Raw genomic sequence first — 56976 nt, forward strand, 5'->3', positions numbered from 1 at the left:
CCGCGAGCGAGTTCTTCGAGCGCTACTACTACGCACACCGGCCCGTCATCCTCCAGGGGTTGATGAAGGACTGGCCCGCGATGGAGAGCTGGCGCCCGGAGCGCCTGGCCGAGCGTTTTGGGGATGTCCAGGTGGAGGTGATGGCCGGCCGGGAGAGTGACCCGGTCCATGACATCGCCCCCGAGCGCTTCCGCTCGGTGATGAGCCTGAGAGACTTCATCCAGCGGCTGCGGAGCGGCGGCCCCACCAACGACCTCTATCTCACCGCGCGCAACTTCGCCCTGGAGCGGCCGGAGCTGCGCGGCATGTTCGACGATCTCCGCCCGCTGGAAGGGTTCCTACGCCCGGTCCGCGACCGGACCGTGAAGCTTTGGGTGGGCCCCGCGGGGACCCTCACCTCGCTGCACCACGATCTGTCCAACATCCTCTTCGCGCAGGTTCACGGGCGGAAGCACTTCAAGCTCATCCCGTCCTTCGAACTCCACTGTCTCTACAATCACCACGGCGTCTGGAGCGAGGTGGACGCCACACGCCCGGACCTCGAGCGGTTCCCCGCGTACCGCGATGTGGATGTGGTGGAGGCCGTGCTCGAGCCGGGAGAGCTGCTCTTCATCCCGGTGGGCTGGTGGCACTGGGTCCACGCTCTCGATGTGAGCGTGTCGGTGTCGTTCCAGACGTTCGAGGTTCCAGGGGGCAACACGCCCTGGCGACTGCTGTGACTTCGCGACCCCTCAGCGCGCGAGCGGCGGCTTGGAGGGCGGAGCGGTCGGCTTGCGCCGGGTGCGCTCGAAGGTCTCTTCGCCGGGGTTCGGTGGAGGGTCCGGGACGATGAACGGATTCGGGACGATGGCCCAGCTGTTCCTGCCCTGCTTCGACGACGAATCACCGTTGCTCGACATGAAGTCCTCGCTTCGAGAGCCGCTCCTCCTCTTATCATACCCGCGCCATGACGGATGAGCGCCAGGCTTCTTCCGCGCCTCCGGTGCGAGAGTGGATCGCCGAGAACCTCGCCCAGGGCGTCTCCCAGGAGGCGCTGTTCTCCTCGCTGCTCCAGGTGGGCGTGGCGCCCGAGGTGGCGCGCGCGGAGCTGGAAGCCGCCGCGGCCCATCCCGCTGTGCGCAAGGTTTCGCGCCATCTCCCACACCGGGTGCGACTGAAGTCGCTCCTGGACACCTACAGCGCGCTATACCGGCAGTCTCCCGAGGCACAGGGAGTCGAGCGTCGGGCTCGGCTCGACCCCGTCGAGTTCTTCGAGCGCTACTACTTCCAGAATCGGCCTGTGGTGATCGAAGGACTGCTCGAGGACTGGCCGGCGCTGCGGCACTGGTCGCCCAGGTTCTTCGCGGACCGATACGGAGATGCTCAGGTCGAGGTGATGGCCGGGCGGGACGCAGAGGACCAGCCGGACCTCCACGTCTCTCGCCTGAGGACCTCACTGTCGATGCGCGAGTACGCCGCGCGGATCGAGGCTGCGCGGGAGACGAACGACATCTACATGGTTGCTCGGAACAGCCTGTTGAAGCGTGAGGCGTTCCAGCCCTTGTTGGAGGACATCCGCCCGCCGAAGGGCTTCATTCGTCCTGATGTTCACGTCCCCGACAGCGTCCACCTGTGGTTCGGTCCGGCGGGCACCTGGGCCGCCCTGCATCACGACCACCTGAACGTGCTCTTCTGCCAGGTGCTGGGGCGAAAGCGCTTCCGGCTCATCCCTTCGTTCGAATTGCCCCGCGCCTACAACCATCAGGGGCTGTACAGCGCGGTGGATCCTCGGACGCCAGATCCCGCGCGCTTCCCGGAGTTCCAGCGCGCCACGGTGCTGGACTTCGTAGTGGGGCCGGGAGATGCGCTGTTGATTCCCGTGGGGTGGTGGCATGCCGTGCAGGCCCTGGATGTGAGCATCTCCGTGACGTTCGTGAGCTTTGACCTCCCCGAGAGGAACACGTACTGGCGCAACTGCTGGATCGGCCCGGATCCGGACCGCGAGGGTGCAGCCATGAGAAAGGTGGAGACTCCATGACCCAGGACTCGGGCAAAAGCCCTTCCGCGCTCTCCGTCGAGTGGAGGGAGTGGCTCGTCGAGAACCTCCTGCTCGGAGTGGAGGCAGAGGACCTGCTGGAGGTGTTGGTGAAGGGTGGGGTGGACGCGGAGTTAGCGCGAGCGGCCCTGCTGGCCGAGACACAGGATCCCCATTTCCAGGGCGTCGTGCGGGTGGCACAGATGCAGCGGAAGATGGAGACGCTCCTGGACGTCTACGCGGAGTTCTTCCGGCAGTCCGGGGCGCACCAGCAGGTGGACCGGCACGCGGCGCTGTCCGCGGATGCCTTCTTCGAGCGCTACTACTTTCGCAACCGGCCGGTGGTGGTCCAGGGCGCGCTCACCGGCTGGGCGGCCCTCGGCGAGTGGACGTTGGCCCGGCTCACCGAGCGGCTCGGCTTGACCCAGGGGACGGTGTCCTTGCTGGAGCGCGAGGAGTGGAAGCCGCTGCTGGCCGAGTTCCATCCGCCTCGCGGCTACGCCGCCGAGGATCTTCAGGCCAGCGCGCCCCGGCTCAGCCTCGAGCCCGCCGGGTCGGAGCTCCCCCTGGGGCCGCTGCGGAAGAACCTGCTGCGCTGTCAGGTCTCGGGGCGGTGCGTTCTGCAACTCGTCCCCTCGTTTGAACTCCACCGCCTCACCCGAGAAGAGGAGGAAGCAGCACCGCCCGCGCTGCGCCTGAATGTGGAGCTGGCGGCCGGCGAGATGCTGTTGCTCCCCGTGGGGTGGTGGTACCGCCTCCAGGCGCCGGAAGACAGCCTCGCGGTGACCTTCGAGGGGTTCGCACTCCCCGAGCGGAACACTGCTTGGCTCCTGGATCACCGCGACACGGGCAGGTGATCGAAGTCCATGTTCGCCACGGGCCCGGCACTCTCGAACTTGTCCCCGCGCATGTCGTAGGACTGGGCCAGTTGGATGAGGTTGCGCAGCTCGGTCACCTCGTCCCGGGCACGGATGTTCTCCGGGAGCCGGTACCACAGGCGCAGCAGCTCCTGGTAGGACACGTTGCGCGCCCAGTAAGAGCCGCGCAGCTTCTCGGCGAACAGGCCCGCCACGAGCGAGAGCTGCACGGGGCCGGATGCCGCCTCCAGGCTCCGGCGGACCATGGCCGTCGGTAGCGCCTGGACCACCTCTTGGGACGTGCCTTCCTCCAGCCGGGTGGACGGATCCTTGTAGCGGATGCGCAGCGTGGCGAAGGAGGGCGCCTGGGAGTCGCGGAACTTCACCTCATAGAGCGCGGTCACGGTGTGCCCCGCGCCGATGTCACCCGCGTCCACCCGGTCGTTGGCGAACTCCTCCTTCTTCAGCAGGCGGTTCTCGAAGCCGATGAGCCGGTAGCGGGAGACCGCGGCCGTGTCGAACTCGACCTGCACCTTCACGTCCCGCGCGATGAGCTGGAGCGTGCCCGTGAACTGTTCGACGAAGAGCTTGCGCGCCTCGGCCATCTCATCCACGTACGCGTACTGGCCATCCCCCATCTGCGCCAGTCGCTCCATCAGCACGTCGTTGTAGTTGCCCATCCCAAAGCCCACGGTGGTGAGCCGCACGCCCTGCCGTGCGTGCTCCTTCACGGACTCGAAGATGGCGTCCGCGTTGGTGACGCCGTTGTTCGCCACTCCGTCCGAGCACAGGATGATGCGGCGGATGGCTCCCTCCCGCCCCTGGCGTGCCGCGATGGCGTAGGCCACCTGCAGCCCGGCCTGGACATTGGTGGAGCCCTCCGGCTTCAGGGAGTCGATGGCCGCCATGATGCGCGAGCGCTCCGTGGCGCGCGTGGGCTCAAGCACCGCGCGAGCGTCCGAGCCGTACACGACGATGGCGATCGTGTCGCGCTCATCGAGCTGCTTCACCAGCAGCGCCAGCGCGCGCTTCACCATCTCCAACCGGTTCTCCTGCTCCATGGAGCCCGACACGTCGATGGTGAAGACGAGGTCGGCGGGCTGGCGCTCGGCTGCGGTCACCGCTCGGCCCTGCAGTCCCACGTGCAGCACATGGTAGCCGCGGCGGTTGGGCGAGGGGAACGCCTCCACCTTCACCCCGAAGGCCGCGTCGCCCGGCTTCGTGTACTCATAGTTGAACGCGTTGATGAACTCCTCCACGCGGATGGCCTCCTCGGCGGGCAGGTGGCCGCGTGAGAGGTAGGCGCGGGCCAGCGAATAGGACGCGCTGTCCACGTCCACGGAGAACGTGGAGACGTTCTCCTCCTCCGTGTCGATGGTGGGATTCACCCCGTAGTGCTTGAAGTACATGTCCGCGTACGGCTTGCCGTTCACCACCGCCACGCGTGAGAATTCCGCGGATGTCTCCTTCTTGGGGGGCCGCTCCCTCCGTGGGGGAGAGTCATTCGTCGCCCTTCCCGTGACGATGACCTCTTCAAGGTACTCCCCCGTGTCGACTTCCTCGGAGGAACTCACGGGCGGAGGGCTGGAACTCTTGGCCGAAGGCCTGCTGGCGCAGCCAGCCCCGAAGACCAGCAGGAGCGCCACCGAGAGGGAGCCCCCCATGCGCTTCCATGAGGAGCGGGGAGGCCGAGGGTGAAGGGAAGTGTGCGACATGCATCCTCCGTGCTTCCGGTCAGCGCCAACCGGTACACGAAGAAGGTCGCACGGATCGCCGCTGGGAGCCTCCAGGCAGCCTCATCTCTTCTTCACGGTTTGCTCATGCGGGCCTGCTTGCTTCCCCGCGCGCGGCTCAGGACTCGAAGAAGTCCACCTCGCCGCTCTCCAGGCTGTACTCCGCTCCGACGACGCGCAGCCCGTCCTCCAGCACCAGCTTCTCGAGCATGCGCGAGCCGTGCCGCAGGTGGTTGACCGAGGCACGCACGTTGGCACGCACCGCCTCGCGAATGAGACGGGAGCGGTCCTTCGCCAGCTCGGTATGCACCAGGCTCTCGATGGAGGGCCGGACGCGGTCCACGATGGACAGCAGGTTGGGTGAGCGCGGAGCTTGGGGGTTCTCGATGACGTCGAGGGTGACGTCGATGGCGCCACAGGAGGTGTGACCCATCACCACCACGAGCCGGGTGCCGAAGGCCTCGGCGGCGAACTCGACGCTGCCCACCTGGGAGGGGGCCACGATGTTGCCCGCCACGCGGATGACGAAGAGGTCTCCCAACCCCTGGTCGAAGACGATCTCCGCGGGCACCCGCGAGTCCGAGCAGCCCAGGACGATGGCGAAGGGCTTCTGGCCCTTCACCAGCTCGCCCCGGCGCAGCTGGCTTAGCAACACCTCGGCGCTCCGCAGGTGATTGACGAACCGCCGGTTGCCTTCCTTGAGCCGCTCCAACGCCGCCTGCGCGTTATCCATGCGGCCCCTCTACCTTACGGGCCGCGCGCTCACCATGCTCTCCGTCAGGTTCGCGGAAATTCTCCGTCATGGGTGTTCAATCTACACTAACCCCCGGGAGCAAGCCCATGGCTGATGAGCAGCGCAGGTTCACCTTCTTCTGGCGCTCGGAGTCCCCCTTCTCTCAGTGGTACCCGTCGCGGTTCGTGGTGGAGGGCAAGCCGTTCATGTGCGCTGAGCAGTACATGATGCATGGCAAGGCGGTGTTGTTCGGAGACCTGGAGGTGGCCAGGCGCATCCTGGCCAGCGAGTCTCCTAAGACGCACAAGGCGCTGGGACGCAAGGTGCGAGGCTTCGATGACCAGGTGTGGAAGCGCGAGCGGGAGCGCATCGTCTATGAAGGCAACCACGCCAAGTTTACCCAGAGTGACGAGCTGCTGAAGGCGCTGCTGGCCACGGCGGGCACGGAGTTGGTGGAGGCCAGCCCCCTGGATCGCATCTGGGGTGTGGGGCTCTCGGCGGAGGATCCTCGCATTCAGGATCCCTCGCTTTGGCGGGGGCAGAACCTGCTGGGGAAGGTGCTCACGCGTCTGCGGGAGGACCTTCAGGGCAAAGCCTAGGGAGGGCAGCGCCCCTTCTGGGTCTTGGCCGAGGCGCCCGAGCTCCAGAAGTGCTCCATCGGCAGCGGCTTCGTGTCGATGACCCGCGATGAGTACCAGTAGTGGTTGCGGATGATCTGGGACACGTAGTCGCGCGTTTCCCGAACCGGCAGGGCTTCGATGAAGTCGATGAGCTCGTCTTGGACGAGGCCCTGCTTCCTCCAGTTGGCGACCTTCCTCATGCCGGCGTTGTAGCCCGCGAGCGCGAGGGCGCGGTTGCCGCAGAAATGGTTGAGCAGCTTGCGCAGGTACTTCGTCCCGACCCGGATATTGGGCTCCACCTGCGAGAGCTGCTTGCCGATTCCCTTCTCCATCTCCTCGGCGGTGCTCGGCAAGAGCTGCATCAGCCCGACGGCTCCTTGATCGGACACCGCCGTGGGCCTGAAGGAGGACTCCTGCTTCATCACGCTCAGCACGAGGGCGGGTTCCAGCTGGTGCTCGGTCGCGTACTTCTGGACCAGCTCCAGGTGCCTCGGCGGGAACAGCAGCCGAAGCGTGAAGGGCGTGAGCGCGCTGGGGTGCTTGCGTCGGAGCAACTCCGACACGGCCAGGAACGTCACCGGGTCATCGCCAGCCTCCGAGTGCAGCATCGCGAGATACAGCAGAAAGGAGGAGCCGAACCGTGCCACTTCGCGGGTCGCCAGCCCCTGGAGCTCCTCCGCGGCGGAGGTCCCCATTCCCTCGCTCAGGAAGTGCTCGGCTCGCTCCACGCGTGTGAACTCGCACTGCGTGAGGACGGGATCGCGCGTCGACGCCTTCGGAGTGAGAGAGGCAATCCTGGCTTGCAGGTCCTCACCCGAGGCCAGCGCCGCCAGCAGGCCGTAATAGGTGAGCGGCGCGTCCTCCACGAGCGCCTGGAAGACCTGCTTGGCCTCCTTGGGCTTCTTGCTTTGGGCGAGCGAGCGGCCTCGCCAGTAGCGGGAGCGAAGGACGTGAGGCGACGTGGGGTAGGTCTCCGGCAACGCCTGGAATGCGGAGGAGGCCTGCTCGAATTTCCGGGCGCGGTAGAGGTCCATCGCCTGCGCGAACGCCTGGGTGTCCAGGGCCGCGCTGGGGGCGGGTGTCCGCGCCGAGGCGGGCGGGCGGAGGTCTCCGAGTGCCTTGAGGGCGACGTGTTTCGCGATCGCCTGGGCCTTGGGCGAGCTCTGCCCCTCCAACTGGACGAACCGGCGCAGCCACTCCAGGCAGGACGGAGACAGCGCCACGCCCCGTGTCTTTGAGGGTGGCACCTGCCGGGCGCAGGCCTCCGCATAGCGACCGAGCGTCTCCGGGAGGAAGCTCTTCAGCAACCCGCTGGCTGCGAAGTGGGCGAACGCGCTCTCGTAAGTCCGCTGCGCTTCGGCCCATTGCTGCTGCCCGTGGTAGGCCTCTCCGGCCACGGACTGGGTGCGTCCGAGTTCCTCGGGCAGCTTTCTCACCGCGAGTGGGGACGGACAGTTATCGGAGGCCCGCTGGAAGAGCGTGAGCGCCTTCTGCGCGGCCTCCAGCGCCTCTGCGTGTTTGCCCAGGAGGATGAATTCCCTCGCCGAGGTGCGCGAGTTCGCGGCCTCCAGTTGCAAGCCATAAGGGGCGAAGAGCGGGTCTTGCTGAAGGAGTACCGCCAACCGCAGCGTCTCCGCGGGCTGGCGGGGTGTGGCCTCGATCGCCAGGCGAAGCTGCTGGGCGGCCGGAGAGCGACGTCCCTGCAGCGCGATTCGCAGGTCCTCGATGGAGCGCTCCTGGGTGTGTACGTCCACGCCCCCATCAGAGGGGGAGGGGGATTGCGCCCACGCGGAAGGTGGAGCGCCCCATGGGCCGAGCATCCCCAAGAGGAGGAGCCAGAGTATGTACCCCGCGAGCTTGACCCTGCGCCTGTTCCGCATCGCGGCCGAGCATAGCTCGCACCCGTCGCGGGCGGTCAGGGGGCGTGGCGCGCTCGCAGCAGCTTCGTGCGCGCGGTGCCGGCGCCGCCGGTGCTGAAGTCGATGAAGCCCCGAAGCTTGAGCAGCCACAGCGTTCCGTCCGGCAGGTAGTGCGAGGCGAGCGCCACCGTCGAGGGCCCGAGCGCGTAGTCGGGTGGGGAGTCCGTCATCCAGGGCGCCTGCTGGGTCTCGAGGATCGGGTGTGTGGCACCGGGGATCGGTCCCCAGTTCTGTCCGTCGTGCCGGTAGCCGCTCAGCGAGACGTAGATGTTGGGCGTATATCCACTATAGGGATCTCCCGGATCGTTGACCGTCGAGCCGTTCTGGTCGTAGCGCACGGTGAAGATGACGGGAGCGCCGCTCGGGTCGGTGGTCAAGGAGGTGATGCGCTCGTTGGCGCCGCCCAGCGCCTCCCAACTCGAAGCGCCACGGCGATACACCAGGGTAGGGATGGCGCTGCCGGGCAGCACACCCGTGACGAAGGCCTGACCGGCCGTGTTGTAGGTCAGCGTCTCGAGCTGCGGCACCGCCTGGCCGGGCGCGATGTCCAGTGGCGAGAGCGCGCCGCTCTCCTCCACGCGTCGCAGGAAGGTGCGCAGCTGGCCATTGACGGACTCCTGCCAGCCGACCACGACGTCCCCGGTCCGCCCGCCACCCAGGCCCAGGGTGTACTGCGCCGAGCCATCATTGAGCCTGTCGGACAGGCTGTCCCACTGCGTGCCGTTCCAGCGCAGCAGCTTGAGGGTGGTGGCGCTCGGCTCGCTGACCGTCACCAGGACCACCGGGCGGCCTTGGGGGTCGATCCGCAGCGAGGGGATGATGGGTTGGTTGATGGTGGTCGTGAGCACCCCGCCGAGGTCCGCCACTGCCCCGCCGTCCCAGCGTTGCACGCGCAGCTCGCGCACGATCCGCGTGGTGCCTGTCTCGGGGACGTAGACGTTGGTGATGGTGTTCTGCGCCACCACGGGAGCGCCTCCCAGCTCGAGGTCGTAGTCCTGTTCGTAGTCCGGGCTCCACGTCGCCACGGAGGTCCACTCGAGGCCGTCCAGCCTCCAGGCCGTGCCCTTGGCCAGGTGATAGAGCCTGCCCTGCGAGTCACGGCGGAGCCGGTCCTGAGAGCCCAGCGTCACGTAATCGCGCAGGTCAGGGCCGTTGCTGAAGAAGGACCGGCTGGCGGTGAGGGTCTTCACGCAGCGGTTGCCTGGCGCGTCGCGCACGCCGTCGATCTTCAAGGTGAGCAGGGCAGGGGCGCCAAAGTTTCCCGCGATGGTGAGGGTGCGGTCGTTCAGGGTCAGGGTGGTTTCCACGGGCTCGGTGCGCGTGTCGCTCCTGTTGGGGCCGGTCTGCACGGTCCGCGTCAGTTGCACGGTGCTTGCGTTGATGCTCGAGGCGAGCACCGGCTTGAGGAAGAGGACCTTGAGGGTGTTGCCCGAAGTGGGGATGAGGAGCGCCGTCAGCGGCTGTGCGTCGAGGGTGAACGACAGCCGCTCGCTGGTGAGCTCCTCCGCCGGCACGCCGTCGTCCTGCCTGGGGGTGAGGAAGCCCTGGACCTCGAAGGTGCCGGAGGGCAGATCATCAAAGGTCAACGTGCAGGTCTCACGGCACTGCCCGGTGCGCAGCGGCGTGCTCGGCATGCTGCGGGTGAAGACCCGGATGGAGGCGTCTTCGACTTCACCCGTCAGTTCGAGCTTCGCCGTCATCGACGCGCCCACCTCTCCCGCGGCCGGGTCGAGAACGGTGAGCCGCACCGAGGGGGCCTCTGGCTCACACGCAAATAGCGGCAGCAGCAACCCGAGCAGCAACGAACCGAGCGCGGACCGACCGTTCAAGAATGACCTCGCATTGCCAGTACGCGGAGGGAGCGGATCAGGCGTACGGAGAGTGGGGGTCATGGCAGCAAGCCGGAAATGTTGTCAACGGACGCTGCTCCGGTCCTCCGTGGCCTGGGTGGAGGGAGCGGCCGAGGGAGCCCCTGAAGGGCTGCGCGCGAACGTGGCAATGCCCCCTACCGCCCAGAGAGGGGGCGCCACCATCGTTTCCTCATGGCCACCGCACAAGGAGCCCGGCGGGTCTTCGTCGGGCTCATCCTCCTATCCATTGCTCTGGTATTGCTGGTCATCTCGCCCTTCTTCGAGGCCTTCTTCCTGGCCGCGGTGCTGGCCGGAGCCTTCCATGGCCTGCAGACGCGGCTGACACGGCGCTTGCGTGGGAGGGGAGGGGTGGCCGCCGGCCTCATCTGCCTCGGCATCGTCCTGGCGCTGCTGGTGCCGCTGGCGGCCCTCACCACCTTCATCGTGTCCCAGATCATCGAAGGGGTGAACTTCATCTCCACCACGGTGCAGCAACGAGGGCTGGAGGGACTGGTGACCTACGTCCCGGGCCCCTTGAAGGGCCATGCCTCCCGGATGCTGGAGAGCTTCCAGGCGGGGAGCGCCGGCATGTGGCAGACCGTGCAGGAGCAGTTGAGCTCCCGAGGTGCCACCGCCGCCCAGACGGTGGGCGGAGTGATGGCGGCCACTGGCTCGTTGATCTTCCAGACCGTGATGATGCTCATCGCGCTCTACTTCCTGCTGCTGGACGGACCGCGGCTCGTCAAGTGGCTGGAGAGCGTGTCTCCCCTCAAGCGGGGGCAGACGACGGAGTTGCTGCTCGAGTTCCGCAGCGTCACCCGGTCGGTGCTGGTGTCCAGCATCGCCACCGCGGGAGTGCAGGCTGTGGCCGCGCTGGCGGGCTATCTCATCGCCCGCGTGCCCGTACCCATCTTCTTCGCGGCCATCACCTTCGTCTTCGCGCTCATCCCCGCCGTGGGCGCCGCGGTGGTGTGCCTGGCCGCCTCCCTGTTGCTGCTCGCCACCGGCCACCCCGTGGCGGCCATCTTCCTGGCGGCCTGGGGCATCATCGTGGTGGGGCTCTCGGACAACGTGGTCAAGCCGCTGCTGGTCAAGCGTGGCATGCACATGCACGGGGTCATCATCTTCTTCGCCCTGCTGGGAGGCCTGGCCATCTTCGGTCCCATCGGACTGCTCCTAGGGCCGCTCAGCGTGGCCTTCTTCCTCGCCGTGCTGCGCATCTACGAGCGCGACTACGGCCGTTCCTCTCCCCGCCCAGGAGACCCTGCCACGCCGCCGCAGAACCAGCCCACCGTGGACAAGGGCGAGGGATGGGAGCCCTCTGGCATCATTCTGGATTCACGAGGTGAGGAGCGGCACTCCCATTAGCGTGGGAGGGGCGGTACCATGGGCAGGAGCCACGACGTGAGCCCATGGAGCAACCCCCCGTCACCAGCGCCTACCAAGGTTCACTGCGTCCGCCCGCAGGGGCCTGGTCGGACTCCGCGATGGACTATGGCGCCCGGCGCCGCTACCTGGCGGCGAACGCCCGCCGCGTGCCCGTGAAGCTCGAGTAGGCTCACGTCGTGGTACGGCCTCCCAGCATTCGGAGTGCCAGCTCGGCATGGAGGTCGGCGAGGGCGTTGATGTCGAGCGCGTCACTGGGCTCGAACCAGTACGGGATGCGCAGTCCCATCGCGGCGATCGCCACCGCGGTAACGACAGAGTGCGGCGGGGCAAACACACCCTGTTCTTCTCCTCGCGCGATGACCTCGAGCAGGAGCGCGGAGGACTGGTCCCGCAGTGCCAGCGCGGGTGCGGCGAGCTCGGGAGCCAGCGCGTAGAGCTCTTCGTTCACCACCACGGCCATCTGCGGATACGTCGCATGGAGATGGGTGTGAGCCCGAACGAGCGCTCGCACCTGATCGGCCGGATGGCTGCCCGCGCTCAACAGCGCCGTGCGCAGCGCGGCGTGCAGCGCCTCATGACCAATCCGAACGAGCTCCGCGAGGACATGGTCCTTGGACGGGAAGTGCGCGTAGAGCGCGCTCGGCTGTAGCTCCAGCTCCTTGGCGAGATCCCGAACCGACGTGTCGTGAAACCCCCGGCTGGCGAAGAGCTGCAACCCCACCTCCAGGATTCGTCGCCGGGTGCCCTCGGGCACCGTCGTGTGAGGAAAAGTCGCCTTCTGAAGGCGCAGCCGTAACCGGGGCGGGGTTTTCATGAGCGTTGTTGCTGAACGATCGTTCGTTCAGGTATTCTTCCTGGCATGTAGCGACCGCACTGTTCAAGCGATCAGGGGATGAGCGTTCGTTCAGGCGCCCACCCTATCCCGAGGCCTCGACCATGCCCACGCTCTCGCTGGATGGACTGTCCCTTCACTTCGAGGAGGCTGGCGAGGGAACTCCCGTGCTGCTCCTGCACGGACTCGGTTCCTCCGGGCGCGATTGGGAGTTCGTCGCGCCTCGGCTCGCCGCCCACCACCGTGTCATCGTTCCTGACACCCGAGGCCATGGGCGCAGCGACAAGCCAGCGGGGGCCTATGGCGTGCCGCTCTTTGCCCGGGACATCGCCGCGTTGTGTGACCGCCTGGGCCTCGCCCGTGTCCACGTCGTCGGCCTCTCGATGGGAGGGATGATCGGCTTTCAGCTCTCGGTGGATCGGCCGGAGCTCGTGCGCAGCCTGGTCATCGTCAACAGTGGGCCGGAGGTGGTCGCCCGGACGTTGCGCATGAAGCTCTCCTTCGCGACGCGGTTGGCGTTGCTGAAGCTCCTCGGGCCGAAGAGCCTGGCGAAGGTGCTCGCTCCGAAGCTCTTCCCCAAGCCCGAGCAGGAGGAGCTCCGGCGGAGGGTGGTGGAGGGCATCGGCGCCAACGACCCGGATGCCTATCTACGGGCGACGCGGGGACTCGTTGGCTGGAGCGTCCGGGAACGCTTGAAGGACGTCTCCTGTCCTGTCCTGGTGCTCTCCTCCGAGCGCGATTACACGCCGCTGGCCACGAAGAAGGCATACGTCGCTCTCATGAGGGACGCTCGCCTCCAGGAGCTGAAGGACTCTGGCCATGCCGCGCCGCTCGATCAGCCCGAGCAGGTCGCCGAGGCGGCGAAAGGCTTCCTTCGCGAGCTCGAAGCACAACGCCCGAACTGAGCTTCCCCCAAAGCAGAAGACAAGGAGATGTCCATGAAGCGGAATGCTGGCGCTTTCGCGCGTACCGGTGTGTTGCTGCTCGTGCTCTTCACACTCGTGGGAGGAGTCCCGGCCTACGCGGGCTCATGGGTCCACGGTACCTATACGAACATCTGGGGCACTCGCGGCTTCCAGCTCTGGGTACCGACCGGATATCAGCCGGGGCAGGCGCTCCCGCTCGTGGTGGGTCTGCACGGCTGTCTCCAGAATCCCGATCAGTTCGCCGGCCTCTCGCGACTGAATCAAAAAGCGGACGCCGAGAAGTTCCTGGTCCTCTATCCGAACCAGTCGACGCTGGCCAATGGCACGCAGTGTTGGAACTTCATGCTCTCCAGCAACCAGGAGCGTGGCATTGGTGAGCCCTCCATCATCGTGGGCATGGTGGGCTGGGTGAAGAGTCACTACTCGGTGGATTCGCGCCGTGTGTATGTCGGAGGGGTCTCCGCGGGCGCGGTCATGACCAGCATCCTGCTGGCCTGTCACTCGGATGTATTCGCCGCCGGCATGGTAGGGGCGGGGGCGATGTACAAGGCGGCCACCACCGCCTCCGGCAGTGTCTATGCGATGGCCTTCGGCAGCATCTACGACCCGGATGATCGCGGCTATGACGCCTGGTCGTGCTCGGGCCGGCAGCGCCGGCAGGTGCCCGTGCTCGTCATCCACGGCACCGAGGACAGCGTCGTCAACCCGATCAACGGTGAGCAGACGGTGCAGCAGTTCCTGCGGACCAATGACTACGGGGACGACGGCTCCGACAACGACAGCGTGCGCTACGCGGCGACCCGCGTCGGATATGGCAGCGTGCCGGGTGGTCGCAACTACATCGTCAAGGACTACGTCTATGGCGGGAAGTTGCTCGTCCAGCAGTACGAGATCCACGGGATGGATCACGCATGGCCCGGGGGCGATGCCGCCTACCCGTTCGCGGATCCCTCGGGTCCCGACGCCACGACGATCATGTGGGACTTCCTCAAGCAGCACTCGCGCTGAGGCCGGAGTGTCGGAGGGGCTCTGTCATGAAGCGTGCCGCCGGAGTGGTAGCGGATGCGCAGCCGCAGCCCCAGCGCGATCGATGGATCGAGCGTGACCTTGAGACAGGCGGCGTCGAACTTCGCGATGTCGGTGTTGATGAAGGAGAGGTGCTCGACCTTGCCCGCATACGCGCCGCTCGACGGGTCGAGGACGGCGTCCCCGGTTCGCTTCCAGTAGCCGCTCTGCGGGTCGTAGTACCAGAAGCGGGCGGCTGGGGAGCTCGGCGCGTGCTCCCTCATCGATGGGACGACTGGCAGCGAGAGCTGGCCGCTCTGGCCGGGACGCAGCTGGTACACGGTGGATCAGCGTCCAGCGACTGGCCGCGCTGGTCGACGACGCGGCCAGAGAACACCGCCTCCTGCGAGCCCGTCGTTTTTCCACGCGTGAACCAGCACCCGCCGATTGCGAAAAGACAGATTAGGTCCATCAAAACGAGAGCAAGGGTTCACCGTTGAGTCGGGCCAGGAGTGCAATCTGAGAGAGATTGAGCCGAGAGCATCCATCAAAAGTCAGAATTGGATCAATGTGCCGAAAGGGCTGGGTAATGGGCAGTTCCGCACGTCAGAGCGTGGGGTCGAGCTTCACGAGGAAGATGCCCCCTTCGACCGGCATGGGGCCCGTCTCGAAGTCCACGTTCCCGAAATACTCTCCCGTGAAGAGGACGTGCCCCTGTGGGTCGGTCGCCGCGGCCCTCCCCATGGCGACGGCGTACTGTCCGTTGTTGCTCCAGCCACCGAAGACCCGCTCCGTGCGCAGCTGGCCATCCGCGCCATACCAGGCCACGAAGGCACCGGGCAGCCCCTGAGGCATCGTCTCCCCCGCGATCAACGCGTTGCCCTGGGCATCGATGGTCAGGCTCAGGTGAGACATCAAGAAACCCTGCGTGTCCACGCGCTTGCTCCAGAGGGTTTCGCCATTCGGCTCGAGCTTCATCAGTTGGGAGACGCCCGTCTGGCTGCCCCACGTCAGGAACAGCACGTTGCCAGCGCCATCCGCCGCCACCTGCTTCCCATACTCGTACACGCCCGCGTTGAAGTCGTAGTTGCTGATCCTCCGGCTCCAGAGCCTGCCTCCGGTGCCGCCGTCGAGCTTCACGGCGAAGGCATCCCCATAGATGCCCTCGTTGCTGATCAGCGCTCCATCGATGTCGAGGGTTCCAGAGAAGGAGCCCGCAAGGAGCACGTTGCCCGAGGGATCCACGGCCACGGCCTCGCTCTGCCCTTGTCCCCCGTTCCCCGCGGCCTGGTAACGCTTGCTCCAGAGTGGCTGGCCCGTGCTCCCATCGAGCTTCATCACGTAGATGGCCTGGCCCGTGGCGGAGTGTTCCGTGGTGCCGATGCGGAAGTTGCCCCGGAACCTCCCCGTGACGAGCACGTGCCCCGCGCCGTCCGTGGCGATGCCCGCCGCCCAGGCCATGGCCGGAGCGTCCCCGCCAAAGCTCTGAACCCAGAGCAGGGCGCCATCCGGGGACAGCTTCGCCACGAAGATGCTGGAGTGGCCCGCGCTGGTGAGCGTCTGACCGCCCACCTGGAGCGAGCCCGTGAAGCTTCCGGCGAGCAACACGTGATCCTCGCCGTCCACGGCCAGGAAGTCCTGTTCCGTCTCCGCGGACTCGCGCTGGATGAGCTGGCTCCACACGTGCAGGCCGGTGGGGCTGAACTTCGCCACGAAGAAGTCGTTCGCGTCTCCCGTGAGCGAAGCGTCTCCCAGATGGAGGGTGCCCGCGAAGGAGCCCGTCATGAGCGCATTGCCCCAACGGTCCATGGCGAGGCGGCTCGCTTTCTGGCTCGGTGCGCTGGCGTCACTCAGGGTCCGAGCCCACTCGGGCAGCGGGACACATGTCGTCGAGCCATCGCAGTCGTCGTCTTCCGGTGTCGAGCACCGCTCCCGCACCGGCGCATGCTGCCCCTGGCAGACGACATTGCCGAACGCATCACAGCGGATGATGCCTTCATGGCAGAGGCCCACCCCCTGTGTACTGGGAGGACCCCCGTAGCAGGATTGGCCTTCGCTCGCGGAGCAGCTGCAGGTCTCGTTGATCACCCCGTCACAGTCCTCGTCGAAAGGAAGCTCGCAGGTCTCGTCCTGGGGCACCGTCTCCCCCTGGCAGGTGCTCCACTGGGTCCCGAGGGTGTTGCACCGCTTCCCGCCGACCCGACACAAGCCCTGGCCTCGTGTCCCCGCGGGTCCCGAGTAGGGGCAGGGAATGAAAGCGCCCGGGGTACAGATGCGCGGAGGCGGCGAGAGAAGGACGGTCGTATAGACACCCCCCACGCAGGAGGTGGCCTCGTCCGGCCCCGTGATGTACGCGATACCGGTGATGGGCGTGGTGCTGGAGCCGCCGAAGACCTTGGCGGTGCCTCCCCGCTTGATCTCGGTGAAGGCACTGCCATCGGGTCCTGTGTAGACGGTGTCGCTGATGCCCGCGTAGCTGATCCCCTGGGCATTCACCGGGACGTTGGCGACCGGTTGTCCGTCATTGTCCAGGACTTGGACCTTGACGCAGTTCTTCTCCCACCAGGGGTTGTCGCAGTTCCACCAGGTGAAGTGATGCACCTGGGTGACCCAGGACAGCTTGCCGGGATGGGAGGCAGAGGCCTGGAGCGTGCCCGCGCCCTCCTTGCGCCAGATGCCGGCATCCAGATCGAACCACCATGCGGGAATGGTCTCCCCCGCCTGGAAACGACTGGCCACGGCATCCGGGAGGATGAACTCCAGCGTGGCGGAGGCTTCCGGCGCGAGCTGGGCCGGGGCCCCGTCGTGCCACAGGCTCACCTCGGCCATGAAGAGGCTCTCGAGCTCCACGGGCTCACCGTGGGAGGACGCGCCCTTCAGCGGGCCAGGAGCGAGGGGAAGCTGGGTGGTGGGATCGATCGGGTTGAGGGTGACCTCGACGGTGCCGGAGACAGGTTGCCCCAGTGCATCCACGACGGCGCCCGGCGGGACGGTGACGCGGACGCTCTCCGTTTCGATGATGCCGCCCTGTTCGGCCTGGAAGGTGGCGGCGGAGGTCCGGGCGTGCAGCGTCACCTGGTAGCCGACCTTCGCGCCCTCTCGAAGTTGCAACACCGCCGAGGCAGAGGTGAAGCCGAGCGCATCCACGCGGGCGAGGAAGCGTCCCGCGGGCAGGTTCTCGAAGAGCAGGTGCCCAGAGCTGTCCGTGGGAAACAGCGCGCCCCCCGAGGAGACCGCGGCCGCTGGAATCGGAGCTCCAGAGGTGTCGATGACCTGCAGCAAGAGGCTGGTCCCCTGTGGCTCGGTGGGGACTTCCGGGGTGCTGGAAGCGGGGAGGTAGAGTTCGGAGGAGGCCTGATCCCCGGTGCTGAAGCCGCCCGCGACGAGGACTCGGTCATTCGTCAGCAGGGTTGCCGTGTGGAGGTAGCGGCGGTTCGTCATGGCTCCCGCGGGGCGCCATGAGGCGTTGGAGGCGTCATACACCTCGGCCTCGGCGAGGGTGCCGGTGTACTCGTGGAAGCCACCCGCGACGAGCACGAGTCCCGTGGGCAGGAGCGTCGCCGAGTGGTAGCGGCGAGGCTTCGTCATGCCGGCGCTGGCCGTCCAGGAGTCACTGCTGGGATCGAACACCTCCACGGAGGCACTGCTCTCCCAGTCGGAACCGCCACCGCCCGCGACGAGCACCTTGCCGTTCGGCAGCAGCGTGGCCGAGTGGTAGGCGCGGGCCATGGCCATGTTCGCCACCGGGCGCCAAGTTCCGTTGGCCGGATCGTACACCTCGGCGGAGCGCTGGAGCGTCCCTCCGCCATCGTTGCCGCCGATGACCAGGACCTTGCCGTCCGGCAGGCGGGTGGCGGTGTGGTTTCGGCGGGCCATCGTCATGGATCCGGCGGGGGTCCAGCCGCCGCGCGTCGGGTCATAGAGCTCGGCCGACGCCAGCACGCTGCCGCCGTACTCACCGTCTGCTCCGCCCACCACGAGCACCCGGCCGTCCAGCAGCAGGGTGGCGGTGTGGTGGAAGCGCGGGGTCGCCAGGCTTCCCGTCGCGGTCCAGGTGCTTGTCGCGGAGTCGTAGAGGGCCGCGGAGATACCGCTGTCCCATTCGGGGCCCCCCGCCCCCGCGACGAGCACCTGGCCGTTCTGAAGGAGCGTGGCCGTGGCCCTGCGGTGGGTGTTGAGGGTATCGGCCGTGCGGCTCCAGGCCCCGGTGGTCGGATCATAGAGTTCCGCCGAGCGGTTGTAGCCGCCCATGGCGAGGACCCGTCCATCCGGCAATCGGGTCGCCATGTGCAGCAATCGCCCCGCGCCCATGCGGCCCGTGGCGCTCCAGGTGCCCTCGTCGCCGGAGGAGACGGACCGCGGCAAGGCGCTGAGCGCCTCGGGCGCGCCAACGGGGGCGTTCGTGCATCCCGCCAGGATGGCCAGCAGGGTGGTGGCGATGCGCAGAGACCTCCCCGGTGAATCGTGGTGCATGGTTCCCCCTTCGCAGACACTCTCGAGCAGTGAGCGGGCAGCGTCGCCGTGGGGGGCATGCCTCGCCCGCGGCTTCGTCCCAGGCACAAGGACGCAGAGCGGCGAATTTCTTACCTGGAGTCGTAGGGCCCGACGTTCTGATCGCTTGAGGGCGCGCCCGCCCATCTGATTGGCTGTACGGTCAGCGCACGAGCCTGTGCGGCTTGTATCCGAGCCAACGCAGGAGGTAGGCTCGATCGAGTGTGACGTGAAGAATCGGGCGACGCTGCGTCGCTGGTGGGGGCTGAGCCATGGTGAAGAACAGGGATGACTTCAAGGATTACCAGGTACTCGGGGCGAACCTGCAGAACATCATGGGAGGGTTCGGCTCGTTCACGCTGATCGCCAGCAAGTTCCTCCTGGAGGAGGGCATTGGCACCGCGGACGAGATGATGATGGTGCAGTTCAAGCCGGACGGGTGGTACCCGTTGGATCGCTTCCTGCGCGTGTTCGACCGCATCCACGCGGAGTTCGGCAACTTCACCTTGCGTCAGGTGGGCGTCCACGTCCCGAAGAACGCGGTGTTTCCGCCGCAGGTCACCGACCTGCTCTCCGCCTTCAAGACCATGGACATGGGCTACTACATGAACCACGGCTACAAGGGGCAGCCCCTGTTCAACCCGGACACCGGGGAGATGAAGGAGGGCATCGGCCACTACAAGCCCACGGTCGGCGCAGTCGCCAACCGCATCACCGTGGAGTCCACCACGTCCTACCCGTGTCCGTTCGAAGAGGGCATGGTGACCGCGCTCGCGCAGCGCTTCAAACCCACGGCGATCGTCACCCACGACAAGTCCAACTGCCGCAGCCGCAATGGCTCGAGCTGCGTCTACAGCGTGAGCTGGAAGTAGGGGAGGGGTGCGTACATTGGCCTACCTCTATGCCTGAGTGGGCCGAATGGAAGTATCTGCACACAAAGTACGCAACAAAGTCCGCTCGTTTGAGAGAATACCTTTGTAGAGTGATTCCCGAGGAGCGGACCTGTGCCCCTTCACATTGCTCGAACCTTCTCTCCCTCGACCCGGACCGCCACCTCGGACAAGGGGGCAGTGAAGGGCCCTGATGGGAAGAACACCGAGCGAGGCCGTGGGTCCGTGGACCGGGAGCGGTCCGAATTCGGCATCGCCTTCCTCGCCCGCGAGGCGAACCGCAACGGCGCTACCCGGCCCGTGCTGCCGGACGGCCTGGCCATGCCGCGGTTCGAGGAGCGGCTGTTGCGGCTCACGCTGCAGGGTGAGCCCAGGGCCCTCGAGCTTCTCGAGCACCTCCAGGCCAGCCCCTTCCCTCGGGACCAGGGCGTCTTCGACCGCGTCAGGAAGGCCGAGAAGGAACGCTCCGGCATCATCAAGCGGCTGCTGGGTGATCCCTGCGTGAAGTAGCGTAGGGGCTTGTCTCGCGGAGGATGCCGGGCGCACGGCGTGTGCTAGCATCCGGCCGCTTGGCACCCGTGCCTCCAGAGGAAGATGAGGAGCTCGAGGCGGTTGACACCACTCCTCTGCAGCAGGTGCGCGTCCCCACGCGGGTCCGTCTGAAGCTCCTGGTGCTCTCCGGGCCGGATGTGGGCCGCAGTGTCCCGCTCGAACCGGGGGAGTACCGGATTGGCAGTGCCCCCTCCTGCGAGATCGTCTTGAGCGACAAGGCCGTCTCGCGCCAGCACCTGCGGCTCGAGGTGCGCGAGGACGGCGTGCGGGCCGTGGATGCGGGCTCGCGCAATGGCTCCTTCTGCGAGCAGATGCGCTTCTCCGAGCTGGAGGTCCGCGTGGGGGCGGTGCTCCAGGTGGGCACCACCGAGTTCAAGCTGGTGCCGGAGGAGTCCCGCGAGCGCATCGTTCCTCCGTCCTCGCGCGAGTCCTTTGGGGCGCTGGTGGGCAACAGCCGGCCCATGCGCGAGCTGTTCACCCTGCTGGAGCGACTGGCGGCGGGGGACTCGGATGTGCTGGTGCAGGGCGAGACGGGCACGGGCAAGGAGCTGTGCGCCGAGGCCATTCACCAGCAGAGCCGGCGCAGCCAGGGCCCGTTCGTCATTGTCGATCTGGCCGGCGTGGCGCCCTCTCTGATCGAGTCCGAGCTGTTCGGCCATGTGAAGGGGGCCTTCACCGGGGCGCACGGTGACAGGGCCGGGGCCTTCGAGCGTGCCAACGGGGGCACCGTCTTCCTGGATGAGGTGGGGGAGCTGCCGCTGGAGCTTCAGCCCCGGCTCCTGCGGGCGCTGGAGCGGCGCCAGGTGAAGCGGGTGGGCGCCAACGACTACCGCACCGTGGCCATGCGGGTGGTCGCGGCCACGCATGTGGACCTGGAGAGTGCGGTGAAGGCCGGCAAGTTCCGCCGGGACTTGTTCCACCGGCTGGCCGTGCTGCGCGTCACCCTGCCGCCTCTGCGTGAGCGGCCCGAGGACATCCCCCTACTGGTGGACACCGTGCTGCGGCGGATGGACAAGCAGCCGGGCGCGCTGTCGGAGCAGACGCGGGCGCTGCTGGCCCAGTACCCGTGGCCTGGCAACGTGCGCGAGCTGCGCAACGTGGTGGAGCAGGTGGTGAACCTGGGCGAGGAGTCGCTGCCCGAGATGACAGCGGACCCGCTGGCACCCGCTGTCGGCGCAAGCGCGGCCGATCTGGATCTGCCCTTCAAGGAGGCCAAGGAGCGGCTTCTGGAGGGCTTCGAGCGCGACTATCTCCGAAGCCTGATGGAGCGGTGCGAGGGCAACGTCTCTCGCGCCTCGCGCGAGGCGGGCATCGACCGGTTCTACCTGCGCAAGCTGCTGAAGAAGCACGAGCTGGACGGGCACTGAGCTGGGGGTGGCGACTCCTGTCGCCAGGTGGCGACGGGACTCGCCGGGGGCAGCACCTGCCTCCAGCGCCTGTGTGCGGTGCTCCCATTCGCTAAACCCCTGAAAAGACGAGACACACCTTGTGCCGCAAGTCGGTTGGGTGTGTGGCACGCCCCTAGCAGTAGGCAAGGTCACACAACAGCGCCCCTCCGGACGCTGCACCCACCCGCTGCTTCATAAGGAAGAAAACCATGCGCGCGATCGGCTCTGCCTCCTCCTCCCCGGCCTCCAACATCACCCGTCGCCTGAGCAACCAGGCCCAGCGGATCCAGCGGGGCATGGCGGACGGCACCCTCACCACCGAGGAGGCCAAGGGTCTGTCGGCGAAGCAGGCCCAGATCGGGGAGGCGGCGAGCCGCGCGCTGGCCGACGGCTCGATCGACAAGAAGGAGCGCAAGGAGCTGCGGCAGATGCAGCGGGGCGCCAGCCGCGACATCTTCGAGCAGCGGCACAATGCCTCCGAGAGCCCCGTGACGGCCGAGGAGCGGGCTCCCCGCATCGAGCATCACCAGAAGAACATGAGCAACCGGATCGAGAAGGGCATCAGCGATGGCTCCCTCACCTCCGAGGAGGCCAAGACCCTGAAGGACCAGCAGGCCCGCATCGAGGAGGCGAAGAGCAACGCCATGTCCGACGGCACGATGGACGAGACGGAGTACAACCAGCTGCGCGAGCTGCAGCGGGAGGCCAGCCGCGCCATCTTCAGCGCGCGGCACAACGGCGGCACCCGGGCCTAGCCGCTGTGTCGCGAGAGGTCCGGGCCTTCTTCAGGGGCCCCGGGCTCTTCCGCTTCGGAGTTCCAGCCAGGCGCTGATCTCCGCCACCTTCTTCTGCTGGTCCAGCGCCGTGTAGCGCTCCCGCGCGCGTCGTGCTTCTTCGCGGGCCTGCTCCGGCGCCTGGCCCCCGGCCCACAGCGCCTGGGCCAGGGTGAAGCCCGTCTGCGCCAGGAGCTCCGGGTCCGTGTTCTCGTAGGCGAGCGTCTGCCGGAGCGGCTCGAGGGCCTCGGCGGGGCGGCCCTGGGCCAGGAGCGTCCTGCCCACGCCGTCCAGGGAATGGGCGAGGTTCGGGTGGTCCGCTCCGAACACCCTGCGCTTGAGGGCCTCGGCGTCGCGGAAGGACTTCAGGGCCTCGTCATGGCGCTTCAGCAGCAGGAAGCACTCGCCCAGCTCATCCAGGTCGTCCGCCACGGACGGGTGCTCCGGCCCCAGCGCGGCCTGGCGTACCGCGAGCGCCTTCTGGGCGTGCTCGAGTGCTTGAGCGGGCGCATCGCTCTCCCGATAGGCCGTGGCCAGCATGCTCTGGCGGATGGCGACGTCGGGGTGCCGCGGCCCCTTCAATTCCTCCGTGCGCCGCAGCGACTCGCTGAGCAAGGCGATGGCCTTGGGAAGGTCTCCCAGGCGCAGCGCCGCCAGGCCCAGGGCGTGGCTCACCTTGGCCCGTCGAGAGTCCTCGGGGGAAAGTGCTCCCTCCAACGCGCGGGCCTTGGAGAAGGAGTCCCACGCCTCCTGGTAGCGCCCGGCGAAGAGGGCGGTGTAGCCGAGGTTGACGTTCAGATCGAAGGACACCAGCGGCTCGTTGCCGACCCGCTCGAGCACGCCCTGCGCCAGGTCCCCCCATCGGCGCGCCTCCTCGGGATGGCCGTTGTTGGCCAGCGCGTAGATGAAGCGGGTGAGCACCTCCAGACGCCGTCGGTCCGCGCGGCTCGCCTCGGCATCCTGAAGGGCCCGCTCGAACTGGCCTAGGCTCTGCTCCACCTCGCCTTGCTGGTGAAGGAGCCATGCGAGCAGGTAGCTCAGCTCGGCCTGGAGCGGCCGGTATGACGTGAGAGCCGCCTGGGGCTCCAGCTTTCGCGCCAGCTCCAGCCCCTGGGCGTAGCGGCCCGCATCGAGCAGCGCGCGGACCTGGGCGAGCTGCTCGCCGAGCTGCTCGACGGACGCGCGGCGCTCGGGGTCGTCGGGCAGCGCGGGTTGCTCGGCCAGGGACTCGATGTCGCGGCAGTCCGCGAGCCCGGGCAGCGCGGAGGCGGCATCCACGGAGCGCTCCACCACCTTGCCGTCCGCTCCGGTGAACAAGCCCACCAGCGCACCCAGGCTCTTGCGGCGACGCTCCAGGCACACCATCCGCAAGGACAGCAGCGCCTCCGTCTGCTCACCGCGCACGCGGGTGGCCTCGCAGGCCTCGGTGTGCTGGCGGGCCCACTGGCCGGCATAGGCATCCAGCAGCCGCGTCACCCGTTGGGCGCTCTCCTCGGCGAAGGACCTGCCCGTGGCGCTGAAGGCGGTCGCCAGCTTCTGGCGCTCGGTGGGGCCCCACACGGAGGCCACGAGGGAGTTCGCCCCCGCGCACACCTGATTCTGGTGGTGGACGAAGAGGCCGGTGCCGGCCGTGGCCGCCCCCATCAGGCCCAGGGCCGCGAGGACTCCGCGGCGGGTGCCCCGGCGCTGCTCCCACGAGAGCTCCTCCAGCAGCGCCTCCATGGAAGGGAAGCGATCCTCCGGGTGCAGGGACAGGCCTCGCATCACCGCGCGTCGCACGCGGGCGGGGACATGGACATCCGTGGGAGGTGCCTTCACGGTGCCGTGCGGCAGCAGCCGCCAGGTTTCCGTGCCAGGGGGCGCCTTGCCCTGGCGGTGCGCCGCCTCGGTGGCCGCCTCGACCATGAGGCGGGGCTCCACGGCGTGCTTGCGGTACAGCGCCCAGAACAATGAAGCGCAGAAGCTGAACTGGTCCGAGCGTGCGTCCGCGCCGCTGCCGCTGCCCAGGTACTGCTCGGGCGGCATGAACTTTGGTGTGCCCCGCACGAGCCCTGCCTGTGTCAGCGCCGTGGCGAGTTCGAGCGCGCTCGACCGACTCAGTGGCTCCTGCTCCTGAACCGGTGTCTCCGCCTCGTCGCTGGCCAGGGGAGTGAGCCGCGCCAGGCCGAAGTCCGTCACGCAGACGCGGCCGTTCTGGCCCAGGAGGACATTGGCGGGCTTGAAGTCCCGGTGTACCAGCCCTGCCTGGTGCGCCGCGCGTAGGCCTTGTCCCGCCTGGTGGAACAGGCGCAGCACTTCTTTCGGCGAGGGGGGAGGTTTCTGGCGGAGCCACTCATGGAGGTTCTGGCCTTGGATGAACTCCATGGCGATGAAGACCCGTTCGCCCACCGTCCCCACGTCATGCACGGTGATGACATTGGGGTGGGAGATACGGGCCATGGCCTGGGCCTCGCGCAACAGCCCGGCCGCTTCCTCCGAGCCGCCGGGGGCCGGGTCCTTGTCCGGGCGCAGCAGCTTGAGGGCCACCTTGCGATCCAGCTCCGGATCATAGGCGGCATAGACCACGCCCATGCCGCCCTGTCCCACGGGCTTGAGGATGACGTAGCGCTCGACGCGGGTGCCTCGCTCCATCGTGAGCCCGGCGTCCTTGGCGGGAGGAGACGAGGCCGGGGGGAGAGGTGTGCTGAGGGGTGGCTCCTGGCGTTTCTTCTCGGGCGGCGGGCTGGCCTCCGTTACTCCCTCCTCGCCAAGGCGGGCTTCGTCTTCAGCGGGAGGAGGGTTGCTCATGGCGCCAAAGTATAGACGTGCCCGAGCAGGCAGAGATGTTGGCGATCGCGATGCTCAGCGGCGTCGCGCGGTGATGACGACGGAGCCCATGCTGCGCGACGCGCTCGCCGAGGAAGAAGAAGGCCGTCCGCGCTCGCCGTTGAGGCAATTTTCCGAGGCGGAGCCCCCTGACCCTCAAGAATCTGAGGGGGCTGGCTTCCTGGCTCCCAGGAAATTGCGCGAAGTTCTCTCGGCGAACGGCCGGCCCGGGCTTTGCTCCCTGAGAGCGCACCCTGGGACGTACAGGAGAGAACGCATGCGACACCTGAAGCGATTCGGACTGGCACTGGCCTCCTGCCTGGTACTCACGGCTTGCGGAATGGGCATCACTTCATCACCCCAGGAGACGGATGCGCGGCTGGCCCTGTACGTCTCTCCCTGTGATTCCCCCGCGCCGCTCAAGCTCCATGCCGGCGAGAAGGTCCCGGACTCATACATCATCGTGTTCGATGAGGATCTGGATGACCCCTTCGCGCGGATAGAGCAGCTCGAGAGGAAGCACGGCTTCACCGCGAGCTCCCGCTGGGAGGCAGCCCTCAAGGGCTTCGCCGCCACGCTCAGCCCCGAGACCGTGGGCTCCCTCCGCTGCGAGGATGACGTGGACTACATCAACGAGAACGGTTACGTCCAGGTGGACTGAAGCTCACGGCCGTCCTGCTTTGGCACGAGGCTCCGCGCCCCGTGCCGAGGGGCTCCGCGTCAACGGGAGAGGCAGACCACCCGGGCGGGATAGGACTTGAGGATCGCGCACTCGCCCTGGCCGCACTCGAGCTGATTGCAGAGGTTCTGCTCGTTCACGCACAGCGCCTCCGCCTGCGCGCCTTCGAGCTCCACAACCACACAGGACAGCCCCGAGGCGCACTGCGCCATGTCGACGCCGCACCGCTGCGCCCCATCGAACGACTCTCCGGACTTCAGCCGGACCTTGGACTCCGTCAGGTCCTGATCGTCTCCGCTGTTGTCACAGCCCGCCATCACAGTTGCCGCGGCGAGCAGGACTGCCACAAGAACACGCTTCATGAGGTTGCTCCTCGATTGAGTGGGAAAGGCTCCGGTCAGCGTGGCCATGGCGCCTGCAAGCCACTGGCCACAATTTGCCTCCGCTGCAACCGGGGCCATCCGCTTCGGGTCGTAGTTGTCATGGCCCTCCCGAAGACGGTTCCCAGAGAATGCTCGACCGTTCACCGGCGGGAACGCGCCGCTCAGCCCTGTGGGCCCCGCGTCGAGGCTCCTCCCAGCACATCATCCGGAACTGGAGGATGCATGAACATCTTGGTGGGAGCAGGGAAGGGCGCGTCACTCGGGATTCTGTACGCAGTCGTCGCCACGCCGCCGTTCGCGCTGGTGTACTTCAAGGGGTGGATGTCCGAGCTGCTGCAGTTGGTCGCACTGTGCGCGGTGCCGGCGGGCGCGTTGGTGGGAATCTCGGTCATCGTCACTGGCGCGTACCAGCGGGGCGGGGCATGGCGGGCGCAGCTCGGAATGCTCGGTGTCTACGCGCTCACGGGCATCGTGTTCTTCCACGGCCTGCACGAAGGGTTGGGAGCAGCGGTGATGTTCGCACCGGTCTTCCTTCCATTGGCGATGCTGGCCACGTGGGTCGCTGTCCTGTGGATTCGCAAGAGCGGCCGGCTCTTGAAGTCCTGAGCGGTGGCACTTGGGGGAAGCCCTTCTCGGCCCCTCTGCTTCGTCCCCCTCAACAAGAGCTGCCATGCCTCCTATGCTCGATGTCGAGTCTCACAGTGGAGGAAGTGCTGCGATGGAAAAGCACGACATCAACGAGGCCGAGCCAGCGCTGCGCGCGAGGCTCGAGGGACTCGGGGCGAAGCACTGGACGGAGCTGGCTGGGGTGCGGCTGGCGTGGGTACGCAGCGGGGTGTGGTTGGCGCTCGGTGAGAGGTTCGTGCCAGCACCGCGATCCGTCGAGGAGCTGAGCGAGGCGCTGCGAGGATCGCAGGCGGAACTGGACTCGGAGACGAGCCTCGAGGAGGTGATGGAACTGGTGGAACTGACGACCGATGCGCGGGTGGTTCGCACGGAGGAGGACCTGAGCTACCTCACGTTGGACCAGCCAGGGCCAGAGGTGATCAGCAGCGGCACCATTGGGGAGCGCGGGCTGGCGCGCTGGGAGGCGCCGCACAGGGATCCGCAGGGGCTGGTGTTCTACGCCAACCTGCGGCGAGAAGGCGGCGCGGATTTCGTGCGCATGCAGGTGGATCGAGCCACACGATCGATCTCGGTCGAGGTGGTCGACGGCGGATGGTTCGAGATCGCGGCGATCCTGGGATGAAGCGCACTCAGATGGAAGCCGCAGATACCGTGCATATCTGTGGTCGCCAGAAGTGAATTGATTCACATCGTTCATGTGAATCGGCGCACATCGTTCGTGCATGGCAATGCGTAGTGTTCGTGAAGTCAGGGCTCATTGAAAGCCCTGATCAGAGACATGATCGCTGTTGTCATGTCCTGCTTCCAGAGAGGAGAGCGGACCATGCATGCATTGCTGAGTCGTATCTGGTGCGGTGGGCTGATGGTACTGGCGATGAGCACAGCCGGATGCACGGATGACGTCAACCTGACTTCGTCCGGTCCTACGCTGACAATTGATGAGGAGTTCACCCGAATCGCGCAGGAGGTGCCGGGCTTCGGCGGGTACTACTACGATGATTCGGGTGCCCTGAATGTGGTGCTGACGCAGCCCTCGCTCCAGCTCGACGCCGCCCGTGAGTTGCTCTCCGCACGCAGGGTCGAAGGCAGTGGATCGATGGTCGTACAGCAGGGGCAGTACGACTTCGTGGAACTGAGCCGGTGGCGTGACCGGTTGGATGCAGAGATGCTCTCCAGCCTGATCTTCACCGACGTGGACGAGGTGCGGAACCGGGTCGCGGTGGGAGTGTCACCCGCCGTCCGAGCGGAGTTGGAGGCAGCACTGGCCCGGCTCCTGATTCCGGCAGCGGCGGTGATCATCCAGGAGTCCGAGCCGGTCCAGGAGCACCAGACGGCCTACACCTATCTGCATTATCGCAACCGACCCCTCGCGGGCGGTCTCCAGATCAAACGCTACTCCGGGGGCTATTGCACCCTTGGTTTCAACGTGCGGAGGAATGGCAAGCTCGGTTTCTTCACCAACACACACTGCACCAACCTCAATACCGTACTCTATCAGGGACCCTGGGTGAGTGACCGACTCGGTGCGACCACGGAGGATCCTGCCTTCTGGACGGGGGGCAGCGTCGTCTACAACGGTTCGACCTATACCTGCCCGCAGGGCAACTATTGCCGCTTCAGTGATGCGGCGTACACGGACTATGACGACGCCGTGCAGTCCGAGGCCCATCTCGGCTACATCTTCCGGACCGAACAGGAGAACGCTTACACGGGCGGCGATCCCGTGGGCGTTGCACACCTTCAGATCGACAATGACAAGCCGTTCTTCCGGATCGTGGGCAAGGCGTACCACGTAGCGGTCGGAGAGCGGGTCCACAAGGTGGGCCAGAGGACCGGGTGGACGTCTGGGAAGGTCACGGCGACTTGTGCCAATTCCCAGAATGGCAATACCCGGCTCTTCTGCCAGATGTGGGGAGGTGGGGCAGGGTACAGCGGGGACAGTGGCTCGCCGGTTTTTCGCCGGGTGCCGGGGTCCGACTCGGACGTGGAACTGGTCGGGATCTATTGGGGATCGGCGATGAGCCCGATCGGCAGCATTGAACAGGATTTCGGGACGCTGGACGTCGCGGCGGAGTCGGCCAGCAGCGGCCCTTGAGCCAGTGTCTGGCTGGAGGGGTGTTGAGCGCCCAACGACAGAGGTCCCCAGCAAGAGGGCGGATGCTCCGAATCCGCCCTCTGTCTGCTCATTCACTCTCCCGGCACTCTCCGGATGGGCCTGTTCCCAGGGAGTGACAGCATACCCCCGGGGCTTGGTGCCCATGGGGGGAGAAACATGAGAAAGCTGCTGGCTGTCGGTGTGCTCGTCTTCGCAACTCTGGGTTGGCCGCGCTGGAGTAGCTCCCAGCGCGCGGCGCGCTCATCCTAGCCCTACCCATGAAGATTCGAGGTGGCTCGGGCGGGCCCTTGCGGATCGTCGCGGTGCTACCACCCGCCTCGACTCGGTGAGGTGGCTTCCGTGGAGTGTTAAGGTGCCGGCTCTCATTCTGCGCGAGGTGTACACATGAAGTGCCAGCCACCAAGGTGGTGTGGAGGTCTTCTCCTGGGAGTGCTGCTGGCGCTGGCGTCGGCCTGCTCGAATCCGGAGCAGCCCCCTGCAGGCGCGGACGCGGGGATGGACGCAGGACTCCCGGACACGGACGCGGGGATGGACGCGGGACTCCCGGACGCGGACGCGGGGATGGATGCAGGACTGCCGGGCGCGGACGGAGGCATCCCCGAGCCGGATGGAGGCACCGCCTCGCGCAAGCCCTATGTGGTGTTCGTGGTAGATCGCTCCGCTACCCTGATTTTCCCTGTCGACGCGAACGACCCGGATTGCCAGATGGCCGATAACAGCTTGTGCGGCACGCAGGGACAGGACAACTGCAATCCCGCGCTGTGTCCCACGCGCCTGGGCACCCTGAAGGCCGAACTGGAGCAATTCCTGTCCAGCCATGCGACCCAGGCTCGTTACGGCCTGGCGTTCTTCCCCGCCACCACGACCGGCAGCTCGACACTCGAGGAGGCTTGCAGCTCTTCCTCTCAGATGAAGGTCTCTCCGCCCACGGGAGATGAGCCCGAGGACCTTCAGCTCTCGGCGGACGCGGTGCTGCAGGCGATCCAGAACCTCCCCGCTCCCGCGGGCAGCAGCCCCCTGGGCGACACGCTGGAGATGGTGGCGCGAGAGACACCCCTCGGCTCCGCCGCCGCCATGGCCGGGGACCTGGTGGTGATCGTCACGGATGGTCCTCCCAACTGCAACGCCGACAACGTCAACGATAGCTCCAACCCCGCCCTGTGCCGCTGCACCGCGTTTTCATGCATGGGGCAGTTGACGCGCCTCGGCTGCCTGGACCTGGACGTCCCGGTGTCCCTGCTGAACGGCCTGCGCTCTCGGGGCGTGCGTACGTACGTCCTGGCGGTGGGGGATGATACTTGGATGGGTCAGCTTCCCGAGGTCTTCAATTCGCTGGCCACGGCCGGCGATACCGCTCGCGCCTGTCCTCAGGGCACGAGCGCGGAGTGTGGTGACTCCGACTTCTGCAATCCCTCCACGCTCCTGTGTGGCAGAAGATTCCTGAGGTCCGGTGAGCTCAACCGCATCCTCGCTCCTTGAGCCCTCGCTCCCGCCTCCCCTCACCGCGCTAGCTCAAGGAATCGTTGTTCCGTCGAAACGTTGGAGCGTAGAGCGTACCTTGGGGTGGGAGGGGCATGGCGGTGCCGGGAACATCAGTCGTGATGGATCGGGGCGTTCTGGTAGGCGTTGACGTTAGCCCTGGCGCAGGCCACGGAGAACCGATGTGTCCCCATCGGCAAAACCCCTGTCACCGGTTGCAGGGACTGAGCAGCCGTGACGGAGAGGACGATGTGGCCCTCTTCCACCCCGGCCCCTGCGTCGTACAGCCCTCCCCAGCAGCCCGCCACGACTGCCTTGGCGGTATAGGCCGCCGCCATATTGGGCGCGACCGCGGGTAGGGTGTTCCGGCCTACCCGTGTGCGGAACTTCTGATCGTTGCGATCGGCGGTCAGGTAGTAGTTCTGGAGCTGACCGCAGTTCTGCAGGTTCTGGAGCACCGCTGGGCGCGGATGGTGGTGGGTATTGTTGTAGCCGCACGAGATGAATGCAGCGCTCGGGCGCAGGCGATTGACGAAGGTCCCCAGGGTTGAACGATCGCTGCCGTGGTGACTGACCTTCATGGCCAGCACACGCCCATTGGCGTTGTTGGCGGGGTTCAGCTGCTGGGCGATTTGGGTCTCTTGGGTGGATTCGATATCGCCGCCCATGTAGTAGCGGAAGTTGTTGAAGCGCACGAGCAGGGCAATGCTCTTCTCATTCTTGGGGTCGACGGCCATGCCCGACTGGAATGGCCCCCCAGCGCCGTGGACATATTGATTGACGGCGATGCAGGTGATCGTTGGCGCACCCACCGGTGGCGCGGCACCATGCCAGAGGAGTTCCTGACCCAGGAGCCAGTCCGGATCCTCCCACCCCGCCCCCTGCATGAGAAGGTTCGTGGTGGAGACGCTCACGTTGGCTGTGACCCGAGTGCGCGCACCGCGGCTGGCAATGGCGGTCAGGTAGTCGTTGTAGTCCCGTTCCCGCCCAATGATGTTCTGGACGTAGCCTCCTGGACCTCGACTCCTCTTCACGCTGAGCTGCCCAGGCTCTCCTTGATCGAAGATGAGCGCATTGTCGTACTCAGGAGTGGCGAGAGAGAGAATGCGGCGCAGCCCGCCGAAGTGGTCCGCATCGTAGTGAGTGGCCACGATGACATCGACCTGATTGAGGTTGGCGTCGTTGGTGATGTAGTCGTGGACATCATCGCCCTTGCCGAGAGTCCCTCCATCCACCAAGGCGGCTCGCACTTGCGCGACGGCGCCCACTCCGACGCCATCGTCTTCCGCGATGATCAGCGTGGAGTCGCCCTGCCCGATGTCGAGGTGATGGATCTCCAGACTCCAGGCCACGGGTTTCCCTCCACCAGGTGCCTCGACCATCTCACCGCCCGTGGGAAGGGGCCAGAAATCTCAAGCCGGACCGCCCGTGTGCGGAGGTGAACCCTCTGGAGGGGAAGGCTCCAGAGTCTCAGTGACAAGCAGCACTGGGGCTCTACCCTGCGCGAGCACCCGAGGGGCGGGCTCACCGCTCCATCTCTTCATGGGAGACGCAAGACATGGGAATCAGCAAGGGCAGCGCGCAGTGGAACGGCGGCCTCAAGGACGGCAAGGGCGTGATGAAGCCCGCCCACGCTCCCGAGGCGCCTTTTTCTCTCGGCACCCGTTTCGAGGGACAGCAGGGGAGCAACCCCGAGGAGCTCATCGGCGCGGCGCTCTCCGGGTGCTTCTCCATGGCCCTGTCCCTCGGGCTCGAGACGGCGGGCCACAAGCCCACGAGCATCAAGACTTCCGCGGACGTGAACCTCGAGAAGCAGGGCGCTGGCTTCGCCATCACCACCATCACGCTCACCTGTGAAGCGAGCGTCCCCGGTATCAGCGACGATCAGTTCCAGAAGATCGCCGAGGAGACGAAGAAGGGCTGCCCCGTGTCCAAGGCGCTCGCGGGCGTCAACATCACCCTCAAGGCGTCGCTCGCACGCTGAGCCTCTGAAGGGCTGAGACCCGGCGCCGCGTCCTCGACGGGATTCAAACCCGTGGGGGAGGGGTGCCGGGGAGGGATGCATCACCCACCGCATGGCCAGTCCACCCGGTGGGGCTCGGGCCTGATATGCTGGGGCGAGTTCTCTGCCACCGCCATGACCGATCCCGTGCCCCACCGCTGGCTGGAGCCAGACGAGTCCCCTTCCTTCAGCGCGCACAACCTCGACGGCGCATCCCCCTGCGTGCTGCTGTGTGATCATGCGAGCAACCGCGTCCCTCGGCGTCTGGCCGAGCTGGGGTTGCCTGCCTCGGAGCTCGGGCGCCACATCGCCTGGGATCTCGGCGCGAAAGGCGTGGCGCTCGAGCTGTCCCGGTTGCTCGATGCGCCGCTGCTCATGAGCGGCTACTCCCGGCTGGTCATCGACTGCAACCGCCCCCTGGCCGCGCGTGGCTCCATCCCCGAGACCAGTGACGGCACCGTCATCACCGCCAACCAGGCCCTGCCTGCCGAGGAGCGCGCCGCGCGCGCGGCGGCGCTCTTCCACCCGTACCATGATGCCATCCGCGCACTGCTCGACCGACGCCAGGCCGAGGCGCGTCCCACCCTGCTCGTCAGCGTCCACAGCTTCACCGATCGCTTCGGCGGCAAGAGCCGCCCCTGGCACGTGGGCCTCGCCTATCACCGAGACAGGCAGGTGGGTCCCGCCCTGATCCGCGCGCTCCGTCGCGAGCCTGAATTGTGCGTCGGCGACAACGAGCCCTATGCCGTCAGTGATGACTCCGACTACTCCATTCCCGTGCATGGGGAGCGTCGCGGCCTGCCCTGCACCCTGATCGAGATGCGCCAGGACCTTCTCGGCGACGAGCACGCCCAGCACCGCTGGGCCCAGCGGCTCGCGGACGCGCTGCGCGCGGTGCTTCCGGAAGTGTTGGCCCCTCCTGCCAGAGAGAGTGCCTCATGAAGCCCGTGTACCTGCCTCCCATTGACGCCGAGGGTGGGGCCTACCGCGAGCGCTCCATCGAACCGCGCCGCACGGCACTGCTCAACATCGACATGCAGAACATGGAGGTGTCGCGGGAGATTCGCGACCGCGCCCGGCAGCCGGGGACTCCCGAGAGCCGCAAGGCCAGCTACTACGAGCGCGTCGAGCGCCTGGTCATCCCCAACCAGCAGCGCCTGCAGGCGGCGGCTCGCAAGGCGGGCCTCGAGGTCATCTTCACGACGATCGAGAGCCTGACGCGCGATGGGCGTGATCGCAGCCTCGATCATAAGATCTCCCGGCTGCACGCTCCCAAGGGCTCTTGGGAGGGGAGGGTGATCGACGAGGTAGCGCCCGTCGGAGACGAGATCATCATCCCCAAGACGTCCTCCGGCATCTTCAACTCGACCAACATCGAGTACGTGCTGCGCAACCTCGGCATCGAGTACCTGATCGTCTATGGGGTGCTGACGGACCAATGCGTCGAGTCCGCCATCCGAGACGCCGCGGACCGAGGTTTCATGGTCACGCAGATCGAGGACTGCTGCGCCAGCTATACGCCCGAGCAGCACGAGCACTCGATCCACGCGATGAAGGGCCACTACTGCCGGACCCGGAGCACCGACGAGATGATCGCGGAGTTGGAACGACTGACAACAGGCGCGCAGGTCGCCTGAGAGGCAGGGACGATCATGATCACCGAGCTCAAGCTCACCCCCGGCGAGCCCTTGCTCATGCTGGCGTGCAACGATCTCAGCGGAGTCACCCGAGGTCGCGCGGTTCCAGCCTCCGAGCGTGACGCCTATCTGGAGAAGGGGGTGGGCTGGGTGCCAGCGGATCAGGCGCTCACGCCCTTCGACGTCATCGCCGACCCGAACCCCTGGGGCTCGGAGGGGGACCTGCGCCTCAAGCCCGACCCTGCCGCGGAGGTCCGGGTCTCGCTGTGGCCGGATGCCACCCCGCTGCACTACATGCTGTGCGACATCGTCCACACGGACGGCTCCGCCTGGGACTCGTGCGCACGGACCTACCTGCGGCGAGCGCTCGCGGAGCTGGAGTCCGTGGCGGGGCTCAGGCTCAAGGTCGCCTTCGAGCACGAGTTCATGCTGGTGGACCAGGCGCCTCCTGGGCCGGCGTTCTCCCTGCGTGCGCTGAGGGCAGAGGATGCGCTGGGCAGCCAGATCATCGCGGCGCTTTACCAGGCCCAGCAACAACCCGAGATGTTCCTGCCCGAGTACGGGGCGGGCCAGTTCGAGGTGCTGTGCCGCCCAGCCGAGGCCCTCGCGGCAGCGGACCGGGCTGTCTTCGTGCGCGACATCTGCCGCGAGGTCGCCGCACGCCTGGGCAAGCGCATTACCTTTGCCCCCAAGCTCAACCCCCAGGGGGTGGGTAACGGCGTGCATATCCACTTCAGTCTGTGGAACCGGGAAGGCCAGCCGGTGAGCTACGAGGCGAAGGGGCCTGGTGGACTGAGCACGGTGGCGGGCCGCTTCGCCGCGGGTGTGCTGGCGCACTTGCCTGCGCTGTGCGCGCTGACCGCGCCGAGTGTTGCCTCCTACCTGCGCCTGATGCCGCACCACTGGAGCGCGGCGTACACGTGCCTGGGCTACCGCAACCGGGAGGCCGCGGTGCGCATCTGCCCGGTGGAGGATCGTCCGGGCGTCGATGTGTCACGCCAGTTCAACCTGGAGTACCGGCCGGCGGATGCGACCGCCTGCCCGTACATCGCGCTGGGGGCCCTGGTGTACGCGGGGCTGGATGGGATTCGACGCGAGCTGGCGGTGCCCCCGCTCGTCAACGGCGATCCCTCTGAGCTGACCGAGGCCGAGCGCGAGCGCGTGGGTGCCCGTCGGCTGCCCGCCTCGCTGCCCGAGGCGCTCTCGGCCCTGGAGGCTGATGCGACGCTGAGCAACAGCTTCTCCAGGGATCTGCTGGCCTGCTACCTGTCGCTCAAGCGCACCGAGCTGAAGGCCGTGGCGGGGCTGGAGCCCGCGGCGCTCTGTCGGCGCTACGCTGACGTCTATTGAGAGCGCAGCAGAAGCGTTGCCGCGCCGCATTCTGGAGAAGGGGGAGTGGTGTCATGCGTTCAATCGTCGTGCTTCTGGGGCTGCTGGTCCTGGTTGGATCCTCCCAGGCCGAGGCTGGGAACCCCGTCGCGCTCATCTGGAAGGGGGCGAAGAGCAAGGCAGAGGCCGAGGCCCAGAGGTCCGCCTGGGACGGCATTAACAACCTGCTCGCCAAGACGGGCTTCGTCCTCGCGGAGGGCCATCCCCGGCTCATCGAGAGCAAGACGTTGCCCGGACTCAAGCCCGGCTTCTGGGTGTGGCTCCTCGGCGTCTGCCCCTCCGACGAGGCGGGCTCGCTCCTGGAGCAGATCAAGGTGCTCTCCCCGGAGACCTACTCGCGCGAGGTGAAGGTCTCCGCGAAGATGCTGGCGTGTCCCAGTAAGGAAGGTCCTGCGCTGGAGGCCCGGAACGAGCGCCTCAAGCTGCCCGACGGCGCCACCCTGCGCGTCATCACCCACGAGGAGAGCCACACGCCCGAAGAGGACGAGGGCGGGGACTCCTATACGCGGACCCAGTACTACTTCGTCCTGGTGGGCAAGGGTGGAGACGTGCTCGGTTGGGACAACGTGGTGGGCGAGGAGGACGTCACCGGGGATCCGCGCAATGGCCCCATGGCCTTCCGCTGCGAGGTTACCGGCATCAAGGCCTCGGGCGGCAGCACGCTGGTGTTGACCCGCCAGTGTAGAGCGGGCGTCGCGGAGTGCGGCTCGGTCGTGGGGGCGGATGAGGTCACCCCCGTGACGGTGAAGGGAACGTCTGTCTCCGCCGGCACCACGAAGCGTGAGAACGAGGAGCGCGAGGACTGCTCCGAATGAGCGGGACGATGATGAGAATCCTCCTCAACGTGCTCACGGGCGTGATTGCCCTGCTGCACCTCTGGTTCCTGACCCTGGAGATGTTCCTCTGGCAGACGCCCTTGGGGCTGAGGACCTTCCAACGCACGCCGGAGCAGGCTCGGGACGCGGCGGTACTGGCCGCCAATCAAGGTCTCTACAATGGCTTCCTCGCCGCCGGGCTGATCTGGAGCTTGCTCATTGGCGAGGTGCGCTGGGCCCTCCGTGTGCGCGCCTTCTTCCTGGGCTGCGTGCTCGTGGCTGGCATTTATGGAGGCGTGACGGCCCAGCGCACCATCCTGGTGGTGCAGGCGCTGCCAGCGCTCGTGGCCCTCATCGTTCTGGTGGTTCATCAGCGCACCGTCTCGCGGGAAGGCTGAGATGCCCGACTCCACGATGGGGACTCCAGGCGTCGGACAGCGGCTGCCGCCCCGAGTGCCTGGGCTGCCACTGGTGGGGAACCTCCCCAGGCTGCTCGCGCAGCGCTTCGACTTCCTGGAGGAGGCACGGCGTCAGGCCGGCGAGCTCTTCCTCCTGGACCTGGGCCTCGGCAAGGCCGTCGCCCTGTGCCATCCCCGGCACGCCCAGCACGTCCTCGTGGATCGCGCGCGCAACTACACCAAGGGCGGTCCCATGTGGGACTCCATCCGGAGCTTTCTGGGCAATGGCCTGCCCGTGAGCGAGGGGGAGTTCTGGAAGCGTCAGCGGCGGATGATCCAGCCCGCGTTTCATCACCAGCGGCTCGTCTCGCTCATCGGGGAGATGGTCGAGGCCATCGATGCTTGCCTCGAGGAGGCGTGGGAGCCAGCAGCCAGAACGGGGGAACCCTTCGATGCCGCGAAGGCCTTCACCCGCGTGACGATGAACGTGCTGGTGCGCGCCCTCTTCGGCAGCGGTCTGGAGCCAAGGGAGACGGAGCAGGTGGCGCAGGCGTTCACCTACGTGAACGCCTACATGATGAAGGGGCTGGTGACGAACTCCCTTCCCCCGTGGGTCCCCGTTCCGGGCCGCGCCCGGTACCGCGAGGCCATTCGCACCATCGACGAGATTGTCTTCCAGGTTCTGGCTCGCGGGCGGCGGAGCGCCGATACGGGCGACAGCCTGATCTCCCTGCTGCTCCATGCGACGGATGAGGAGACCGGCAAGCAGATGACGGACGCGCAGCTGCGCGATGAGGCGGTGGCGCTCTTCGTCGCGGGGTACGAGACCACCGCCGCGAGCATGGCGTGGGCGTTCCACTTCCTCTCCGTGCAGCCTGAGACCGCACAGCGGCTCCATGCCGAGGTGGATGCGGTGCTCGGTTCGCGCAAGCCTGGGTTCGAAGACCTGCGGCAGCTGACCTACACGCGGGGCGTGCTTCAGGAGGCCCTGCGCATGTACCCACCCTCGTACTGGATCCCCCGCACCGCCGAGGAGGACGACGAGCTCGACGGCTACCGGATCCCCGCTGGCACTCAGATGGCGGTGCTCACCTACGTGCTGCACCACCACCCGGAGATCTGGGAATCACCCCAGCGCTTCGAGCCAGAGCGCTTCACTCCCGAGCGCTCCGCCGGGCGCCACAAGCACGCCTGGATTCCGTTCGGCTCGGGGCAACGGCAGTGCATCGGCAAGGAGTTCTCGCTCATGGAGGGCCAGCTCATCCTCGCCCGGGTGGCCCAGCGCTTCCAGGCCTCGGCCATTGCCGGGCGAATGCCTCAGGTGCAGCTTGGCGGCAGCCTCAACACCCGGAATGGCGTCTGGGTGCGGCTGAAGCAGCGCCAGGCGAGAGTATCCGTCCCGCTCGACTAGCTCAGTTTCTCCATGATCTCGCGCTCGCGCTGCTCGAGCTTGATCGAGGCGAGCGTCCAGTCGATGAGTTCGTCGGCGACCGACACGTCGATCCCGAAGGCGCTGGCGGCCTCCTTGACCGACGCGCGCTCCTGGGGCGCGATCTCGCCGTCGGCGCACGCCACCTCGACGAGCATGCGAAGCAGGGAGACGCGCAGCTCGCGGATCTCGATCTTGCTGACGATGTCGGTGAGGCGGCTGGGCTTCTGGAACTCCTTCTCGATGAGTGCGGCGACATGCTCGTCGCGGGGCGACAGGCCGACGCCCGCCACCACGTCATCGAGCTGCTGGCGCTCATCCTCGGTGATGCGGCCATCGCTCGCCGCTACGTTGGCCATGGCCTGCACGAACGCCAGCAATTGCTCCTGGGGGTACTCGCGCGACATATCGTCTCCTGGGCGGGCTGCTCGGTGGCGCAGGATAGTGGGCGCTCGCGAGGACCGGAAACGGTTTCCTCCGGGTGCGCTCCCCGAGTACGCCGCGCGACAACTTCACGCTCACGGCGCTGCCTGAGCGTCTGCTGTGCGAGCCCAGGTCCGCACCACCTCGATGAAACGTCGCAGCCGCGCTGGGTAGAAGTGGGCGTGCGGGTACACCAGCCACACGGGCAGCGCCTGCGCATGCCAGTCCGGCACCAGATGCACCAGGCGGCCTTCGGCAAGGTCATCGGCCACCAGCCAGGACGACATGATGCAGGCCCCGGTGCCTTCCAGCGCGGCGGTGCGCATCGCGTAGAGGCTGTCGGTGGCAAGGCGCGGGCGGATGGGCAGCACCTGCCGCCGGCCGTCCAGGTGGGTGAGGGCCACCTCGTCGCGGTAGAAGGTGCTGAGCGCCAGCCACGGCAGGCTCGCCAATGCCGAAGGTTCTTCGGGCGCCTTGCGTCGGCCGAGCAATGCAGGCGAGGCCACGACGATGCGTGGAATCTCCGACAACCTCCAGGCCACCAGCGAGGCATCGCGCAGCTCGCCGACCTGGATCGCGCAGTCGACACCCGCCCCGATGAAGTCGTGAAACTCGTCACGCAGCAGCCATTCGATCGAAACCTTCGGATGCTCGCGCAAGTAGCGAGCCATCGGCGCGCATAGCCGCACCTGCCCGAGCGCATGCGGCACCACCACACGAAGCAGGCCTTCAGGCTCGTCCTTCGTGCCCCGGACGTCCGCCTCGAACGCGGCCCAGCCTTCCAGCAACGCCTTGGCGCGGTCGTAGCAGCGTTCACCGTCCTTGGTGAGCTTCATCTCGTGGGTGGAGCGCTGCAGCAGCCGCACGCCGAAGAAGTGCTCCAACGCCTGCAGCCGGCGGCTGATCGTCGGCTGCGTCGTGTGCAACTGGACCGCCGCGGCGGACAAGCTGCCGGCCTCGACGATGCGCACGAAGGTCTGCATCAGCGCGATCCGGTCGGTTGAGGCGGATTCTCGTCCCATACGGACCGCGTATAGCAATTGTGCGGACCGGACCTCTACAGGAGCGGATGGGCACTGAGCACACTGAGGCTACGTCTGGATGCCTGCCAGGAGCCGCACATGTCCCCAAGCTACTCGCTGACCCCCACCGCCGCACCGCACGCCACTCGACTCGCCACCCTGAGCCCACCGCTGCTCGGCACACTGGCCGCGAGCACCGGACTGGCGGTCGCCTCGATCTATTACGCGCAGCCGATGCTCGCGCTGCTGTCCGAGGCGCTGCACACTTCGCCGTCGGCGGTGGGACTGGTGCCGACGCTGACGCAGCTCGGTTACGCGCTGGGGATCCTGCTGCTGACTCCGCTGGGAGACCGCTTCGACCGTCGGCGGGTCATCATCGTGAAGACACTGCTGCTGGTGGCCGCGCTGCTGGCCAGCGCCCTGGCGCCGAACCTGCCGTTGCTGGTGGTGGCGAGCTTCGCCGTGGGGCTGCTCGCAACGGTGGCCCAGGACATCGTGCCCGCCGTCGCAACGCTGGCCCCCTCCGCGCACCGGGGCAGCGCCGTTGGCACCGTGATGACCGGGCTGCTGCTCGGCATCCTGCTTTCGCGAGTGGTCAGCGGCACCGTGGCGGGCCAGTGGGGCTGGCGCTGGATGTTCGCGCTCGCCGCCGTGGGGATGGCGGGAGTGGCCGTACTGCTACGCTGGCGCCTGCCGCGCTTCGCGCCGACCACGTCGCTGCCCTACACCGCGCTGGTGGGCTCGCTGCTGACCCTGTGGCGGCGTCATTCGGCGCTGCGGCGCGCTGCCTTCGCGCAAGGTCTGCTGTCAGTAGCGTTCAGCGCGTTCTGGTCGACGCTGGCGGTGTGGCTGCACGCCGAACCGTTCCACCTGGGCAGTGCGGCGGCCGGCGCCTTCGGTCTGGCCGGCGCAGCCGGAGCGCTGGCCGCGCCGCTGGCCGGGCGGCTGTCCGACCGCCGAGGCCCGGGGGGCGTTGCCCGCCTTGGCGCGGTGCTGGTGCTCGGGTCGTTCGTCGCGCTGCTCGCGATGCCTTACCTTGGTCGCTCCGCCGCGCTGTGGCTCATCGGCCTGGCCGCGGTGGTCTTCGATCTCGGCGCGCAGACTTCGCTGATCGCGCACCAGACCATCGTCTACGGCCTCGACCCTGAAGCTCACAGCCGGCTCAATGCCAGCTTCTTCACCGTGGTCTTCATCGGCATGGCCAGCGGCTCGGTGTTGGGAGGCATCGTGCTCGAGCACGTCGGGGTGCAGGCGGTGTTCGGACTGGCTGCTGCCTCGGCGGCGGTGGCGCTGATGGTGCGCAGAGGGCAATGATTCCCCCCATGTTGACGGCTCCTCCGCGCCGCTTGCTCCGCACCGAGATGATAAGGAGGGGCGCGGATCGAGGAGGAGCACGGTGAGCGCCCATATCCCTGAAGGTGAAGTCCACCCCCCGAAGTCACATCCTCCCGAGGAACGAGCGGAAGCCTGGAGCAGCGCCGCGGAGGCCTATGATGACTTCGCCGAGGGAGCCACCCGCCACTTCGCCGAGGACGCGGTGCGCCTAGTGCGTTTACGCCCGGGCTCTCGCGTCCTCGACGTCGCCGCCGGCACGGGGGTCTTCACCTTCGCGGCCGCGCGCCGCGGCGCCGAGGTACTCGCCACGGACTTTTCCGCCGGGATGATCGAGGCGATCGGGCGCAAGTGCGCGGCTCAGGGACTCACCACGGTGAAGACCGCGGTCATGGACGGGCAGGCCCTCACGGTGGAGGACGCCTCCTTCGACGTCGCGGCATCCCTCTTTGGGCTCATGTTCTTCCCCGAGCACGACCGGGGTCTGAGGGAGTTGCTGCGCGTTCTGAAGCCCGGCGGACAAGCGGTGGTTACCACGTGGGCGCCGCCGAGCCGGGGAGAGATGTTCCGGCTCATTGGAAGCGCGGTGATGAAGGCTCTTCCCAACCTGCCCCCTCCGAGCAAGCCACCGCATTGGGCGGCGCTCGGGGATGCCGATGACCTGCGGCGGCGCTTGCTCTCCGTGGGGTTCGCACGGGCCCATGTGGTGTCGGTGACGCACGTGTGGACCTTCGAGAGCCCGGAGTGGTTGGAGCAACGCCTGTCCTCGATGTCGCCAGCGTCGGCCGGGCTCTTCGAGGCGATGAACGCCGCACAGCGGGAGACCTTCCGCCGGGCGCTCATCGATGATCTACGGGAGAGACAGGGCGAGGGCCCCTTCGCGGTGACCAATGAAGGGCTCATCGCGGTGGGCACGAAATCCTCCGGGACCTGAGTGTCAGATCCGCCGTCCGGAGGTCTCCTCTCAGGTCGCGGGATCGAGGACCACCGGCAGAGACAGGAGCCCGCGGAAGCCCACGTTGTCCGCCCACTCTGGCACGGCCCCTGGCGCCACCTGAATTCGTGGGAAGCGGCGCAGCAACGCAGCGAACGTCTCCTGTGCCTCCACGCGTGCCAGCGCCGCTCCCACGCAGTAGTGCGGGCCCATGCCGAAGCTCTGGTGTCGCAGCTCCTTGCGCCGCACGTCCAGCCGGTCCGGATTCGAGAACTGCACCGGATCCCGGTTCGCCGCCGCGATCATCAGCATCACCCGGTCCCCCTTCCGGAAGGTGTGGCCTCCGAGCTCCAGGTCCACGGCCGCCACGCGGTTCGTGAACTGCACCGGCGAGTCGTAGCGCAGCAGCTCCTCCACCGCGTCCGGCAGCAGCTCCGGCGCGCCCCGCAGCAGCTCCCACTGCTCTGGGTGGCGCAGCAGCGCCAGCAGCCCGTTGCCAATCAAGTTCGTGGTCGTCTCATGTCCCGCGAAGAGCACCAGGGTGCAGGTGGACAGCACCTCCTGTTCGCTCAGCAGGTTGCCGTGCTCCTCCGCCTGTACCAGCGCGCTCAACAGGTCACTGCCCGGCTGGGTTCGCCGCTGGGCGAGGAGCGGCCGGAAGTAGTCCTCGAATTCGAGGATGGCTCCCAATGCCCCCTCCACCTCCGCCAGCGTCGGACGGCCCGTGCCGATGAGGCTGGCCAGCTTGTCCGACCACTGCTTGAGCCGGTACCGGTCCTCCCGCGGCAACCCCAACATCTCGCCAATGACGATGACGGGCAGCGAGTTGGCAAGCTCGGAGATGACCTCCATTTGCTCCTTGCTCCTCCTCGCGTCCAGCAGCTCCTCCACCAGCGCCTGGATGCGGGGACGCAGCGCCTCCACCATGCGCGGCGTGAAGGCCTTGTTGATGAGCGAGCGCAGGCGCGTGTGCGAGGGCGCATCATGGAAGAGCAGCCAGGAGGCCATGTTGCGGTTCATCGGCGCCAGCTTCCGGACGACCTCCTCGGACATCCCCTGGGAGAACATGCCCGTGCGGACCGAGGACAGGCGCATGTCGCGGAAGCCCGCATTCACATCCGCGTGGCGCGTCACCACCCAGGCTCCCCATGGCTCGCTGAAGTGTACGGGCGCCTCCCGCAGCAGCCGGGCGTAGAAGGGGTAGGGGTTCTGCCTCCGCTCGGGGCTCAGCAGCCCGTAGGGATCGGTCACTTCCATCGGCATGCCCATCATGGTTCCTCGTGCAAGGGTTCACCGGCGCCTCGGGATGAAGAGGCGGACCCCGCGGATTCTCTTCCTAACGCTGTTGTATCCGACGTATTTCAGCTCGGCGGGAAGGCTCGTCCAACAAGTTCTGGGAGGTTCGGACCGACGGCGCCACGTCGGACAGTCTCGGGGAGCTCACGCTTCAATACTCATTGGAGGAGCAGGCCCGCGAGGAGCTCCCCGATGTGGTGGCGCGGGTGAAGGAGCGCTTCCCCCGGCTCCGCGTGCTTACCGTCAGGGACGCCGACTCCTTCGAGGAGACCGTCCATCTCGATGAATAGCGAGCGGCACTTCGCTATGCGATCAGGGGCTGGAGCCCTCGCAGGAGGTGGAGAGCGGCGTCGCGCGAAGGCAGGCCCGCCTGCTGGATCAATACGTCCTCCAACGCCTGTTCCGCCAAGAGGCGCTCCAACTCGTGGAACGCCTCGATGCGGGCGGTCCGCACGCGCTGGCGCTCCGCGGGAGTGAGCTGCTCCGCCGCCCAGGCATCCACGGCCCAGGCCAGCTCGGCATGGCGCAGCTCATCCTCGGCAATCCGGCCGAGCTCCTCTCGCACCTGCGCATCCTGGGCATGCCGCGCCTGCCAGGCGGCCACCACGGCGCCAAAGGTCTCCCGGACACAGCCCTCCCTCGCGTTCTCCAACACCATGTCCTCCAGCGAGCGCGAGGAGAACGGACGGAGCTCCACTTCGGGCACCGAAGCGCCGTGCCGCCGGGCCAGCGCCCCCGCGACGCGCGTGTGGCGGACCTCATCCCCCGCCGAGCGCCGCGCCGCGCGGACCAGCCCCTCGGGAGCACCGTGCGCCTTCAGCTCGTCCGCGAGCCGGAGGAAGGCGGGCACGGAGGCGGCCTCCATCCAGGCCACCTGGGCGAAGTGGGCGCCCAGGGCGCAATGCGCTTCCACTCGCGGCTCCAGGAGCCCCTCTGGCAAGCGTCCGTCCGAAGCACACCCCCCCGGACTGTAGTAGTGGCAGTAGGTCGTGGTGCTCACGCCCTGACCGCCATCCAGGTAGGTCGCTGGCGATGTTTGCACCTCGCAGCGCTCAGTGTTGGTCCACCTCCGCAGGCACACCTCCATGCAGTTCTCGTTCGTGGGCACTCCCCCATCCAACAAGGTCTCATAGGAGCCCCCACGTGCTGGGCCTCCGTCATACGGGATGCAGCCCCCGTCATCTCCGCTGGGACAGCCCGTGAGCGACAGCGCGGGGACGGCGACCAGCAGGCGGGCCACGGTCCGCCGGAGCCGGCGGTTTCGGGGAGGCAAGGAGTTCCGGCGGCTGTGCATGGCATCCTCTCGGCGTGCAGGGGGCTTCGGAAGGTGAGCCTACGGTAGGCGCAGTTGGACGAGGAGCTGGCGGAAGGGCTCCTGGATCGTCGCCACGTCGTAGTCGACAGTCCCTTGGTGTCGGACGGCGACCCAGAAGCTGCCCGCTTCGAGATCGCTGTCCGCCAGGAAGGGGGTGGCCTTGTTGCCCGTGAGGTCTCCCGCATAGTTGAAGAGGTAGCCCGGATCCGTCACCCGGCCGACCATGAGGCCCCCTCGGTTGTTCGGCCCGGCGAAGATCGGCCCCGAGGGCGCGGGGGCCAGGTAGCTGGCGCCCTGCCACAAGGGCAGCACCCTCGCGGTGATGTAGCGGCCGTCCTGGCCGTACTCGGCATAGTAGGTGCTGTTGCTGCCCTGTCCGGCGATGGGCCCTCCGCCCAGGTTGATCGAGTTCTGGAACGTTCTCCAGAGGGAGAGGGTTCGATCCCCGGTCTGGCTCACCGTCACGACGGTCGCATCCTGTACCGAGCGGGTGGCCACGACGTTGCTTCCATCGAAGCTCAATTGGAAGTCGTCATTGAGGACCACGGCGGCGCGCCCTGCCGCCAGGGAAGTCTGCCCATCGTTCGTCACGGTCTGGGTCTGCGCCAGCCCCCGCAGGGTGACGGTGCCCGTGGGGCTCCGGTAGACGAGCAGGGAGTATTCGGGGAAGCCCAGTCCGCCGAACCCGGAGAAGTTCGAGAGCACCGCGGCTGCCGCGTCGTCATCCCCCACCGTCCCGGTGTCAACGGCGAAGCTGGTGCCCTGAGGCAGCTCGGCGAGGCGCTCTATCCCCTGGAAGCTCCCATTGGCGTAGTGGGCGAGGATGAGCACGGGCGCGGTGTGGCTGCCCACCGTGCCGCTGGGGAAGTTGAACTCGCGGTTGGCCAGGAACATCGCGGACACGCTGCCGTCGGACCTGAAGCCCAGGGCTTCGGGCGTCGTGGGCAGCGCCGCGCCCCACACCCGCCCATCGCTCTCGCGCACCCCCAGCAGTTCCTGCGCGGAGGCTACCTCCACCACGCTGGGGCCCATGGGCAGCTTTCCGTTCGTGGTGGTGGCCGAGATCGCCACGCGTCCCCCCCGCGCCGCGAGCCGCTTCACCATCGAGCTGCCATCGGCGGCGCCCACCGGGAGCAGGGAGCTGACCGGCGACTCGCGGAACTTCACGGTCACCTGCTGGGAAGCGCCCGGGAAGATGTCCAACCAGCAGTACCCGTACAGGGCGAAGTACCCCGAGCCACACGTCAACTGCTCCCAAGCGTTGCCGGGCTCCGGCTCGAAGAAGAGCTGGTAGCGCGCGCCGATGGGGACCTCGACATTGCAAGTCTCCGTGCAGTTGATGGTCCCGTCGGACGAGCGGACCCGACCGCGGCCCCGGCCCTCGAGCTTGAGGGTGAGCGTGGTGCGCGCGGGTGTGCGCTGGGCCTCGGGCGGGCGGATGTAGACGCGGTTGCCGTCCCAGGCCGCGGCCACGGTCCCGTCGGCGCCTATGGCCGCCGAGGGGTTGTAGTAGGGCTCCGGGCTGTTGCCCTGACCAAAGGAGGGCTCCAGCGAGAGCAGCTCCGAGCGCAGGCTGCCGTCCGCGGCGAGCTCGGTCAGCGCGAGCGCCGGCTTGGCGGCCTTCTCGATCGCATGCACGACGCGCCAGGGCCCCTCGGGTCGCGTGATGATGCGCGGGTAGGCCATGGGTCCCATTTCGTGCAAGGCCCACGCGGTGCCGTCATACACGCCATAGATGCCTCTGCCGTTGATGACCCGGCCGCCCACGCCGCTCGCGTTGTCGCCGATCAGGCTGTAGGTGTAGACCACGTGGACGCGGCCGCTCGTGTCGGTGGTCACCCCGCCGCCGAAGCCCGTCATCACGGCCCTCGGCACGGGGATCAACTCGAAGCCCGACGCGCGCTCGTAGGCCAGCTGGTGGCTCGACTCCAGGAGCAGCACGAGCCGGCCCTCGCGATCCAGCGTGGCATCCGCCATTTGTCCCGCCAGGGGACTGCCATTGGCCAGGAGCGTGGGCACGAGGGTCCAGCCCCCCGCGTCCCGGCGGTAGAGTTCGATCACCCCGTTGGTGCGGCTCACCAGCAGCAGCGGCTGGCCGCCCTTCAGCAACAGGCGCATCTGGAACACGGGGTAGCCCTGGGGCGCGACCTGCTCCTCGGTCCAGTCTCCGCGCAGATCCAGCGGACGGTACCGGTAGAAGAGCAGGGCCTCCCGGCTGACGTCAGACGCAGAGAGGGACGCGTAGGCGAAGTGGACCGTGCGCTCGTCGGTGATCATCGCGGAGGAGCGGAACGAGGGCAGCGGGTCGAGGCCCGGGCCGCACGCGCTGGCGAAGTGGCTGTAGGTGGGCTGTGCGAACTTTCCCGGGGCGCACGTAGGGGGTTCCGGCCTGCCGAGCACGGAGCTGGCCGCGTGGACACCGCCCTGTGCGTCGACCGCCAGGGAGGTGGCCCCCGAGAAGTAGGTGTTGCAGATCTGCCCCGCCACGTCGAAGGAGCCGTGGGGCTGGGCCGAGGGGCACCGGGCGGAGAAGGAGAAGCTCCGGCTCCCCGTGGTGGAGTTGGTGGACTGGAGCCCCAGCGTGCGCTGGGCCTCGAGGGACACGATGCGCGTGCGCTGCTGGGTGCCGGGCGTCGCGTTGAGATCGCGGATGACCGTCTGGAGCAGCTCTCCGTCCTTCACCTCGAAGGTGGCGAGCTGGACGGGCTCCGACAGGAAGTTTCGGGGGCCTTGGTAGACGGCGGACACATCGCCCGTGGCCTCCTCGGGTTTGATGGGCAGCACCCGGGCGGCCTCCGCCTGGGGGACGAAGCCGAAGACGGTCACGTTCCCGCTCTGCGCATCGGTGTGCGTCCACCAGCCGTACAGATCCGACGGCTTCGCGTCCGAGGGATCGATGATCTCACTGCCGCCGTTGCAATCGCAGCCGCCAGCGGCGGTGACGAGCAGCAGGCCGAGAATGAGCGCGCAGAGGCGCTTCAATGAATGAGGATGGAAGGTAGGCACAGCCGCTCCTGAAGGCTCGACGTGTCAGGTCGACGTAGCACCGGGCACGAAAGACTGTCCACCGGAGGGGCCTGAAAGCACCGGGGCCGGAAACCGCTGTGTACTCAGCAGCTTCCAGCCCCGATGGAGTGGCCCTGACGGGGGTTGGACCCGTCGGAGCCGTGAATCCCTGCCGCGGACCTTAGAAGCGGCCGCCCAGCGTGAACGAGGCGTCGAAGAGGCCGCCCTGCGGGTTGCCCAGCGACACGTCGTTGGCGACGTTCTCATCCACCAGCAGTCGGTACGTGGCCCGCAAGCCCGCCGTCACCGCGCCGCTGTTGAACTCGATGCCCGCCGCCACCGGCACCTCTTCCACGATGTCCGAGTCGTAGAGCCCCGCGCCCCCGTCCACCGAGATGTACGAGACGCCCAGGCCCGCGCCCACGAAGGGCTTCACCTTCTCAAGGAGCGGCGGAGCCAGCTTCACCAGGCCCGTGCCGCCGTGCCGCGTGAACGAGGCATCCGGCAGCAGGTCATTGTTCACGTCGTTCTTCGAGCCGTCGTAGCCCAGCTCGAAGCCCAGGATGCGCGTGGGCTGCACGTTCACCGCCAGACCCCACGCGGGCCCCGTGCTCACGTCGTCCCCCAGGTCGCCCGTGTAGTCACTCACGCCGCCTTTGAGGAATACGTTGAGATCCCCCTGCTTGTTGTTGTTCTGGGCGACGGCTGTTCCCGCCACGCCCAACCCCAATGCCAGCGCCGCGATCTGGATCCCTCTCCGAATCATTCCAGCCTCCTTGTCGGGTGGTGCACTCAAGCTGGGCACTCGGCCGTCTCCGCGCGCCCTCCCAGGCAGGGAGGCAAGCGCTTGTCTGAACGCGTGTTCAGGAAGGGAAGTGTCGCCCCCGCAGGTCGGGCTGTGCTGGTCAGACGCTTAGGGTAATGTGTGGTCACTCGGTGCTGGCACTCGGTGGCCACCCCCTACCGGGTAGAGGAGACAGGCGAGTGCGGTGGTTGTTACCCGAGTCGGTGGATCAGCAGGTGGCTTCCCTTGCCGGGGAGCTGGGCCTTCACCCGCTGCCTGCCCGCATCCTCCTTCATCGCGGGTACAAAACCCCCGAGGCCGCCTCGGCCTTCCTCTCGGACAAGCTGGCCGACCTGCCGGATCCCTTCCGCATGAAGGGCATGGCCCCCGCCGTCGAGCGCCTCACCCGGGCGCTCCGCCAGGGCGAGAAGATCACCCTCTACGGTGACTATGACGTCGACGGGGTGTGCTCCACCTCGCTGCTGGCCCTGTTCCTGCGCGAGCTGGGCGCCCGACCCGCCACGTATATCCCACACCGGATCGGGGAGGGTTACGGCCTCAACATCCAGGCCGTGGAGCGCATCGCCTCCGAGGGAACCCGGGTGCTGGTGACGCTGGATTGTGGCGTCTCCGCCGTGGCCGAGATCTCCCGCGCGAGAGACTTGGGCGTCGACGTCGTCGTCGTGGATCACCACACGGTACCTGCCACGTTGCCTCCCGCCGTGGCCTTGCTCAACCCGCACCAGCCCGGCTGCGACTACCCCACCAAGACGCTGTGCGCCGCGGGCGTGGCCTTCAACCTCTGCATGGGCCTGCGCAAGCGCCTGCGCGAGGACGGCTTCTTCGCCACCCGCAAGGAGCCCAACCTCAAGGCCCTGATGGACCTGGTGGCCATGGCCACCGTGGCCGATGTGGTGCCCCTGACTGGCGCCAATCGAATCCTCGTCGCCCATGGGCTGCAGGAACTCACCGCTGCCCGCCGCCCCGGCGTTCGCGCCCTCAAGGAGGTCGCGGGCATGGAGCCGGAGGCCCCCGTCACCGCCGGTCAGGTGGGCTTCCGCCTCGGGCCTCGCATCAACGCCGCTGGCCGCCTGCATGACGCGTCGCTCGGGCTCCAGTTGCTCACCTCCGAGTCGACCGAGGAGGCCCGGCGCCTAGCGGGGGTGCTCGACAGCGCCAACTCCGAGCGCCAGGGCATCGAGAGCACCATTCTCACCGAGGCCCTCAAGCAGGCCGAGACCCGCAAGGACTCGCGCGGCTTCGTCCTCTACTCCGAGGGGTGGCACCCGGGCGTCATCGGCATCGTCGCCTCGCGCGTGGTGGAGCGCTTCCACCGCCCCACCGTCATGGTCGGTGTCACCGACGGGGTGGGGAAGGGCTCGGCGCGCAGCATCGAGGGCTTCCACTTGTTCGACGCGCTCAACGGGTGCTCGGACCTGTTCGTGCGCTTCGGCGGCCACAAGTACGCCGCTGGCCTCACCATCGAGGCGGACCGGCTGCCTGCCTTCCGCGAGGCCTTCGAGCGCATCGCCACCGAGCGCCTCACCCCCGAGGACCTGGTCCCCCGCTGCAAGGTGGACGCGGTGGTGACTCCCAGGGACCTGGACGAGCGCGCGGTGGAGGCGCTGCAGAAGCTGGGGCCCTTCGGCCAGGGCAACCCCGAGCCGGTGCTCGTGCTGCGCCGGCAGATGGCCCGCCCCCGCGTGCTGACGCCCAAGACGGGCTATGGCTCGGCCCATCTGAAGCTGGCTCTCGTGGATGCTCCCGAGGTGGACGCCATCGGCTTCGGCATGGGCGATCGGCTCTCGCTCGTCGAGGGGCCCGTGGACCTGGCCTTCCAGGTCGGCATGGATACCTTCCGGGGCCAGCGCCGCGTGTCCCTGCGGCTCAAGGACCTACGCATCGCCGCGTAAGTCCGTGCCTTCAGCGCGCCAGGCGCCGGGGGCCGATGACGCTCAGCAACTCGCGGATCTCGACGAGCGCATCATCCATTCGCTTGAGCCAGTGGAGCACCAGCGGGGAGGTCCTCGTGTCTCCGTGCTCGCTTCGAGGCAGGCGTTCGGGGGTGACCTGGGGAGGCTCGGTAGGCGCTAGCGCCGCACCGGATTGCTCGCCCTCGAGCGTCGCGGCCAGGCTGCGTGCGCTCTCCGCCAGTTGAACCTCCAACTGGTGGACCCGCTCCGCGTCTGCCTGGCGCCGTGAGCAGGCGTGGGCGAGCTGCCTCGCGAAGAAGACGACCGAGGCCAGGGCATGCACCAGCCGGAGCGTTTCCCGCTCCACCAGTGAGACACGTGTGCTGAGTGGGCGGGCGGCCTCGCGCACTTCGCGCAGCTTCGCGTCGATCTTCCGTACCCGCTCCACGATCGCGGCGCCCCCGTTCTGCCTGGGTAGGGTCGCGGCGGCATCGAGGAAGGAGGCGACGTCTCGTAAGGTCTCCGCGGCGGCCTTTCGGACGCGGACGCCCGTACGAGAGGGAAAGAGCACCACCGAGACCAGCGCGCCGAAGCCGGCGCCCACCAGCGTCTCCCAGAGCCGCAGGTACAGCAGGTCCGGGCTGTAGCGGCCCAGCAGGCTGTAGAGCGCCGCCATGAGCGTGGTGAGCCAGAAGGCCATCCACGCGTAGGAGACGCGCATCATGTAGAAGCTCAGGAAGACACAGCCGAAGATGAGCAGGAGTTCGAGGTTGGGGTGGCCGCTTACCGCCGTGGCCACGAGCAGGCCGGCCACCACGCCCACCACGGTCCCCAGGATGCGCTGCCACGCGTTCAGCAGGATGTCCCCCTGGGTGGAGGCGCGGTTGAAGACCACGAACGCGGCGATGACCGCCCAGTACCAGCGCGTGCTGGAGACCATGTGCCCCACGATGATGGCGAGCCCGGAGGCCACGGTCGCCTGGATGGCTTGACGGGTGCTGGGGTGGAGCCCCTCCAGGACGGGCTTCTCGCTCTCCTTTGGAGGTTGCTCGGTCGCGGCGGCCAGAGGCACACCGGAAGAGGAGCGCAGAGGCCGCGCGTATACGCGCTGGAACTCGACCAGCGCGGCTTCGACCGCGGTGGTGGCGGAAGCAGCGGGACCGGAAAGAGAAGGGGAGGGCGCGTGGTTGTCTCGCACCTGGCGCCGGGCCGTGGCCAGCTTCGCACGGAGGTTCTGGCAGTCCTCGGGCGAGAGGGTGTCCCAGTCCAGGAGCCTGTAGAGGGTGGACGCGAGCCGCTCAGCGGAGAGTTCCAGCTCGAGCAGGTGTTCTCGCAGCTCCTCCTTCCGGAGTCCGGGCGCGAGGGTGGCCGGGTCCGCCTGTTCGATGTTCCGTTCCACTTCCATCGCTCCATCGTGAAGCCGCCGCAGCGAGTGCCGGATGATCCACTCCCAGCGACGGCTGCCCGACACCTGGAGCGCGCTGGAGAGATCGGCCAGCAGCAAAGGGAGCGTGCGCCGGAAGATGGTGAACGTGCGGCGAAGGGAGGCGTTGGAGCCATCCGGGACGAGCCAGAACCGGACCGCATAGGCGATCGCGCCTCCGATGCCGATGCTGGCGAGCATCCAGGGAAGTTGCGCGACGCTCGCGTGGAAGAAGAGCGCGAAGAAGAAAGTCATGAAGGTGATCATCCCCAGCGCCATTCCACGAGGGCCGAAGCGCCGGGCGAACACCGCCAGGAAGATCACTCCCAGGAACAGGAGCGCGCTCGCCACCTCGTGCGCCGAGGACAAGGCGCCCAGGCACACCGCTACCGCGGCGACGAGCGGCATGCAGAGCTGGGTCACGCGCTGCTGAGGGAGCAGCGGGTCCTGCACGCTGATCGCCGCCATCATCCCCACGTTCACCCCCACCAGCCCGAGGGCGGTGGGTTGGTGGAGGAGCCGGCCCGCCACGGTGATCGCCCCGAGGCTCAGGCCCATCCCCAATACCGCGCGCAGTCCCATCTTCAGCCGGGCCAGGTCCGGGTCCGAGGCGACGAACCGGTTCCACCAATACGATGTGCGCAGGCCTTCACCCCGGAGCATCCGGTCCCTCCTCTGGCAGAGAAGGTGAGGATGGGCGCCCGTCCGTGCGTGCCCCCAAGGCCCGGCCGCAGGTCACAGGGCGAGGGGAGCGCCTGCTCACCGGCTTGCTTCACGGCCGACCCGACAGCGCATCAGGGGCGGGGCAGCTCGAAGTCGGCCCGAACGGCGGCGTGGTCCGAGCCCCCGAGCCCGCTGACCGCAGTGTCGCCGACCACCCGGAACGAGCCCGGCACGTACCGGCCCGCCGCGTCGCGGGCCTGGTAGAGGTGATCGATGGGCTCGCGCACACCCCGGTACCACACCGTTCCGGTCTCCTCCGGGGGGCGGTCGCTGGAGACGCGATGCAGCGCTCCGTCCTGCTCTAGCGCTTCGAGGGGCGCCGAGCCCGGAACGTCGTTGAGATCGCCTCCGAGCACCACGAGCGCGCCGGGCCGTTCGGCCGCCACGGCGGTGATGATCTCTCGCGCCGCCTCGGCCTCCGCATACCGGCGGCCGGGATCGTCGTCCACCTTGGAGCGGAAGTGCGAGGCGAAGACGATGGTCTCCGTGCCCTCCACGTCCAGGCGGACCTCGAGCAGCTCGCGGGAGAACCGCGTGGTCGTTCCATCCGGGCGCGTCAGTGGATGACTTGCCCGGTGGCTGCGCACCTCGCGCACGGGAAAGCGCGCCAGGACGGCCACGTCCACCGAGGCCGGCGTGCCCAGCTCGCCCAGCACCGCCGAGGAGAACCCCGGCAGTCGCGTCTGGATCGCGTCCAGGCACGGCTGGGTCTCCACCTCCGCGAGCAGCACCACGCCCGCCTTCAGCGAGGTGATGGCTCGGGCGAGCCTGTCGGCTTTCGAGGCGAAGGCCTCGGGCGAGGGCAGCTCCTCATAGGCCGTGCCTCCGCAGGTGCCCGACTGGCAGACGGTGTCGAAGAAGCGATGCACGTTGAAGGCGGCGATGCGCACCGTGCCAGCGGCGGGCGCCTCCTGCTCCTGCCCGTCCGGGTTCGGAGTCGGACCTCCATCCGAGGACGAGGGCGGGGGCACGGAGCCTCCCGGAGACTCCTCCACGAAGCTCTGGCCCTGGATGCACCCAGCCACCCCCGCCAGTAGAAGCAGCCATGCCAGGAGCAGGCGAGCGGGAGCGAGAGCGGCGGCGCGGTGAATGGACATGGAGAGGCGGTCGCCTCTCTCTAGCTCAGGAGATGCCCCAACGCACCCGGCCCGGCGTCAGCAGCGCGCCCGCGCGTGCCAGGTCGTTCAGCCGGAAGCGCTCCGCCTGCTTCTCGAAGGCGGTGCGGCACCGCTCCGAGCAGAAGAAGTAGCGGCGCTTTTTGTACTCCGCTGTGGGTCGACCCTCCGGTCCTTCCAAGTGTCTACCGCAGACCGGATCCAGATGACGGCTCTGCACGCCTCTCATCACGCTCGCCTCCCACCTCGGGACGCCAGCCCTCGCGCGGACCGTGCGTCCCCATCCACGCGGAGGCCATAGCAGGAGCCATGCCATGGTCCGACTCCAAGGATGGCGGCTACATGCGAGGCAGACCCGGCGGGTCGGGAGAGGAGGGCGGAACCCTCACAGGGAAAAAGTTTCCGCTCCTCTTTCCATGCGGTGAGAAAGCCGCGAGCGGCCGCTAGAAGGCGGTGCCCGCGCTGGCTCCCACGAAGGTGTCATCCATATAACCGCGGCGGAAGCGCATCAGCTCCACGCGGAAGGTGAGCGCCATGCGCTCCGAGAGCCGGGGCCGGCCCCGGAAGCCCACGCCGTACTGGATGAGGGGCTTGGTGCCCTTGATGGGGGTGGCCTCCTCGTTCACGGTGATGGAGGTGGACTGGTAGGCCATGCCGGCGCCCAGCTGCCCGAAGATGCCGTACGTCTTCTCCGGGCCGAAGGTGAACTCGTAGGCAGGCGCCACCGCGAAGTAGTGGATGCGCGTGCTGCCGACGACGAGCTCCGTGCCCTCGCTGCGGCCGGCCATCGTCCAGCGCACGTCCAGCCAGAGCGCCTCGCGCAGCGGCTCCGCGTCGAGGATGCGGCCGAACTCCCAGGTGAAGCGCAGGCCGAGCCCGAAGGCTGGATCCGCGAAGCGGCCCCGCGAGCTGTCCAGTAACATGGTGCCGAGGATGAGCTCGCCGGCCAGCCCCTTGTTCGGATCATCCGAGCCGTACATGCGCTCGAAGTCGCCCTCCGCCTCCTCCTCGTCGGCCATCCGGTCGAAGTCGGCGGTGGGATCGCTGCTGCGGCGCGGGAGCTTGCGCGGCGCGTCCTCCTCCTCTTCTTCGTCCGGGTAGGCCAGGGGGGCGTCTTCGTCCTCGTCCTGCGCGAGGGCGGGAGTGGAGAGGGCGAGTGCCCCCAGAAGGAAGGGCAGGAGCCGAGCGTGCAAGGTGAAGGTCCTCATGACTCAGGGATTCGGAAGCCGGGGGCAGGTATTGCCGCCCTGCGCGGAGGGCGGGCACACCGTCGACAGCGCCGAGGCAGGGATTGCCAGATGGTCGATGAACTCGTTGCACACCGCCGTCTTCAGCGGCAGGTCGGTGATGTGGTTGATGATCACCGCGGAGGCGGAGATGAGGTTGAAGTTGGTCTGATCGCCCAGGGTGAGGTTGACCAGCTGCGCCAGGCCCGGGTTGTTGGGCGTGGTGTCCGAGTAGGCGGAGACGAGGGCGCGCTGGAGCGTCTTGTGCTGCGCCAGCCCGCCGGCCTGGCCCGCCTGGTAGAGCGCGCTGGCGAGGATGGAGCCCACCACGTACTCGCGGCCGGCGCCGCCGAACGTGCTGAGGTTGTCCTGGTTGAGGCTGGTGCGCAGGAAGACGTCCATGCACCGGTCCGACTTGGCCAGATCGCGATCGTTGCTGAACTTGTCGTCGAACGAGGTGCGCAGGAAGCGCGTGTCGCAGCCGGTGGGGCTGTCACAGGTGGTGCCGAAGCCGTGGTAGTCGGCCAGGCCCTCGTCCAGGGACTTGAGCAGGTTGGCGCCGGGGCTGGCGGCGAAGCCGCTCCACTGGATGAGCGCCTCGGGCAGCCGCCGCCCGCCGTACACCTTCTTGTTGAAGATGAGGTGCGAGTACTCGTGCGCCATGATGCCCGCGTTGATGGCCAGCGGCGCCCGCTGCAGCTCGTCGAAGGGCAGCACCATGAAGGCCTGCACCGGCGGGAAGTACAGCGCGTTGTCCTTGAGCGCCTCGCCGCTGGTGTCGGCCAGGATGAACTCGGGGAAGTAGTAGACGGTGATGGGGTCGCCGAAGTCCGCCAGGGGGATGTTGCCTACGGTGCGGAAGTAGTCGAAGGCCTTCTCGAAGTTGTAGTAGGCGGTGACCATGTTCCAGGTGTGGAAGTCGGCCGGCCACAGCACCCCATCGTGGGTGATGAAGCTGGCGGTGACGTCCCGGCCTCCGCCCTTGATCATCGCGTTGCCGAACGCCTCCTCGGTGGGAGCGTTGATCAGCTCCGGATCCTGGGAGTCCGAGCGGATGCGCGCCCCGCCCACCAGCTTGGCGACCACGCCCTCCATGCTGACGACGTTGGTGACGGTGGTGAGCTGGACCTCTTGCGGCACGTAGGTGCCACTGTTGGTGAGCACCAGGGCGCTGACGCGGACCGGGGCCTCGGGCTCGGGAGCGCACGCGGCCAGCGAGGCGAGCGCGGCGACGATGAGGGTTCGATGCATACCCCGCGTTTTACTACGGTCCCGGCCGCATTCAGAAGCGCCCGGCGGAGTCAAGGTGGCGGCGCGGGCCGGGGGGCGCCCAGCAGCAGCAGCAGCCCGAGGCCCCAGGTGGGGAGCGAGCAGGCCGCCCTCCGGATTCCTTGACGCATCGTTTCCACGCTCCGTATGGTGCCGCCCCTTCGTTCACGAACGTCCTTCAACGCAGGCGGTGTCATGGCGGTCCCGTTCATCACCCAGGTCAAGCGTACCCACAGCTGCGGTCAGCTCACCAAGGAGCACATCGGCCAGGAGGTGGTTCTCTTCGGCTGGGTGCAGAATCGGCGAGACCACGGCGGCGCGGTCTTCATCGACTTGCGGGACCGTGAAGGGCTCACCCAGGTCGTCTTCGAGCCAGATGCCAAGGAGGCCCATGAGCTGGCCGGGCAGCTGCGGCTCGAGTACTGCATCGGCATCCGCGGCAAGGTCATCTCCCGCGGCAAGAACGCCAACCCGAAGATGAAGACGGGTGACATCGAGGTGAAGGCGGACGCCCTCACCATCTTCAACCGCTCCGAGCCCACGCCGTTCCTCGTCGAGGACAACATCGAGACGAGCGAGGAGAAGCGCCTGGCGCACCGCTACCTGGACCTGCGCCGCCGGCCGCTGCAGCAGTCGCTGATGACGCGCTCGAAGATGAATGCCATCACCCGCTCGTACATGGTGGGCAACGGCTTCCTCGAGTTGGAGACGCCGTTCATGGGCAAGTACACGCCCGGCGGCGCGCGCAACTTCCTGGTCCCCAGCCGCCTCAACCCGGGCAAGTTCTACGCCCTGGCCGAGAGCCCCCAGCTCTACAAGCAGCTCTTCATGGTCGCGGGCTTCGAGCGCTACTTCCAGATCGTCAAGTGCTTCCGCGACGAGGACCTGCGCCTGGACCGCCAGCCGGAGTTCACCCAGATCGACGTGGAGATGAGCTTCGTCACCCAGGACGACATCTTCACCATCATCGAGGGGTTGATTAAGCGGCTGTGGAAGGAGGTCCTCGATATCGACGTGCCCACGCCGTTCATGCGCATGGACTTCTACGAGTCCATGGACAAGTACGGCAACGACAAGCCGGACCTGCGCTTCGGGCTGGAGCACATCGTCCTGACGAACCTCATCCGCGAGCACGGCGAGGCGGGCGGGGTGCCGCTGATGTTCGAGGCGGTGCAGCACAAGGGCATCGTCAAGGCGATGGTGATTCCGGCGGACAAGGCGCTCAGCCGCGCCGAGTCCGACAAGCTGGAGGAGTTCGCCAAGCAGGCGGGCGCTCGCGGCCTGGCGCGCGCCAAGGTGGGCGAGGGCGGCGAGTGGACGCAGTCGCCGCTGGCCAAGACGATCACCCCCGCGCTGCGGCTGGCCATCAACCAGGCGTGCAACGCGAAGACGGGCGACCTCATCCTCTTCCAGTTCGGCCGCGAGTCGCTGGTCCACACGGTGATGGCGAACCTGCGCGTCCAT

General features: G+C 67.6%; 50 protein-coding genes (2 of these 50 running past the window's edge). 28 read left to right on the plus strand and 22 right to left on the minus strand.

Annotated features, from left to right (window positions below; genetic code table 11):
* Positions 1 to 719 carry the 3' portion of a cupin-like domain-containing protein gene (locus tag SYV04_RS23310; protein ID WP_321548067.1) on the plus strand. Its footprint begins 280 nt before the window's first position, so only the last 719 of its 999 coding nucleotides appear in the window; its start codon lies beyond the left edge, outside the window; the stop codon is at positions 717 to 719.
* 12 nt (positions 720 to 731) lie between these two features.
* Here SYV04_RS23310 and SYV04_RS23315 read toward each other — a convergent pair whose 3' ends face one another.
* Entirely contained in the window at positions 732 to 899 is a 168-nt protein-coding gene (locus SYV04_RS23315; RefSeq protein WP_321548068.1) for a hypothetical protein, read from the minus strand.
* 47 nt (positions 900 to 946) lie between these two features.
* On the opposite strand from SYV04_RS23315, the gene SYV04_RS23320 reads away from it, so the two are divergent.
* A complete protein-coding gene (locus tag SYV04_RS23320; RefSeq protein WP_321548069.1) occupies positions 947 to 2017 on the plus strand; it encodes a cupin-like domain-containing protein in 1071 nt (356 codons plus the stop codon).
* On the plus strand, positions 2014 to 2871 hold the full coding sequence (locus SYV04_RS23325) for a hypothetical protein (RefSeq protein WP_321548070.1): 858 nt from the start codon (positions 2014 to 2016) through the stop codon (positions 2869 to 2871). The genes SYV04_RS23320 and SYV04_RS23325 overlap by 4 nt, the downstream gene beginning before the upstream one ends.
* Here the strand turns inward: SYV04_RS23325 and SYV04_RS23330 are convergent.
* Both SYV04_RS23330 and SYV04_RS23335 read right to left on the minus strand, forming a co-directional pair.
* Positions 2850 to 4535 carry a vWA domain-containing protein gene (locus SYV04_RS23330; protein WP_321548071.1) on the minus strand — a complete coding sequence of 562 codons (1686 nt, stop codon included), beginning with the start codon at positions 4533 to 4535 and terminating at the stop codon, positions 2850 to 2852. The genes SYV04_RS23325 and SYV04_RS23330 overlap by 22 nt on opposite strands.
* Before the next feature lie 187 nt (positions 4536 to 4722).
* Positions 4723 to 5337 (minus strand): carbonic anhydrase, encoded by a 615-nt coding sequence (locus SYV04_RS23335; protein ID WP_321548072.1) that lies wholly within the window; start codon positions 5335 to 5337, stop codon positions 4723 to 4725.
* A gap of 107 nt (positions 5338 to 5444) precedes the next feature.
* On the opposite strand from SYV04_RS23335, the gene SYV04_RS23340 reads away from it, so the two are divergent.
* Positions 5445 to 5936, plus strand: coding sequence for an NADAR family protein (locus SYV04_RS23340; protein WP_321548073.1), 492 nt, complete (start codon positions 5445 to 5447; stop codon positions 5934 to 5936).
* Here SYV04_RS23340 and SYV04_RS23345 read toward each other — a convergent pair.
* Both SYV04_RS23345 and SYV04_RS23350 read right to left on the minus strand, forming a co-directional pair.
* Positions 5933 to 7711 (minus strand): transglycosylase SLT domain-containing protein, encoded by a 1779-nt coding sequence (locus SYV04_RS23345; RefSeq protein WP_321548074.1) that lies wholly within the window; start codon positions 7709 to 7711, stop codon positions 5933 to 5935. The genes SYV04_RS23340 and SYV04_RS23345 overlap by 4 nt on opposite strands.
* Before the next feature lie 161 nt (positions 7712 to 7872).
* Complete coding sequence (locus SYV04_RS23350) at positions 7873 to 9705, minus strand: hypothetical protein (RefSeq protein WP_321548075.1); 1833 nt, start codon at positions 9703 to 9705, stop codon at positions 7873 to 7875.
* A 213-nt stretch (positions 9706 to 9918) separates the two neighbouring features.
* Here SYV04_RS23350 and SYV04_RS23355 point away from each other — a divergent pair, with 213 nt between their 5' ends.
* Both SYV04_RS23355 and SYV04_RS23360 read left to right on the plus strand, forming a co-directional pair.
* Positions 9919 to 11094, plus strand: a complete 1176-nt coding sequence (locus SYV04_RS23355) for an AI-2E family transporter (RefSeq protein WP_321548076.1) — start codon at positions 9919 to 9921, stop codon at positions 11092 to 11094.
* Positions 11095 to 11138: 44 nt separating this feature from the next.
* Complete coding sequence (locus SYV04_RS23360; RefSeq protein ID WP_321548077.1) at positions 11139 to 11282, plus strand: hypothetical protein; 144 nt, start codon at positions 11139 to 11141, stop codon at positions 11280 to 11282.
* Positions 11283 to 11284: 2 nt separating this feature from the next.
* On the opposite strand, the gene SYV04_RS23365 is transcribed toward SYV04_RS23360, so the two are convergent.
* On the minus strand, positions 11285 to 11929 hold the full coding sequence (locus SYV04_RS23365; protein ID WP_321548078.1) for a TetR/AcrR family transcriptional regulator: 645 nt from the start codon (positions 11927 to 11929) through the stop codon (positions 11285 to 11287).
* 122 nt (positions 11930 to 12051) lie between these two features.
* Here SYV04_RS23365 and SYV04_RS23370 point away from each other — a divergent pair, with 122 nt between their 5' ends.
* Positions 12052 to 12852, plus strand: a complete 801-nt coding sequence (locus SYV04_RS23370) for an alpha/beta fold hydrolase (RefSeq protein WP_321548079.1) — start codon at positions 12052 to 12054, stop codon at positions 12850 to 12852.
* 33 nt (positions 12853 to 12885) lie between these two features.
* Positions 12886 to 13881, plus strand: coding sequence for an extracellular catalytic domain type 1 short-chain-length polyhydroxyalkanoate depolymerase (locus tag SYV04_RS23375; protein ID WP_321548080.1), 996 nt, complete (start codon positions 12886 to 12888; stop codon positions 13879 to 13881).
* On the opposite strand, the gene SYV04_RS23380 is transcribed toward SYV04_RS23375, so the two are convergent.
* Positions 13806 to 14219: a hypothetical protein gene (locus SYV04_RS23380; protein WP_321548081.1), complete on the minus strand. Its 414-nt coding sequence runs from the start codon at positions 14217 to 14219 to the stop codon at positions 13806 to 13808. The genes SYV04_RS23375 and SYV04_RS23380 overlap by 76 nt on opposite strands.
* Positions 14220 to 14484: 265 nt before the next feature.
* A complete protein-coding gene (locus SYV04_RS23385) occupies positions 14485 to 18351 on the minus strand; it encodes a Kelch repeat-containing protein (RefSeq protein ID WP_321548082.1) in 3867 nt (1288 codons plus the stop codon).
* 290 nt (positions 18352 to 18641) lie between these two features.
* On the opposite strand from SYV04_RS23385, the gene SYV04_RS23390 reads away from it, so the two are divergent.
* The 4 genes from SYV04_RS23390 (at position 18642) to SYV04_RS23405 (ending at position 21954) form a co-directional block, all read left to right on the plus strand.
* On the plus strand, positions 18642 to 19241 hold the full coding sequence (locus SYV04_RS23390) for a hypothetical protein (protein ID WP_321548083.1): 600 nt from the start codon (positions 18642 to 18644) through the stop codon (positions 19239 to 19241).
* A gap of 132 nt (positions 19242 to 19373) precedes the next feature.
* On the plus strand, positions 19374 to 19769 hold the full coding sequence (locus SYV04_RS23395; RefSeq protein ID WP_321548084.1) for a hypothetical protein: 396 nt from the start codon (positions 19374 to 19376) through the stop codon (positions 19767 to 19769).
* Positions 19770 to 19837: 68 nt separating this feature from the next.
* Positions 19838 to 21178 (plus strand): sigma 54-interacting transcriptional regulator, encoded by a 1341-nt coding sequence (locus tag SYV04_RS23400; RefSeq protein WP_321548365.1) that lies wholly within the window; start codon positions 19838 to 19840, stop codon positions 21176 to 21178.
* A gap of 230 nt (positions 21179 to 21408) precedes the next feature.
* Complete coding sequence (locus SYV04_RS23405) at positions 21409 to 21954, plus strand: hypothetical protein (RefSeq protein WP_321548085.1); 546 nt, start codon at positions 21409 to 21411, stop codon at positions 21952 to 21954.
* 30 nt (positions 21955 to 21984) lie between these two features.
* Here the strand turns inward: SYV04_RS23405 and SYV04_RS23410 are convergent, their stop codons facing one another.
* Positions 21985 to 24603, minus strand: coding sequence for a serine/threonine-protein kinase (locus SYV04_RS23410; RefSeq protein WP_321548086.1), 2619 nt, complete (start codon positions 24601 to 24603; stop codon positions 21985 to 21987).
* 451 nt (positions 24604 to 25054) lie between these two features.
* Here SYV04_RS23410 and SYV04_RS23415 point away from each other — a divergent pair, with 451 nt between their 5' ends.
* The gene (locus tag SYV04_RS23415) at positions 25055 to 25438 is read left to right on the plus strand and encodes a protease inhibitor I9 family protein (protein ID WP_321548087.1); all 384 of its coding nucleotides are present in this window, start codon (positions 25055 to 25057) and stop codon (positions 25436 to 25438) included.
* Between the two features lie 59 nt (positions 25439 to 25497).
* On the opposite strand, the gene SYV04_RS23420 is transcribed toward SYV04_RS23415, so the two are convergent.
* Positions 25498 to 25818: a hypothetical protein gene (locus SYV04_RS23420; protein WP_321548088.1), complete on the minus strand. Its 321-nt coding sequence runs from the start codon at positions 25816 to 25818 to the stop codon at positions 25498 to 25500.
* A gap of 243 nt (positions 25819 to 26061) precedes the next feature.
* On the opposite strand from SYV04_RS23420, the gene SYV04_RS23425 reads away from it, so the two are divergent.
* From SYV04_RS23425 to SYV04_RS23440, 4 genes are all read left to right on the plus strand, one after another.
* Positions 26062 to 26445 (plus strand): hypothetical protein, encoded by a 384-nt coding sequence (locus SYV04_RS23425; protein ID WP_321548089.1) that lies wholly within the window; start codon positions 26062 to 26064, stop codon positions 26443 to 26445.
* A 112-nt stretch (positions 26446 to 26557) separates the two neighbouring features.
* Positions 26558 to 27088, plus strand: a complete 531-nt coding sequence (locus tag SYV04_RS23430; RefSeq protein WP_321548090.1) for a hypothetical protein — start codon at positions 26558 to 26560, stop codon at positions 27086 to 27088.
* A gap of 201 nt (positions 27089 to 27289) precedes the next feature.
* Positions 27290 to 28561: a chymotrypsin family serine protease gene (locus SYV04_RS23435; protein ID WP_321548091.1), complete on the plus strand. Its 1272-nt coding sequence runs from the start codon at positions 27290 to 27292 to the stop codon at positions 28559 to 28561.
* A 516-nt stretch (positions 28562 to 29077) separates the two neighbouring features.
* Positions 29078 to 30061: a vWA domain-containing protein gene (locus tag SYV04_RS23440; protein WP_321548092.1), complete on the plus strand. Its 984-nt coding sequence runs from the start codon at positions 29078 to 29080 to the stop codon at positions 30059 to 30061.
* Positions 30062 to 30174: 113 nt separating this feature from the next.
* On the opposite strand, the gene SYV04_RS23445 is transcribed toward SYV04_RS23440, so the two are convergent.
* Positions 30175 to 31413, minus strand: coding sequence for a ComEC/Rec2 family competence protein (locus SYV04_RS23445; protein ID WP_321548093.1), 1239 nt, complete (start codon positions 31411 to 31413; stop codon positions 30175 to 30177).
* Between the two features lie 206 nt (positions 31414 to 31619).
* Here SYV04_RS23445 and SYV04_RS23450 point away from each other — a divergent pair, with 206 nt between their 5' ends.
* From SYV04_RS23450 to SYV04_RS23480, 7 genes are all read left to right on the plus strand, one after another.
* On the plus strand, positions 31620 to 32045 hold the full coding sequence (locus tag SYV04_RS23450) for an OsmC family protein (RefSeq protein ID WP_321548094.1): 426 nt from the start codon (positions 31620 to 31622) through the stop codon (positions 32043 to 32045).
* 153 nt (positions 32046 to 32198) lie between these two features.
* Entirely contained in the window at positions 32199 to 33005 is an 807-nt protein-coding gene (locus tag SYV04_RS23455; protein ID WP_321548095.1) for an N-formylglutamate amidohydrolase, read from the plus strand.
* Positions 33002 to 33700 carry a cysteine hydrolase family protein gene (locus SYV04_RS23460; protein WP_321548096.1) on the plus strand — a complete coding sequence of 233 codons (699 nt, stop codon included), beginning with the start codon at positions 33002 to 33004 and terminating at the stop codon, positions 33698 to 33700. The genes SYV04_RS23455 and SYV04_RS23460 overlap by 4 nt, the downstream gene beginning before the upstream one ends.
* Positions 33701 to 33715: 15 nt before the next feature.
* On the plus strand, positions 33716 to 35050 hold the full coding sequence (locus tag SYV04_RS23465; RefSeq protein WP_321548097.1) for a glutamine synthetase family protein: 1335 nt from the start codon (positions 33716 to 33718) through the stop codon (positions 35048 to 35050).
* Positions 35051 to 35103: 53 nt separating this feature from the next.
* Positions 35104 to 35904, plus strand: a complete 801-nt coding sequence (locus SYV04_RS23470; RefSeq protein WP_321548098.1) for a hypothetical protein — start codon at positions 35104 to 35106, stop codon at positions 35902 to 35904.
* 8 nt (positions 35905 to 35912) lie between these two features.
* Entirely contained in the window at positions 35913 to 36302 is a 390-nt protein-coding gene (locus SYV04_RS23475) for a DUF1304 domain-containing protein (RefSeq protein WP_321548099.1), read from the plus strand.
* A gap of 1 nt (position 36303) precedes the next feature.
* Entirely contained in the window at positions 36304 to 37713 is a 1410-nt protein-coding gene (locus SYV04_RS23480) for a cytochrome P450 (protein WP_321548100.1), read from the plus strand.
* Here the strand turns inward: SYV04_RS23480 and SYV04_RS23485 are convergent.
* The gene (locus tag SYV04_RS23485; protein WP_321548101.1) at positions 37710 to 38138 is read right to left on the minus strand and encodes a tellurite resistance TerB family protein; all 429 of its coding nucleotides are present in this window, start codon (positions 38136 to 38138) and stop codon (positions 37710 to 37712) included. The genes SYV04_RS23480 and SYV04_RS23485 overlap by 4 nt on opposite strands.
* Positions 38139 to 38249: 111 nt before the next feature.
* The gene (locus tag SYV04_RS23490; protein ID WP_321548102.1) at positions 38250 to 39176 is read right to left on the minus strand and encodes a LysR family transcriptional regulator; all 927 of its coding nucleotides are present in this window, start codon (positions 39174 to 39176) and stop codon (positions 38250 to 38252) included.
* A 99-nt stretch (positions 39177 to 39275) separates the two neighbouring features.
* Between SYV04_RS23490 and SYV04_RS23495 the strand changes: the two genes are divergently transcribed.
* Positions 39276 to 40490: an MFS transporter gene (locus SYV04_RS23495; protein WP_321548103.1), complete on the plus strand. Its 1215-nt coding sequence runs from the start codon at positions 39276 to 39278 to the stop codon at positions 40488 to 40490.
* An 82-nt stretch (positions 40491 to 40572) separates the two neighbouring features.
* Positions 40573 to 41442: a class I SAM-dependent methyltransferase gene (locus SYV04_RS23500; protein WP_321548104.1), complete on the plus strand. Its 870-nt coding sequence runs from the start codon at positions 40573 to 40575 to the stop codon at positions 41440 to 41442.
* A gap of 30 nt (positions 41443 to 41472) precedes the next feature.
* Here the strand turns inward: SYV04_RS23500 and SYV04_RS23505 are convergent, their stop codons facing one another.
* From SYV04_RS23505 to SYV04_RS23520, 4 genes are all read right to left on the minus strand, one after another.
* Positions 41473 to 42714, minus strand: coding sequence for a cytochrome P450 (locus SYV04_RS23505; protein ID WP_321548105.1), 1242 nt, complete (start codon positions 42712 to 42714; stop codon positions 41473 to 41475).
* A gap of 328 nt (positions 42715 to 43042) precedes the next feature.
* Positions 43043 to 44032 carry a ferritin family protein gene (locus tag SYV04_RS23510; protein ID WP_321548106.1) on the minus strand — a complete coding sequence of 330 codons (990 nt, stop codon included), beginning with the start codon at positions 44030 to 44032 and terminating at the stop codon, positions 43043 to 43045.
* Positions 44033 to 44071: 39 nt separating this feature from the next.
* Positions 44072 to 47059: a hypothetical protein gene (locus SYV04_RS23515; RefSeq protein WP_321548107.1), complete on the minus strand. Its 2988-nt coding sequence runs from the start codon at positions 47057 to 47059 to the stop codon at positions 44072 to 44074.
* A 181-nt stretch (positions 47060 to 47240) separates the two neighbouring features.
* Positions 47241 to 47825: an outer membrane beta-barrel protein gene (locus SYV04_RS23520; RefSeq protein ID WP_321548108.1), complete on the minus strand. Its 585-nt coding sequence runs from the start codon at positions 47823 to 47825 to the stop codon at positions 47241 to 47243.
* A gap of 218 nt (positions 47826 to 48043) precedes the next feature.
* Between SYV04_RS23520 and recJ the strand changes: the two genes are divergently transcribed.
* On the plus strand, positions 48044 to 49756 hold the full coding sequence (recJ, locus tag SYV04_RS23525) for a single-stranded-DNA-specific exonuclease RecJ (protein WP_321548109.1): 1713 nt from the start codon (positions 48044 to 48046) through the stop codon (positions 49754 to 49756).
* 10 nt (positions 49757 to 49766) lie between these two features.
* On the opposite strand, the gene SYV04_RS23530 is transcribed toward recJ, so the two are convergent.
* From SYV04_RS23530 to SYV04_RS23550, 5 genes are all read right to left on the minus strand, one after another.
* On the minus strand, positions 49767 to 51842 hold the full coding sequence (locus tag SYV04_RS23530) for an FUSC family protein (protein ID WP_321548110.1): 2076 nt from the start codon (positions 51840 to 51842) through the stop codon (positions 49767 to 49769).
* Positions 51843 to 51973: 131 nt separating this feature from the next.
* Complete coding sequence (locus SYV04_RS23535) at positions 51974 to 52999, minus strand: endonuclease/exonuclease/phosphatase family protein (RefSeq protein WP_321548111.1); 1026 nt, start codon at positions 52997 to 52999, stop codon at positions 51974 to 51976.
* A gap of 25 nt (positions 53000 to 53024) precedes the next feature.
* The gene (locus tag SYV04_RS23540) at positions 53025 to 53246 is read right to left on the minus strand and encodes a YHS domain-containing protein (protein ID WP_321548112.1); all 222 of its coding nucleotides are present in this window, start codon (positions 53244 to 53246) and stop codon (positions 53025 to 53027) included.
* A gap of 214 nt (positions 53247 to 53460) precedes the next feature.
* Positions 53461 to 54210, minus strand: a complete 750-nt coding sequence (locus SYV04_RS23545) for a hypothetical protein (protein WP_321548113.1) — start codon at positions 54208 to 54210, stop codon at positions 53461 to 53463.
* Positions 54211 to 54228: 18 nt separating this feature from the next.
* Complete coding sequence (locus tag SYV04_RS23550; RefSeq protein WP_321548114.1) at positions 54229 to 55494, minus strand: hypothetical protein; 1266 nt, start codon at positions 55492 to 55494, stop codon at positions 54229 to 54231.
* Positions 55495 to 55707: 213 nt separating this feature from the next.
* Here SYV04_RS23550 and aspS point away from each other — a divergent pair, with 213 nt between their 5' ends.
* Positions 55708 to 56976, plus strand: the 5' portion of a protein-coding gene (gene aspS / locus SYV04_RS23555) for an aspartate--tRNA ligase (protein ID WP_321548115.1). Its footprint extends 552 nt past the window's final position; the window shows 1269 of its 1821 coding nt (coding positions 1–1269); it begins with the start codon at positions 55708 to 55710; its stop codon lies beyond the right edge, outside the window.

This window comes from Hyalangium ruber (genome assembly GCF_034259325.1).
In the GTDB taxonomy this organism is placed as follows: Bacteria; Myxococcota; Myxococcia; order Myxococcales; family Myxococcaceae; genus Hyalangium_A; species Hyalangium_A rubrum.

Coding starts and splice junctions, on each gene's coding strand:
- SYV04_RS23315 (WP_321548068.1), bottom strand. CDS start 899: ATGTCGAGCAACGGTGATTCGTCGTCGAAGCAGGGCAGGAACAGCTGG.
- SYV04_RS23320 (WP_321548069.1), top strand. CDS start 947: ATGACGGATGAGCGCCAGGCTTCTTCCGCGCCTCCGGTGCGAGAGTGG.
- SYV04_RS23325 (WP_321548070.1), top strand. CDS start 2,014: ATGACCCAGGACTCGGGCAAAAGCCCTTCCGCGCTCTCCGTCGAGTGG.
- SYV04_RS23330 (WP_321548071.1), bottom strand. CDS start 4,535: ATGGGGGGCTCCCTCTCGGTGGCGCTCCTGCTGGTCTTCGGGGCTGGC.
- SYV04_RS23335 (WP_321548072.1), bottom strand. CDS start 5,337: ATGGATAACGCGCAGGCGGCGTTGGAGCGGCTCAAGGAAGGCAACCGG.
- SYV04_RS23340 (WP_321548073.1), top strand. CDS start 5,445: ATGGCTGATGAGCAGCGCAGGTTCACCTTCTTCTGGCGCTCGGAGTCC.
- SYV04_RS23355 (WP_321548076.1), top strand. CDS start 9,919: ATGGCCACCGCACAAGGAGCCCGGCGGGTCTTCGTCGGGCTCATCCTC.
- SYV04_RS23360 (WP_321548077.1), top strand. CDS start 11,139: ATGGAGCAACCCCCCGTCACCAGCGCCTACCAAGGTTCACTGCGTCCG.
- SYV04_RS23365 (WP_321548078.1), bottom strand. CDS start 11,929: ATGAAAACCCCGCCCCGGTTACGGCTGCGCCTTCAGAAGGCGACTTTT.
- SYV04_RS23370 (WP_321548079.1), top strand. CDS start 12,052: ATGCCCACGCTCTCGCTGGATGGACTGTCCCTTCACTTCGAGGAGGCT.
- SYV04_RS23375 (WP_321548080.1), top strand. CDS start 12,886: ATGAAGCGGAATGCTGGCGCTTTCGCGCGTACCGGTGTGTTGCTGCTC.
- SYV04_RS23385 (WP_321548082.1), bottom strand. CDS start 18,351: ATGCACCACGATTCACCGGGGAGGTCTCTGCGCATCGCCACCACCCTG.
- SYV04_RS23390 (WP_321548083.1), top strand. CDS start 18,642: ATGGTGAAGAACAGGGATGACTTCAAGGATTACCAGGTACTCGGGGCG.
- SYV04_RS23405 (WP_321548085.1), top strand. CDS start 21,409: ATGCGCGCGATCGGCTCTGCCTCCTCCTCCCCGGCCTCCAACATCACC.
- SYV04_RS23410 (WP_321548086.1), bottom strand. CDS start 24,603: ATGGAGCGAGGCACCCGCGTCGAGCGCTACGTCATCCTCAAGCCCGTG.
- SYV04_RS23415 (WP_321548087.1), top strand. CDS start 25,055: ATGCGACACCTGAAGCGATTCGGACTGGCACTGGCCTCCTGCCTGGTA.
- SYV04_RS23420 (WP_321548088.1), bottom strand. CDS start 25,818: ATGAAGCGTGTTCTTGTGGCAGTCCTGCTCGCCGCGGCAACTGTGATG.
- SYV04_RS23425 (WP_321548089.1), top strand. CDS start 26,062: ATGAACATCTTGGTGGGAGCAGGGAAGGGCGCGTCACTCGGGATTCTG.
- SYV04_RS23430 (WP_321548090.1), top strand. CDS start 26,558: ATGGAAAAGCACGACATCAACGAGGCCGAGCCAGCGCTGCGCGCGAGG.
- SYV04_RS23435 (WP_321548091.1), top strand. CDS start 27,290: ATGCATGCATTGCTGAGTCGTATCTGGTGCGGTGGGCTGATGGTACTG.
- SYV04_RS23440 (WP_321548092.1), top strand. CDS start 29,078: ATGGACGCAGGACTCCCGGACACGGACGCGGGGATGGACGCGGGACTC.
- SYV04_RS23450 (WP_321548094.1), top strand. CDS start 31,620: ATGGGAATCAGCAAGGGCAGCGCGCAGTGGAACGGCGGCCTCAAGGAC.
- SYV04_RS23455 (WP_321548095.1), top strand. CDS start 32,199: ATGACCGATCCCGTGCCCCACCGCTGGCTGGAGCCAGACGAGTCCCCT.
- SYV04_RS23460 (WP_321548096.1), top strand. CDS start 33,002: ATGAAGCCCGTGTACCTGCCTCCCATTGACGCCGAGGGTGGGGCCTAC.
- SYV04_RS23465 (WP_321548097.1), top strand. CDS start 33,716: ATGATCACCGAGCTCAAGCTCACCCCCGGCGAGCCCTTGCTCATGCTG.
- SYV04_RS23470 (WP_321548098.1), top strand. CDS start 35,104: ATGCGTTCAATCGTCGTGCTTCTGGGGCTGCTGGTCCTGGTTGGATCC.
- SYV04_RS23475 (WP_321548099.1), top strand. CDS start 35,913: ATGATGAGAATCCTCCTCAACGTGCTCACGGGCGTGATTGCCCTGCTG.
- SYV04_RS23480 (WP_321548100.1), top strand. CDS start 36,304: ATGCCCGACTCCACGATGGGGACTCCAGGCGTCGGACAGCGGCTGCCG.
- SYV04_RS23485 (WP_321548101.1), bottom strand. CDS start 38,138: ATGTCGCGCGAGTACCCCCAGGAGCAATTGCTGGCGTTCGTGCAGGCC.
- SYV04_RS23490 (WP_321548102.1), bottom strand. CDS start 39,176: ATGGGACGAGAATCCGCCTCAACCGACCGGATCGCGCTGATGCAGACC.
- SYV04_RS23495 (WP_321548103.1), top strand. CDS start 39,276: ATGTCCCCAAGCTACTCGCTGACCCCCACCGCCGCACCGCACGCCACT.
- SYV04_RS23505 (WP_321548105.1), bottom strand. CDS start 42,714: ATGATGGGCATGCCGATGGAAGTGACCGATCCCTACGGGCTGCTGAGC.
- SYV04_RS23510 (WP_321548106.1), bottom strand. CDS start 44,032: ATGCACAGCCGCCGGAACTCCTTGCCTCCCCGAAACCGCCGGCTCCGG.
- SYV04_RS23520 (WP_321548108.1), bottom strand. CDS start 47,825: ATGATTCGGAGAGGGATCCAGATCGCGGCGCTGGCATTGGGGTTGGGC.
- SYV04_RS23530 (WP_321548110.1), bottom strand. CDS start 51,842: ATGCTCCGGGGTGAAGGCCTGCGCACATCGTATTGGTGGAACCGGTTC.
- SYV04_RS23535 (WP_321548111.1), bottom strand. CDS start 52,999: ATGTCCATTCACCGCGCCGCCGCTCTCGCTCCCGCTCGCCTGCTCCTG.
- SYV04_RS23540 (WP_321548112.1), bottom strand. CDS start 53,246: ATGAGAGGCGTGCAGAGCCGTCATCTGGATCCGGTCTGCGGTAGACAC.
- SYV04_RS23550 (WP_321548114.1), bottom strand. CDS start 55,494: ATGCATCGAACCCTCATCGTCGCCGCGCTCGCCTCGCTGGCCGCGTGC.